The organism is Agromyces bauzanensis, from assembly GCF_014645655.1.
GTDB lineage: Bacteria > Actinomycetota > Actinomycetes > Actinomycetales > Microbacteriaceae > Agromyces > Agromyces bauzanensis.
The window spans coordinates 114,928-172,598 of sequence record NZ_BMMD01000004.1; the positions used below are offsets into that span (position 1 = coordinate 114,928).

Consider the following 57,671-nt stretch of genomic DNA (forward strand, 5'->3'; position numbering starts at 1 on the left):
GCCGATGTCGGCGAGCTCAGCCTGACCGACGCCCGGGCGTTCATGGACCGGCTCGCACTCACCGACCGCGAGCAGGCGATCGGCGCCCAGGTGCTGCGCGAGATCAAGGTGCGGCTCGACTTCCTGATCCGGGTCGGCCTCAGTTACCTCGACCTCGCTCGTGCGGCCGGCACGCTCTCGGGCGGCGAGGCCCAGCGCATCCGGCTGGCGACCCAGATCGGCTCGGGCCTCACGGGCGTGCTGTACGTGCTCGACGAGCCCAGCATCGGCCTGCACCAGCGTGACAACCGCCGCCTGATCGACACGCTCGTCGCCCTCCGCGACCTCGGCAACACGCTCATCGTCGTCGAGCACGACGAGGACACCATCCGCACGGCCGACTGGATCGTCGACATCGGCCCCGGTGCAGGTGTCGACGGCGGCACCGTCGTGCACTCGGGGGGCTACGCCGAACTCTTGAAGAACACGCGTTCGCTCACGGGCGACTACCTGTCGGGTCGCAAGGCGATCGCGCTCCCGGCGCGTCGGCGCCCGATCGACCCGCAGCGCGTGATCTCGGTGCAGGGGGCGGAGGCCAACAACCTGCGCGGCATCGACGTCGACTTCCCGCTCGGCACGTTCACGGCCGTGACCGGCGTGAGCGGCTCCGGCAAGTCGTCGCTCGTGAACGACATCCTCTACCGGGTGCTCGCGAACCGCCTGAACGGTGCGCGCAAGGTGCCGGGCAGGCACCGCCGGGTCACCGGGCTCGAACACCTCGACAAGGTCGTGCACGTCGACCAGGCGCCCATCGGGCGCACCCCGCGGTCGAACCCGGCGACCTATACGGGCGTCTTCGACCGCATCCGCACGCTCTTCTCCGAGACCACCGAGGCGAAGGCGCGGGGCTACCTGCCCGGGCGCTTCAGCTTCAACGTCAAGGGCGGCCGCTGCGAGGCGTGCTCGGGCGACGGCACGATCAAGATCGAGATGAACTTCCTGCCCGATGTCTACGTCGCGTGCGAGGTCTGCGGCGGCAAGCGCTACAACCGCGAGACGCTGCAGGTGCACTACAAGGGCAAGAACATCGCCGAGGTGCTCGAGATGCCGATCAGCGAGGCGGCCGACTTCTTCGAGCCGATCTCCGCGATCCACCGGTACCTCAAGACGCTCGTCGACGTCGGTCTCGGCTACGTGCAGCTCGGCCAGAGCGCCACGACGCTCTCCGGCGGCGAGGCGCAGCGGGTGAAGCTCGCTACCGAGCTCCAGCGCCGGTCGAACGGCCGCAGCGTGTACGTGCTCGACGAGCCGACCACCGGTCTCCACTTCGAGGACGTCCGCAAGCTCCTGAAGGTGCTCGGCAAGCTCGTCGACAAGGGCAACACCGTGATCGTCATCGAGCACAGCCTCGACGTGATCAAGTCGGCCGACTGGATCATCGACCTCGGCCCCGAGGGCGGCTCCGGCGGCGGGCAGGTCGTCGCGACCGGCACGCCCGAGCAGGTCGCGCGCGTCACCGAGAGCCACACCGGATACTTCCTCCGCGAGATCTTCGACGCGGCATCCGTGCACGCCGAGGTCGCCAGCTGAGGCGATGAGCACAGCATTGCCGAAGAACGAGGGCGTCCCGTATCGCCCCAAGGCGGCGGAGATCCCCACCGCGCCGGGCGTCTACCGTTTCCGCGATGCCGAGCGACGCGTGCTCTACGTCGGCAAGGCGAAGAACCTGCGCGCGCGACTGTCGAACTACTTCGCGCCGCTGCACACCTTGCAGGAGCGCACGCGCCGCATGGTCACGAGCGCCGCGTCCGTCGAGTGGACCGTCGTCCGCACCGACGTCGAGGCGCTGAACCTCGAGATCACGTGGATCAACGAGCTGAAGCCCCCGTTCAACGTGCGGTTCAAGGACGACAAGTCCTACCCGTACCTCGTGGTGACGCTCGCCGACGAGGCGCCGCGCGCCATGGTGTCGCGCAAGCGGGGAATCCCAGGTGCCCGGTACTTCGGCCCGTATCCGAAGGTCTGGGCCGTGAACGAGACCCTCGACCTCCTCATCAAGCTGTTCCCGATCCGCACGTGCAAGGACAGCGACTACCGACGGGCGATGGCGTCGGGCAAGCCCTGTTTCGCCGGCCAGATCGGCCGCTGCTTCGGCCCGTGCTCGGGCCGGGTCACGATCGAGGAGCATCGCGCGAACGTCGACCGGTTCGTGGCCTTCATGCAGAACCAGGACCCGCGCATCCTGGACGACCTCGAGCACGAGATGCGCTCCGCGGCCGCGGTGCAGGACTACGAGACCGCGGCGCGGCGGCGCGACCAGCTGCAGGCCGCGCGGGCGTTCTTCGAGAAGAGCGCCATGGTGCTCGGCGACCGAGTCGACATCGACGTCTTCGGCGTGGAGCACGACGAGCTCGCCGCGGCGGTGCAGTTGTTCATCGTGCGGAGCGGCCGGGTTCGGGGGGTGCGCACGTGGACGGTCGACAAGGAACTCGACGTCCCGCTCGGCGAGCTCGTCGACTCGGTCGTGCAGAACGCGTACGTCGACGGGCTCAACCCGGCGCGCGAGGTCATCGTGCCCGAACTCCCCGACGACGCCGAGGCGCTCGAGACGTGGCTGGCGACGCTCGCCGGCCGCAAGGTGCGGCTCCGCGCTGCGCAGCGCGGTGACAAGGCGGCGCTGCTGCAGACCGCGACCCAGAACGCCAGGCAGTCGCTCATGCTCTACAAGACGCGGCGCAGCGCCGATTTCACGACGCGCTCGCGCGCCCTGGAGGACATCCAGGAGGCGCTCGGCATGGCCGACGCGCCGCTGCGCATCGAGTGCTTCGATGTGTCGCACCTGAGCGGCACCAACATCGTCGCCTCGATGGTCGTGTTCGAAGACGGACTGCCCCGCAAAGACGAGTACCGGCGCTTCACGATCCCGAACTCGAACGACGACACCGACTCGATCCACCAGGTGCTGACGCGGCGGCTCGCCTACCTTGCGCCGGGTCCGACCGTCGACCCGCCGTCGGCGGCCGGCGACACGGCGGCGGGCACCGACGACGCCCCCGCGGCGTCCGAGCGACGCAGGAAGTTCGCCTATCGCCCGAACCTCCTCGTGGTCGACGGCGGCCAGCCCCAGGTGGCCGCGGCCGCCCGCGCCCTCGAGGAGTCGGGGGTCGAGGGCATCTACCTCTGCGGCATCGCAAAGCGGCTCGAGGAGATCTGGACCCCCGACGCCGACTTCCCGGTGATCCTGCCGCGCAACAGCGACGCGCTCTTCCTGTTCCAGCGCGTGCGCGACGAGGCGCACCGGTTCGCGATCACGCACCAGCGCCAGCGGCGCAAGCGCGACATCGGCACCCTCCTCTCCGAGATCCCCGGCCTCGGTCCGGCGCGCGTGAAGGAGCTGCTCCGCCATTTCGGATCCGTGTCGCGGCTGCGCGCGGCCACCGAGTCCGAGATCGGCGAGGTCAAGGGCATCGGGCCGACGCTCGCGGCCACCGTGCACGGGCACCTGCGCGCCGACGGCGTGTCGGCGCCCCGGTAGGCTGGAGTGTCGACGCGCGGAAGGGGGCCCGAGACGATGGCAGCCGGGGCTGAGCAGCAACAGGAGGTGCTGATCGTCACCGGGATGTCGGGGGCGGGCCGCTCGACCGTCGGCAACGCCCTCGAGGACCTCGACTGGTACGTGGTCGACAACCTGCCGCCGCAGATGCTCCGCCCGCTCGTCGAACTCGTGGAGCGCGCGGGCACCTCGCTGCCGCGCATCGCCGCGGTCGTGGACGTGCGTGGTCGTGACTTCTTCTCGGAACTGCAGGAGATCATCCAAGCGCTCCGCACCGGTACCAACGTTCGGGTCGTCTTCCTCGATGCCACGGACGCGGTCCTCGTGCGCCGGTTCGAGTCGGTGCGTCGTCCGCACCCGCTGCAGGGGAACGGCACCATCCTCGACGGCATCGAGGCCGAGCGGATCCGCCTCGCGGAGCTCCGCGAGTCGAGCGACATGGTCATCGACACGTCCGACCTCAACATCCACCAACTCGCGACGCTCATCACCGAGACGTTCGCGGAGGAGGGGCGGGCCGGGCTCCAGGTGACCATCCTGAGCTTCGGCTTCAAGTACGGCCTGCCGGCCGACGCCGACCTCGTCGCCGACGCGCGATTCCTGCCGAACCCGTTCTGGATCCCCGAGCTCAGGCACCTGAGCGGCGAGGATGCCGCCGTGTCCGAGTACGTCCTGAGCCAGCCGGGAGCACACGAGTTCATCGACGCGTACGCGGCGGCGCTCGCGCCGGTGCTCGCGGGATACCAGCGTGAGAACAAGCGGCATGCGACGATCGCGATCGGCTGCACGGGTGGCAAGCACCGTTCGGTGGCGATCGTGCGGGAACTCGCGGAGCGGCTCGAGCAGCTGCCGGGCGTCGTGGTGAGCGTGAAGCACCGTGATCGGGGCCGGGAATGATCGGTTCGAGCCCCGACGACCTGACGCGATCGACGAAGGAGAGGGTGTGACGTGGCGCTGACGGGCGACGTGAAGGAGGAGCTCGCGCGGGTCGAGGTGTCCAAGACGAGCGTTCGGGCGGCCGAGCTCGCCTCGGTGCTCAGGTTCGCAGGCGGGTTGCACATCATCTCGGGGCGCATCGCCATCGAGGCCGAGCTCGACTCGCCGACCATCGCCCGGCGCGTGACGCGCGACCTCGGCGAGCTGTACGGCGTGCGACCGGATGTCTCGGTGATCTCGCCGTCGGGGATCCGCCGGTCGAACCAGTACCTCGTGCGCGTGCTCGACGGCGGCGAGACGCTCGCGCGGCAGACGGGCCTGCTCGATGCACGCCGGCGCCCGGTGCGGGGCCTGCCGAACAAGCTCACCACCGGCTCCCGCGATGACGTCGCCGCGGTGTGGCGGGGCGCGTTCCTCGCACACGGCAGCCTCACCGATCCGGGCCGTTCCGCGGCCCTCGAGGTCACGTGCCCGGGCAACGAGACGGCGATGGCACTCGTCGGCGCCGCCGGCCGACTCGGCATCTCGGCGAAGGCCCGCGAGGTGCGCGGCGTGCACCGCGTCGTCATCCGCGACGGCGAGGCGATCAGCGCGATGCTCGCACTCATGGGCGCCACCGAGACGGTGCGCAACTGGGAGGAGCTGCGCCAGCGACGCGAGGTGCGGGCCACCGCCAACCGCCTCGTCAACTTCGACGACGCCAATCTCCGCCGTTCCGCGCAGGCCGCCGTCGCGGCGTGCGCGCGCGTCGAACGCGCGATGGAGCTCCTCGGCGACGACATCCCCGAGCACCTGCGCTACGCCGGCGAACTCCGCCTCGCGCACCGCGATTCGAGCCTCGACGAGCTCGGCCACCACGCTGACCCGCCCATGACGAAGGACGCCGTCGCCGGGCGCATCCGCCGCCTGCTCGCGATGGCCGACAGGCGTGCGGTCGAGCTGGGCGTACCCGGCACTGAGGCCAGCCTGCCGCCCGACCTCGACGACGTCTGACCAGGGGCTGCGCGCACGCGGATGCCGTGGCATCCGCTGTTCGTCGTGGGCCGCGTCAACCCCGGTCGTCGTTCCCGGCCCGGGCATAGACTCGAGGATGCAGCCGCGGAACGCCGGGCAGGAGCCCGGAATGCCCGGTATCTGACAAGGAGAAGCAATGGCCGACTACACCCTCCCGGATCTGCCCTACGACTACTCGGCGCTCCAGCCCGCGATCAGCGGCACGATCATGGAACTGCACCACTCGAAGCACCACCAGGCGTACGTGACCGGCGCGAACACCGCCCTCGAGCAGCTCGCCGAGGCGCGCGACTCGGGCAACCTCGCCAACGTCAACAAGCTCGAGAAGGACCTCGCGTTCAACCTCGGCGGCCACGTCAACCACTCGATCTTCTGGACCAACCTCTCGCCCGACGGCGGCGACAAGCCCACCGGCGACCTCTCGTCGGCGATCGAAGACCAGTTCGGGTCGTTCGACAAGTTCCAGGCGCACTTCACGGCGACCGCGCTCGGCGTGCAGGGCTCGGGATGGGCCGTGCTCGCCTGGGACTCGATCGGGCAGCGCCTCCTCGTCGTCCAGTTCTTCGACCAGCAGGCGAACATGCCGGCGGGCATCGTGCCGCTCCTCATGCTCGACGTGTGGGAGCACGCGTACTACCTCGATTACAAGAACGTCCGCGCCGATTACGTGAAGGCGTTCTGGAGCATCGCGAACTGGGAGAACGTCCAGCAGCGCCTCACGACCGCGCGCGAGAAGACCTCAGGGCTGCTGCTACTGTCATAGCGGTTGGTGTCCCCGGACGCTGTCCGGGGACCCCTGCCGTCCGATCAGTACCCGTGCAAACGCGCTCTCGCGCTCGTTGAACAGGAGACTTCCGTGTCCGTGAAGATCGGCATCAACGGCTTCGGCCGAATCGGCCGCAACTACTTCCGCGCCGCGCTCGCGCAGGGCGCCGACCTCGAGGTCGTCGCGGTGAACGACCTCACCGACAACAAGACGCTCGCCCACCTGTTGGAGTTCGACTCGGTGACCGGGCGCATCGACGCCACGGTCGACTACGACGACGAGCACATCATCGTCGGCGGCACGGCCATCAGGGCGTTCGCGGAGCGCGATCCGGCGAACCTGCCGTGGGGCGAGCTCGGCGTGGATATCGTGATCGAGTCCACTGGGTTCTTCACGAAGGCCGCCGACGCGCGCAAGCACCTCCAGGCGGGCGCGAAGAAGGTCCTCATCTCGGCTCCGGCGACCGATGAGGATGCGACGTTCGTCATGGGCGTCAACGAGCAGACGTACGACCCCGAGAAGCACCACATCATCTCGAACGCCTCGTGCACCACCAACTGCCTGGCGCCCCTCGCGAAGGTCTTCAACGACGCGTTCGGCATCGAGCGCGGCCTGATGACCACGGTGCACGCGTACACCGCCGACCAGAACCTCCAGGACGGCCCGCACAAGGACCTCCGCCGTGCCCGCGCCGCGGCGATCAACATCGTCCCCACCTCCACGGGCGCCGCGAAGGCCATCGGCCTCGTGCTCCCCGAACTGGTCGGCAAGCTCGACGGTTTCGCGCTGCGCGTGCCCGTTCCCACCGGCTCGATCACCGACCTCACCGTGACGTCGTCGCGTCCGGTGACGGTCGACGAGGTGAAGGCCGCCTACAAGGCGGCCGCGGAGGGCCCGCTCAAGGGCATCCTGAAGTACAGCGAGGACGAGCTCGTGTCGAGCGACATCGTCTCCGACCCCTACTCCTGTATCTTCGACTCCGGGCTCACCCGCGTGATCGGCGACCAGGTGAAGCTGTCGGGGTGGTACGACAACGAGTGGGGTTACTCCAACCGCCTCGTCGACCTGACCGAATACGTGGCCGAGCGCCTCTGAAACGAGTGAATGTGACCCTGCGAACGATCGAGTCCCTCGGTCCGCTCGCCGGCAGGCGCGTCGTCGTCCGTTGCGACCTCAATGTCCCTCTGCAGGGCGAGGTCATCACGGACGACGGGCGTGTGCGGGCGTCGGTGCCGACCATCCGGGCCCTCACGGGCGGGCGGGCCCGCGTGATCGTGGTCTCCCATCTGGGCCGCCCCGAAGGCGCGCCCGACCCGAAGTACAGCCTCGCACCCGTGGCGAGCCGCCTCGGCGAGCTGCTCGACGCCCCCGTCGCCTTCGCGACCGACACGGTCGGTGCGGATGCCGCGGCCAAGGTCGCCGCGCTCGGCGACGGCGAGGTGCTCGTGCTCGAGAACCTCCGCTTCAACCCGGGGGAGACCTCGAAGAACGAGGCCGAGCGCACGGCGTTCGCGGGCGAGCTGGCAGGCTTCGCCGACGCGGTCGTCTCCGACGGATTCGGCGTGGTGCATCGCAAGCAGGCGAGCGTGTACGAGCTCGAGGAACTCCGGCCCAGCGCGGCAGGGCTCCTCATCGCCTCGGAGCTCGACGTGCTCGACCGGCTCACGGAGTCGCCCGAGCGGCCGTACACGGTCGTGCTCGGGGGGTCGAAGGTGTCGGACAAGCTCGGCGTGATCGCGCACCTCCTGCCCCGCGTCGACACGCTGCTGATCGGCGGCGGCATGCTGTTCACATTCTTCGCCGCCCGGGGCCACAAGGTGGCGTCGAGCCTCCTCGAGGCCGACCAGATCGACACCGTGAAGGGCTACCTCGCCCAGGCGGAGGAGCGCGGCGTGTCGATCGTGCTGCCGACCGACGTGGTCGTCGCCGCCTCGTTCTCGGCCGACGCCGAGCATGTCGTCGCGCCGGCCGACGCCATCGAGGACACGCCGTTCGGGACATCCGGACTCGGCCTGGACATCGGCCCCGCGACGGCGGCCGCGTTCGCCGCCCGCATCCGCGAGTCGAAGACGGTCTTCTGGAACGGTCCCATGGGGGTGTTCGAGCTCGCACCGTTCGCCGAAGGCACGCGTGTGGTGGCCGAGGCGCTCACGGAGGTCGACGGGCTCAGCGTCGTCGGCGGCGGCGACTCCGCTGCGGCCGTTCGACAGCTCGGCTTCCCCGACAAGGCATTCGGACACATCTCGACGGGCGGAGGCGCGAGCCTCGAGTTCCTCGAGGGCAAGAAGCTCCCCGGACTGGAGGTCCTCGGATGGCAGTGACCCTTCGACCGCCTCAGGGCGGCGCACGTATCCCGTTCATCGCCGGCAACTGGAAGATGAACCTCGACCACCTGCAGGCGATCGCATTCGTGCAGAAGCTCGCCTGGGCGCTCGCCGACGCGAAGCACGACTTCGCCGATGCGGAGGTGGCCGTGTTCCCGCCGTTCACCGATCTGCGGTCGGTGCAGACGCTCGTGACGGCCGACTCTCTCCCCATCGGGTACGGCGCGCAGGATGTCTCGGCCCACGACTCAGGCGCCTACACGGGCGAGATCTCGGGGGCGTTCCTGGCGCAGCTCGACTGCGCCTACGCGATCATCGGGCACTCCGAGCGGCGTACGCTGCACGGCGAGACCGACGCCGACGTCAACTCGAAGGTGCTCGCCGCGCACCGCCACGGGATCGTGCCCGTCGTCTGCGTGGGGGAGACCGCGGACGACCTCGAGGCGCACGGCCCGAGCGCCGTGCCCGTCGCGCAGCTGCGTGCCGCACTCGACGGCGTCGACGGCTCCAAGGGACTCGTCGTCGCCTACGAGCCCGTCTGGGCGATCGGCTCCGGGCAGGCGGCGATCCCCGAGCAGGCCGAGCAGGTGTGCGCCGCGCTTCGCGCCCTCATCGGCGAGCTGCTCGGCGACGAGGCGGCCACCGCGACGCGCATCCTCTACGGCGGCTCGGTGACGGCGGCGAACATCGCGTCGTTCCTCAGGGAGCCGAACGTCGACGGCGCCCTCGTCGGCGGTGCGAGCCTCGACATCGACGAGTTCTCGAGCATCGTCCGGTTCAAGAAGCACGTCGGCACGTGACATCCTGCCGCCGCCTGCGGACTTCGTTCCGTGGTCGGCGGTGCACGTCCCGTTATACTGATTGACGGCTCGACCCACTGCGTCGTGCCCGGAAAGGTTCACCGTGGAGATTCTCCAGGTCGTCCTGCAGGTGCTGCTCGGTCTCACGAGCCTCCTGCTGACGCTGCTCATCCTGCTGCACAAGGGCCGCGGCGGCGGTCTGTCCGACATGTTCGGCGGCGGCGTCACCTCGAGCCTCGGCGCGTCCGGTGTCGCCGAGCGCAACCTCAACCGCATCACGATCATCCTCGGACTCGTATGGGTGACGTGCATCGTGCTGCTCGGCCTCATCACCAAGTTCGACGCCGGAATCTGACGGGGGAGTCATGGCATCGGGAAACAGCGCCATCCGGGGCTCGCGCGTGGGCGCGGGCCCGATGGGCGAACAGGACCGCGGCTTCCACGCCGACCGCGTCGCGGTGAGCTACTGGGACGCCCAGGGCAACGAGACCGTGCGCCACTTCGCGGCGAACCTCCCCGAGGAGGAGATCCCCGACATCATCGACAGCCCATCGACAGGCATGCCGGCCGGCCGCGACAAGGAGAACCCGCCGTCGGTGTCGAAGCTCGAGCCGTACAAGACGCACCTCGCGTACGTGAAGGAGCGGCGCACCGACGAAGAGGCTGCAGCCCTGCTCGAGGAGGCGCTCACGCAGCTTCGCGCCCGCCGCGGACAGGCCGCGCCACAGGACTGACGTCCGAGACCACGAACGTGAGGGGGCCAGCCGGTGGGCTGGCCCCCTCCTCGTCGGCCCGACGGCGTCGTGGTCCGACTCCGCGATCAGTAATCGCGCGAGATGAGCGCCTCAGGCACCTCGGCGGCCGCATCCGCGTCGACGAAGAACACCGTGCGACGGCGCCCCTTGATCCCGGCGACCGGCACCTCGTCGCGACTCGCACCGGCAAGGGCGAGGCCGAGCGCCGAGGCCTTGTCGGCGCCGGCGAGCACGAGCCACACGCGCTGCGAGGAGTTGATCACCGGGCGCGTCAGGCTGAGGCGCTCGGGCGGCGGCTTGGGCGAGTTCCGCACGGCGATGACGGTGCGATCGGTCACCCGGATGCCCGAGCGGTGCGGGAACAGCGAGGCGATGTGCCCGTCGGGGCCGACGCCGAGGAAGGTGATGTCGAAGATGGGATGCGGCAGCCCGTCGACGCCGTGCGTCGACAGCTCTGCCGCGGCGGAGGCGGCGGCCTCGTCGAGCGAGAGCCCGGAATCCGATGCCGGGAACGGGTGCACGTTCTCGGCAGGCAGGTCGAGGTCGTCGAGCAGCGCCTCCTGCGCCTGCCGGTCGTTGCGTTCGCCGTCGCCGGCCGGCACCCAGCGCTCGTCGCCCCACCAGAAGTGCACGCGCGACCAGTCGATCGACGTGCGCGCCGGTGACGCGGCCACTGCCTCGAGCATCGCGGATCCCATGGATCCACCGGTGAGCACGACGTGAGCCACCGCCTGCGCGTCGAGGATGTCGAGCATCTTCGTGATGAACCGCGCGGCGACGGAACTCGCCAACGACGCCTTGTCGGGATGTACGAGCACGCGTCGTTCATTCGTCATGCATGGACTCCTTCGGCCTCCCTGGCATCCAGGAGCGCGATGCCCCTCGTGATCACTTCACCGTACAACTCGTCGGGGTCGAGACGGCGGAGCTCGTCCGCGAGGCAGTCGCGGAGGCTGCGACGGGGCAGCGCCACGTCATGCACGGGTTGGCCGGGCTGGCGCAGCGTGGCGACGCCGGGCACGTCGCGCACCAGCTCGATCGTGCCGCCGGGGCGATCGAGCCGGACGCCGTGGATGCCGTGCGATCCGGACTCGATGCCGGTCAGCACGCAGGTGCTGGGCGCGTCGAGCTGCAGTCGGAGCCACGCTGCCAGCAGCGTCGTGGACGGCGAGTCGATCGCGCCCGTCACGGTGACGCCGACGACCGGCTCGTACGGGGGCTGGTCGAGCACCGCGGCGAGCTGCGCCCGCCACAGCGTGAGTCGCGTCCACGCGAAGTCGGCGTCGCCGGGGTGGTAGCTCGTCGCGAGGGCGTGCAACGCCGCCTGCGGGTCGGCCTGGGTCGAGGCATCCGTGATCCTGCGGTGCGCGATGCGACCGAGCGGCGCCTCCGCGGGAACACCCGGCGCCATGCCCGGCCACCAGGTGACGACCGGGGCATCCGGCAGCAGGAGGCCCATGACGAGGCTCTCCTCGTCGAGCGCTGCGTCGCCGCACGCGCGCAGCACGATCACCTCGCTCGCGCCCGCGTCGCCGCCGACGCGGATCTCCGCGTCGAGTCGCGACGGCGTGCGCGGAGCCTCGTCGGGGTCGCTGGAGATCACGATGACGCGCATCGGATGCTCCCTCGACGCGTCGTTCGCAGCCTCGATCGCCTCCTCCTCGCCCCCCGGTGCGGTGGCGATCACCAGGGTCAGCACGCGCCCGAGGGCGACGACGCCGCCCTCCTCGCGGACCTTCACGAGCGTCTTCGAGATCTGGCTCGTGGTGGTGTCGGGCAGGTCGACGATCATGGGCGCCTCCAGGTCCGTCCGTCGCGGGCGAGCAGTTCGTCCGCCGACGCGGGCCCCCAGGTACCGGGCCGGTACTGCTCGGGCCGGCCCTGGGTGGCCCAGAATTCCTCGATGGGATCGAGGATCTTCCAGGAGAGTTCGACCTCCTCCTGACGGGGGAAGAGCGGCGGGTCGCCGAGCAGCACGTCCAGGATGAGCCGCTCGTACGCCTCGGGACTCGCCTCGGTGAAGGCGTGCCCATATCCGAAGTCCATGGTGACGTCGCGCACCTGCATGCCGGCGCCCGGCACCTTCGATCCGAAGCGGATCGTGACGCCCTCGTCGGGCTGCACGCGGATCACGAGCGCGTTCTGGCCGAGCTCGGAGGTCTGGCTGTCGGCGAACACCTGCTGCGGCGCCCGCTTGAACACGACCGCGATCTCGGTCACGCGGCGGCCGAGTCGCTTTCCCGCGCGCAGGTAGAACGGCACGCCGGCCCAGCGCCGGGTGCCGATCGTGAGCTTCATCGCGGCGTACGTCTCGGTGGTGGACCGGGGGTTCATGCCGTCCTCGTCGAGGAAGCCGACGACCTCCTCACCGCCCTGCCAACCGCCGGAGTACTGCCCGCGGGCGGTGCCGGCGGCGAGGTCACCGGGCAGCCGCACGGCGGCCAGGATCTTCTCCTTCTCGGCGCGCAGGTCGCCGGCCTTGAAGGAGATCGGCTCCTCCATGGCCGTGAGGGCGAGCAGCTGGAGCAGGTGGTTCTGGATGACGTCGCGCGCAGCGCCGATCCCGTCGTAGTAGCCCGCGCGGCCACCGACGCCGATGTCCTCGGCCATCGTGATCTGCACGTGGTCGACGTGGTTGGCGTTCCAGATGGGCTCGTAGAGTTGGTTCGCGAAGCGCAGCGCCAGGATGTTCTGCACCGTCTCCTTGCCGAGGTAGTGGTCGATACGGAACACCGAGTCGGGCGGGAACACCGAGGCGACGACGTCGTTCAGTTCCCGCGCCGACTGCAGGTCGGACCCGAACGGCTTCTCGATGACCACCCGACGCCACTGGTCGTCCCGCTGTCCGGTGAGTCCCGACCGCTTCAGCTGCTCGGTGACGAGCGGGAACGACTTCGGCGGGATCGACAGGTAGAACGCGTGGTTGCCCATGGTGCCGCGCTTCCGGTCGAGCTCCTCGACGACGCCGCGGAGCCGGTCGAACGCCGCGTCGTCGTCGAAGTCGCCCTGCACGAACCGGATGCCGCGGGCCAGCTGCTTCCAGACGTCCTCACGGAACTCGGTGCGCGCGTACTGCCTGACCGAGTCGTGGACGACCTGCTCGAAGTCCTCGTCGGCCCAGTCCCGCCGCGCGAAGCCGACGAGCGCGAAGCCGGGCGGCAGCAGCCCACGATTGGCGAGATCGTAGACCGCGGGCATGAGCTTCTTGCGCGAGAGGTCGCCGGTGACGCCGAAGATGATGAGACTCGACGGGCCGGCGATGCGGTTGAGGCGGTAGTCCTTGGGCGAGCGCAGCGGGTTGCGCTGCGCGGAGATCGCGGTCGGAGCCATGGAGTCTTCCCTCTGATCAGCCGACGGCGTCGAACAGTGTCGGGATGTTCGACGCAGGCTCCGTCAGCGTGAGCGTGAGCACTGGCCTGCCGTGATCGGCGAGCACGCTCGCGTCCCCCGAGGCCTGGGCGGCGATGAGCTGGCCGAACGTGAACGGGCGCTCCGGGATCTCGAGGTCGTCGTCGGCGACCTCGGTGATCTGCAGGAATACGCCGACCGCAGGGCCGCCCTTGTGGAACTGGCCCGTCGAGTGCAGGAAGCGGGGGCCCCAGCCGAAGGTGACGGGGCGGCCCGCCCGGGTGGCGAGGGCGTCGCGCAGTCCGGCCAGCTCGGGGTGGGCGACTCGGTCGACGTACGCCTGCACCGACAGGTAGCCGTTCGGCGGAAGCTCCTCGAGCAGTACGTCGATGGCCGACGCGAGGTCGCTCGAGGCGCCGATCACGTCGGGAGTGCCGCGCACCTCGATGCCGTCGGCCACGAATGCCGCGGGTGCGGGCTCGGGGCGGGCGTCGAGCAGACCGCGTGCGGCGATCTTGGCCGACTCGACGTCGGGCTGGTCGAACGGGTTGATCCCGAGCAGCCGGCCCGCCACGGCGGTGGCGTACTCCCACACGAGCAACTGCGCGCCGAGCGTGCCCGACACCCGGATGTCGCCCGAGGGGTCGTCGACGAAGATCTCGTCACCGGCGTCGTCGACGAGTCGCACGACCTGCACGTCAGGAAGGCGGGCGGCGAGCTCGGGTGCTTCGGCGTCGAGGACGACGGGCAGGATGCCGGTCCCCTTCTTGCCCGTGGACTCGGCGATGAGCTGCTCGGCCCAGTCGGCGAAACCGACGACGTGCGTGCCGTCGGCGACGATCGCGAGCTTGTCGCGGAGAGGCGCCGTGGCCGCGATCGCCGCCCCGAGCACGAGGCCGGGGTTCTCTGCGGTGTCGACCGCGAGCGACAGTTCGATGGTCTCGGCCTCGTCGAGGATCTCGGCGATGTCGACGCCGGCGAGGCCCGAAGGCACGAGGCCGAATGCCGTGAGCGCGGAGTACCGGCCGCCCACGGTCGGATCAGCGTTGAACACGCGGTAGCCGGCGGCGCGAGCGGACTCGTCGAGCGGCGAGCCGGGATCGGTCACGACGATGATGCGCGACGTCGGGTCGATACCGGCATCACGGAAGGCCCGCTCGTACACGCGGCGCTGGCTGTCGGTCTCGACCGTCGAGCCCGACTTCGACGAGACGACGAGGGCTGACCGACCGAGACGGTCGGCGAGCGCCGCCCGCACCTGGCCGGGTTCGGTCGAGTCGAGCACCGTGAGTCCGACCCGCGCGGTGCGAGTGATGACCTCGGGCGCGAGGGAGGATCCCCCCATGCCGGCGAGCACGATGTGGTCGACGCCCTTGGCCTCGAGCTGCTCGCGGAGCGCCTCGATCTCGGCGACGAGCGGCCGCGAGACGGCCACCGCCTCGGTCCATCCGAGGCGCTTGGCGGACTCCTCCTCGGCGGCCGGGCCCCAGAGCGAGGCATCCTGGCCGGTGATGCCGCTGGCCACGAGGTCGGCCACGAGCTGCGGCACGACTCGGCGAACGGCATCGGCGGCGGCGCCGCTGACCGAGATGCGGAAGCTCATCGCGCCGCCTCCAGCGCACCGCGGACGGTGTCGAGCAGTTCGTGCCACGAGACGATGAACTTCTCCACGCCCTCGCGCTCGAGCACCCCGGTGACGTCGTCGTAGTCGACACCCGCGCGCGCAAGCGCGTCGAGCACGGCGCCCGCGTCGGCGTAGGCACCCGTGACGGTGTCGCCCTCGATCACGCCGTGGTCGAAGGTGGCCTCGAGCGTCTTCTCGGGCATCGTGTTGACCACGCCGGGCGCGACGAGCTCGGTCACGTAGAGGGTGTCGGGCAGCGACGGGTCCTTCACGCCGGTCGAGGCCCACAGGGGGCGCTGGCGGTGCCCGCCGTCGTCGAGCAGGGCGGTCGCGCGCTCGGACGCGAAATGCGCGACGTAGAGCTCGTACGCGAGGCGGGCGTTCGCGACGCCGGCCTTGCCCTTCAGCGCGAGGGCCTCGTCGGTGCCGATCTCGCTCAGGCGCCGATCGACCTCGGTGTCGACACGTGACACGAAGAACGAGGCGACCGAGTGGATGCTCGACAGGTCGAGGCCCGCCGCCTTCGCCTGCTCGAGGCCGGTCAGGTACGCGTCGATGACCTGGCGGTAGCGGTCGAGGCTGAAGATCAGGGTGACGTTGACGCTGATGCCGGCGCCGATAGCGGCGGTGATCGCCGGAAGCCCCTCGAGGGTGGCCGGGATCTTGATCATGACGTTCGGCCGGTCGACCTTGTCCCAGAGTCGGTGGGCTTCGGCGATGGTCGCGTCGGTGTCGTTCGCGAGGTCGGGGGAGACCTCGATCGAGACTCGGCCGTCGTAGCCGTCGGTGGTGTCGTACACCGGGCGGAAGAGGTCGGCCGCATCGCGCACGTCGGCGGTCGTCGTCTCGAACACGGCCGCCTCGACGTCGGCACCCTGGCCGGCGAGCTCGTGCAGCTGCTCGGTGTAGCCCTCGCCCTTCGCGAGGGCACCCGCGAAGATGGTCGGGTTGGTGGTCACGCCGACGACGTTGCGCTCGGCGATCAGCCGCTCGAGCCCGCCCGAGGTGATTCGCTCACGCGACAGGTCGTCGAGCCAGATGCTCACGCCGGCGGAGGACAGCGCTGCGGTGGGGGAGGTGGTGGTCATGGGGTGTCGTCTCCTTCGTTGCGCGCGTCAGTCGGACGCGAGCGTCTCTTTCGCGGCGGCGACGACGGCGTCCGTCGTGATGCCGAACTCGCGGAACAGGGTCTTGTAGTCGGCGGATGCGCCGAAGTGCTCGATCGAGACGCTCCGGCCGCGGTCGCCCACGTACGGGTGCCACGAGAGGGCGATGCCGGCCTCGACGGACACGCGGGCGGTCACTGACGCGGGCAGCACGGACTCCCGGTACGCGGCATCCTGCTCCTCGAACCACTCGAGGCTCGGTGCCGACACGACCCGTGCCTGGATGCCCACTGCGGCGAGCTGTTCGCGGGCGGCCACGGCGAGCTGCACCTCGGAACCCGTGGCGATGAGGATGACCTCGGGGGTGCCCGACGGTGCCTCGGCCAGGACGTACGCGCCGCGTGCGAGCCCCGCGGCCGAGGCCAGGGTGTCACCGGATGCCTCGCCCTCGCCGCGCTCGAACACCGGGATGTTCTGGCGGGTGAGCGCGATGCCGACCGGGCCGCCGCGGCGCTTCAGGATCTCGAGCCAGGCCACTGCGGTCTCGTTCCCGTCGGCGGGACGCACGACGGTGAACCCGGGAATGGCGCGGAGGGTGGCGAGCTGCTCGACGGGCTGGTGCGTGGGGCCGTCTTCGCCCAGTGCCACGGAGTCGTGCGTCCACACGAAGATCGACGGCACCTTCATGAGGGCCGCGAGGCGGACCGCCGGGCGCATGTAGTCGCTGAAGATGAGGAAGGTGCCGCCGAACGGGCGGGTCTTCCCGTGCAGCACGATGCCGTTCACGATCGCGCCCATGGCGTGCTCGCGGATGCCGAAGTGCAGCACGCGCCCGTAGGGCTCACCCGCGAACTCGTGCGTGGAGTGCTCGGTCGGGATGAACGACGCCGCGGCGGTGATGGTCGTGAGGTTCGACTCGGCGAGGTCGGCCGAGCCGCCCCAGAACTCGGGCAGCACTCCGGCGAGGGCGTTGATGACCTTGCCGGATGCCGCGCGGGTGGAGACCTCGGTGCCGCCCTCGAACGACGGGAGCACGGATGCCACGTCGTCGGGCAGCTCGCCCGCCTCGAGCCGGTCGAGCAGCGCCTTCCGCTCGGGGTTGGCGGCGGCCCAGGCGTCGAACGCGACCTGCCACTCGGCGTGCTGCACGGCGCCGCGTTCGCGCGCCTCGCGGGTGTGCTCGAGCACGTCCTCAGCGACGACGAAGGTCTGCTGGGGGTCGAAGCCGAGCACCTCCTTGGTGGCGGCGAGCTCTGCTGCGCCGAGGGCGGAGCCGTGGATCTTGCCGGTGTTCTGCTTGCCGGGGCTCGGCCAGCCGATGATGGTCTTCAGTACGATGATCGACGGCTTGGAGGTCTCGCCCTGCGCGGCCTCGATCGCCCGGTGCAGCTCGGCGACGTCCTCGACGTACTCTCCCGTCTTCTTCCAGTCGACGGTCTGCACGTGCCAGCCGTAGGCCTCGTAGCGCTCGGCGACGTCCTCGGTGAACGCGATGTTCGTGTCGTCCTCGATGGAGATCTGGTTCGAGTCGTAGATGACGACGAGGTTGCCGAGCTGCTGGTGTCCCGCGAGCGAGGATGCCTCGCTCGTCACGCCCTCCTGCAGGTCGCCGTCTCCCGCGACGACGTAGACGAAGTGGTCGAAGGGGCTCGTGCCCGCCGCGGCATCCGGGTCGAAAAGGCCGCGCTCGAAGCGGGCGGCGTAGGCGAATCCCACGGCGGAGGCGAGGCCCTGGCCGAGGGGGCCGGTGGTGATCTCGACGCCGTCGGTGTGGCCGTACTCGGGGTGGCCGGGGGTCTTGGAGCCCCAGGTGCGGAGCGCCTTCAGGTCGTCGAGCTCGAGGCCGTCGCCGGCGAGGTAGAGCTGCACGTACTGGGTGAGCGAGGAGTGGCCGGCCGAGAGGATGAACCGGTCGCGCCCGAGCCAGGAGCGGTCGGCCGGGTCGCGGCGCATCACCTTCTGGAAGAGGAGGTACGCGGCGGGCGCGAGGCTCATCGCGGTGCCGGGGTGCCCGTTGCCGACCTTCTCGACGGCATCGGCCGCGAGCACGCGCGCCGTGTCGACCGCGCGATCGTCGATGGGTTCCCACTGCAGAGTTGCCACGAGGTGCTGTTCCTTCCGATCGTGACGGCGTCGGGAACCGTCGGGCCCGACCCGCCGAGGACGTTGCGGCGCGGTCCGCCACGCGGGCGGTTTCGACCGGGCACGTGTTCGCGTGACGCCCGGTTGGTCGAACCCGTGGAGCCGGGCGCGCATTCCCCAAGTATATGGATGCAGGTGCACTCCGTGACGGGCTGTGACTCACGCGCGACGCCGTGCGATGCGAGGTCGGCAAGCGCATTCCGATCGATGCTCGCGCGGCCATGGCCTAGAATCGTCTGGGGTCGCGCGGAGTCTGGCCGAATGTGCCCGCGCCCGGAAGAGGAACGATGCAGGCAGCCGTACACATCCGCGAGTCGCGACCGCCCATGACGGTCCGGAGCAAGCTGTCGGCCTACCTCGCGCTGACGAAGCCGCGAGTCATCGAGCTGCTGCTCGTCGTCACCGCGCCCACCATGATCCTCGCGCAGGACGGCCTGCCCGACCTGTGGCTGCTCGTCGCCACCCTCATCGGCGGCGCCATGAGCGCCGGTTCCGCCGGAGCGTTCAACTGCTACATCGATCGTGACATCGACCGGGTGATGAAGCGCACGCAGGGGCGCCCGCTCGTCACCGGCGAGCTCACCGACCGCGAGGCGATCGTCTTCGCGTACGGTCTCGGCGCGGCATCCATCGCGTGGCTCTGGGTCTTCACGAACTGGCTCGCCGCCCTGCTCTCGCTCGCCGCGATCCTCCTGTACGTCGTCTTCTACAGCCTCATCCTGAAGCGCCGCACCGCCCAGAACATCGTCTGGGGGGGAATCGCGGGATGCATGCCCGTGCTCATCGGCTGGGCTGCCGTCACCGAGAGCCTCACCTGGACGCCGTTCATCCTCTTCCTGATCATCTTCCTCTGGACGCCGCCGCACTACTGGCCGCTGTCGATGAAGTACCGCGACGACTACGCCGCCGCCGGCGTGCCCATGCTCGCCGTCGTTCGCGGTCGCGCACAGGTCGGACTGCAGGTGATCCTCTACGCCTGGGCGACCGTCGCGTCCTCGTTGCTGCTCATCCCCGTCGCGGGCATGGGCCTCGTCTACTCGACCATCGCGTTCGTCACGGGGGCGTGGTTCATCTCCGAGACGCACCGCCTCTACAACCTCGCCATCCGGCACGAGCAGGTCTCGCCGATGCGCGTGTTCCACGGGTCGATCGTGTACCTCTCGCTCCTGTTCCTCGCGATCGGGATCGACCCGCTGCTCCCGTTCTGAGCGAAAAGGCGGACGCGCCGTCAGGCGCATGCTCGACTCCAGCGATGGCTGCCGCTTCCGCTCGCCGACGGTGTCGTCGTCGTGGACCGCCGCCGGTGATGCCTGAATGTGCAGCGACCGGCGCCCCGACGGGCAGGTGATCCTGCCCGTGAAGTCGGAGAACGCCGACCTATCCTGAAGGTCAGGACGACCGCAGCGGAGGTCGAGATGCAGGTCAGCGCCATGCCGTTCGCCCGTGGGACGGGGCCTACCCGGGACGGCGCTCGGCCGCCGCCGCACCGATCCGCCTCCGTCGCCGGTCTCGAGACGGCCGGCAGGTTCGCCCCGTCGGCAGCAGCTCGAGTGCTCACCCTCCAGCGGACCGCCGGCAACGCGGCCGTTTCCCGCATGCTGCAAGCGAGTGCGACCAGCTCCCATTCACTGCAGCGGGACCCTCTGACCGACTTCGCCCTCGGGAAGCCCACGACGAGTCCATTCGGCTTCGCCCCGCCCGCCGAGCAGCTCCGATTCACTTCGCGCATCTTCCTCGAGCACTCACTGCCGACCGAGTGCCCGAGGTGCCATCGTGACCGGCCGACGACGCCGATGCCGGAGCGCTTCGTCGATCGCGAAGCCACCGAGCCGCGGCTTGTCACCTGGGCCGGCGAGTCGGAGAAGATGCTGCATACCGGCGCAGCCGTGCGGGCGATGCAGCTCGATCCAGGCGCCACCGATCGGCTCGTCGACGACTACGGTGTCGGACTGACCAAGCGCATCACCGCCACCCACGAGTTCGAGGGCTCTGATGCGGTCCGGATCAGTGGAGCCGAGACCATTCGTCAGAGGTGGGGCGACATTCGCGCCGGAGTTCGGGATGGCCTTGCCGATTGGTACCAGAAGGAGTTGCTGACGGCTGTCGGTCTGACGCCGAAGCTCGGCGAGCCGATTCTCGAGCCGGACAGACTGCGGGCCGTGCTCACCACCCACCACGGTGAGGCGGCGCCTCTCGGGCGCTGGAACGCGGTCGTGCTCCCAGGGCAGAGGATCGGGCCGTTCCAGATCACCGACATCGGCGCCGGCCAGATCTGGTTCCACCGCCCCGAGCGACCTCTGTGGATGTACCAGATCGGCCAGAGCGACTTCATTCGCGGCCATGACCCGTTCGTCGCCTCAGTCACGGAGCAGGTGTACGACAAGACGAGATGGATCCAGCACGCCACCCCGTTGCTGTTGAAGGCCGGCGCCTTCGCACTCGGTTTCTCCGGCAGCATCGCACTCGTGATCGCCGCGATCGCCATCGACGAGTTCGCGACCGAGATGCAGGCCGACGCCGAGGGCCGACCAGGACGCGATCTCACGGAGATTCTGGGCAGCGCGGGTACCCAGTTGCTGGTCGACCGGATCTTCCATGGGCTCTTCGGTGGGGCGGGCAGGGCCGCGGCAGCCACCGGGAAGCTCGGGCAGAGGGTCGAGCGTGTTTCTGAGCAGGCGCTGCCCGCCATCCGTCGTGAGCTCGCCCAGTCGGAGAAGCCCCTGGTCAAGCAGGCGCTTGATGCCGGCACCGCCCAGAAGGTCACCGATGAGGCGCTGAAGCGCGAGGGCTATCTGGCGCAGGTGGCAGTTGAGAGCGGTGGCCAGAAGCACATCTTCCGACTGCACGAGAGGGGCACCTGGTGCCGATTCAGCGATCGCATCTGCGGGCTCGACCTCGGCGCTGACGTGGCCACTGCGGCGAAGTCGCCCAAGTCCTTCACGCAAGGCAAGCTGAACACCCTGCAGGAGCGACTCACGACCATCCAGGATGAAGCCGCGTTCCTCCGTGCCGTGCACACCAGGATGAAACCGGGCGGGAAGATGGATCTCTCCCTACTGAGCAGCCAGGAACGGGCCGCGCTCGAGGAGATCGTTGGAGATCCAGCGAAACTCACCCTGCGGGAACTCGCCGACCGGCCGCGTGAGCTCGGTCGGGAGCTGGCCGCCGGATTGGAGTCGCAACTCAGGCTGATCAAGCAGCTCTACCGCGAGGGCCAGCCGCTCTACGTGATCATGCGCGCCGCATCGCCGAGCTTCGCGGCGCGCGGCAAGGTGCTCGGGGCCGCATATGGTCGGGACGCTGCGACCGGACTGTTGCCGAGAACCGGGGCGTTGGCCGTCGACCACGTCGTTCCGTTGAATGAGATCGTCCGGATGAAGGGGTTCGACGCGCTCCGTCCTGAACGACAACTCGAGGTCGTGAACGACATCCGGAATCTCCGAGCCGTCGACGCCGCCGCGAACGCCTCCCGCGGCGACCGATCCTGGTCGGCGTGGTCGCAGGCCGCGATCTACTACGACCCGGCCGCTCTTGCCAGGATGAGGTCGTTGGAGGACGAGCTCCGGGGCTACATCGAGGGCCGGATCGCTGCCCTCGCCCGTCACTGATCCGAAGCCTCTCGCTGCTGTTCCTCGCGATCTGCTGTTCCTCGCGATCGGCGTCGACCCGCTGCTGCCGTTCTGAGCCGGATCGGCGGCCGGAGAACCGGCCGCCGGCGGAGGGTCATCGATCCGAGCGCTGGCGTTCCAGGTGGAGACGACGCAGGCTCATGTTGTCGTCGACCACGGGCTCCGTCTCGCAGATGCCTTCGGGTGCTCGCTCGCGGATCCAGGCGGGGGCGTTGCACACCTCCGTGCTGGCGAAGCGCTCCTTCTCGACGGTGGTGACCTTCGTGGTGTCCTCGGAGGCCTGGTTGCAGCCGACCAGCGTCAGCGTCAGGGCCGCGACCAGGGCTGAGGTGCCGAGGGTGCGTGCGGTGTTCATCATGCTTCCTTCCGTCATCGGTCGTGATGATGCGATCCACGATCCGCTCGAGGGCAGCGATGCCGAATCGGATGCTTCCCCTGAGATCAGGGCCGAAAGACCTGAGATCCGCGCCCGCGACAGTGCCAGACTGGGACCGTGGCCGTGCCACCCGAACCGTCGTCGCCCGTGCTCGTCGGGCGGGATCGGGAACTCGGGATCATCAGGGGGCTCCTCGAACGGTCCGCCGCCGAGGAGGCGCAGACGCTCGTCGTCTCAGGGGACGCGGGCGTCGGGAAGACCGCGCTCGTGACGCGGGCGTGCTCGGAGGGCACCGACGCCATGACGATCTTCGGGGCGTGCCTTCCGCTCACGTCCATGTCGATTCCGCTGCTGCCGATTCGGACCGCGCTCCGGAACCTCGACGAGAGCCTCGAGGAGGCCGGAATCGTCGATCTCGATGGCGACGAACGCGACGTCACCGTCCGGTTCGACGACTGGCTCGGCCGCCGTTGTCGAGTCCACCCCGTCGTCCTCGTCGTCGATGACGTGCAGTGGGCCGATCGTTCCACGCTCGATGCACTCATGTACGTCATCGCGGGCCCCGCTCGTCGTCACCTGACGGTCATCGCAACGCTTCGGGCGGGGGAGGTCGGTCTCGGGCACCCGCTCCAGCGCTGGCTCGCCGACATCCGGCGCCTTCCCCGAGTGTTCGAACTCGGGGTGGAACCCCTCGACCGCACGGGCACCGCCGAGCAGATCGAGGCGCTGATGGGAGGGGTGCCGCATCAATCGCTCATCGACGATGTGCACGGTCATGCTCGGGGCAACCCCTACTTCACCCGGCTCATGGTCTCAGGCCTCACACCCGATGCACGTGCGGCTCCCGTCGCGTTCCCAGTGGATCTCAGCTCCGCGGTGCTGCAGGCTTGGTTCCGGCTCTCGCCCGAGACACGGCGGCTCGCGACCGTGCTGGCAGTGGGCGGCGCGGCGATCAGCGCCGGCGACCTGGCCGAGGTCGTCGCGGATTCCGATGTCGACGGTGTCCGTTCCGCGCTGGCCGAGGCTGTTGGATCGGGCACCCTCGACGGCCTCGTGGACGGCTCGTTCTGGTTCCACCACCCGATGAGTGCAGAGGTGCTCGCCGCAGCGCTGTCGGATGACGAGCGCCGGGAGTGGCATCGACGATTCGCGAACCATCTCGAGGCTCGACTCGAAGAGCCGGCTTCTGTGGCATCCGTCGTCGCCATCGCCGACCATCGGTACCGATCGGGCGAGACGCGCTCTGCCTTCGAATGGGCTCTTCGGGCAGCTGATGCGGTGGAAGGGGCCGACGGGCGCGCGGAGGAATTGCGTCTCCTGCGCCGGGCCGTCGACCTGCTGCCGAGACTCCCGGACATCGCCGACGCCGACGAGCGGCTCGGCGGGCTCCTCCGCCGCCAGCGCTCGGTCGCGGCGGACGCGGGCGCCACGTTCGACGAACTCGAGGCGGTGGAGGCGATGCTCGACCGCCTCGATGACGAGGCCGAACCGCTGGTCGCCGCGGAACTCATCGTGCGCCGGATGCACCTGCGGTTCATGGCCGGGAGGTCCTTCATCGAGGTCGCCGAGATGCGCGAGGCTGTTCGACGTTCGTCGGCAAGCCCGGCGAGCCCCGAGTTCGCACTGGGATTGGCGGAACTCGCGCATGCCGAGCTGTGGGCGGAGATGCCGGATGCCGCGGTGCACGCGCACGACGCGATCGCCGTGGCACGCGACGCGAACGACCCACGCGCTCTCGCGCATGCCCTCGCCGCCGGGTCCATGGCCGCGCTGTACGCCGGCGACGGACTCCGTGCCCGCGAACTCGGGGAGCAGGCGGTCGAGGCCGCGCTCGAGGCGCACGATTGGTTCGCGTACGTGCATGCCGTCCTGTGGGAGGCGAACGCGGTGGAGACGTGGGCATCCGGGTGGTTCGCCGATCGAATGCGCACTCGACGGGTCGAGCTCACCGCGCGGGGCGGCCCGCAGGTGTACATCGCCTGGCTGTCCGCGAACGAGGCGGTCTCGCTGCTCGTCGTCGGCCGTGGCGTGGAATGCGAGGAGCGCCTTCGCGTCGCGCTCGGATCCGACGCCGGCCCGCTCGGTGACGTTCTGGCGCGACTGACGGCAGCGCGATTCGCCGCGCTCCGCGGCCACCTCGGCGATGCGCGGGGCCACCTCCTCCGCGCCGACGAGCTGTTCGCGGACGGGTCGGCGTTCCTCGCGTTCGAGTTCGACGCCGTCCGGGCGGAGGTCCGACTCGCGGGGGGCGATCCGGATGGTGCCTACGAGGCGGCACTGGCCGGTGCGACCGGCGGCGGCTCTCCACCCACGATGTGCGAGTGGCTCATGCCGCTCGCGGCGCGTGCACTCGCCGACCTCGCCCGAGCCGCACGCGACACCGGTGCTGATGCAAGCGATGCCCTCGCCCGGCTCGATGCGCTCGTGGCGCGGTTCCCGCATACGCTCCGAGACGCCGGCGTCCTCACGCCGCTCATGCAACGGCAGATCGTGGCGTTCGACGCGATGTATGCAGCTGAGCAGGCGAGGGCCCGAGGCCGGGCCGATGCGTCTTTGGCCTGGTGCGAAGCTGTCGAGGCATGCAGCACGGCACATATTCCATGGGAGGAGGCTTACTCGCGTTGGCGCGCCGCGGAAGCGCTGTTCGCTCGAGCACGCGGTCGACGGGAGGGCACGGAGATGCTGCGCAGCGGACTCGCGCTCGCGCGCAATCTCGGCGCCCGACCCGTCGAGGGTGAGTTGCTCGACCTGGCGAGGCGCGCGAGAGTTCCGATCGAGGAGCCGTCGTCATTCGCATCCGGCGTCCTCGGTCCGTTGCCCGGGCTGACCCCTCGCGAACGCGAGATCCTCGACCTGATCGTGGTCGGACACACCTACTCCGAGATCGCGCGGGCGCTCGTGATCAGCGAGAAGACAGTGAGCACGCACGTCTCGCACCTGCTCGCGAAGACCGGAACCGCGAACCGCGTGGAGCTCGCCGGACTGGTGCACCGCGTCGCGGATGAGCAGGGCCGCGACGAGTAGGCGGTGACGTCGCCGTGGTGCTCGTCAGCGGGCGGATGCCGCCAGTTCGGCGTCGTCGGACGCGGCATCCGTTCGCACCGGCCGCTTCAGTCGCAGCACGACCACGGTCATCGCAGCTGCCGTGAGCGCCGCGAGCACCATGTGCACCCCCACCGCGAGTGGCGGCAGGCCGTTGTGGGCCTGGTACAGGCCCACGGCGATCTGCACGATCTCGGCGGCGAGGAGCACAACGGTCCAGCGGAGCGTCGGCAGCTTCAGCCGCCACGCCGCGACGAGGAGCAGGAGCGTGAGCGCGAGGAGCGCGTAGCCCGGCCAGGCGTGCACGTGCTCGAGCAACTCGGAGTCGAAGCCCGTGCGACCGGCGTTCGTGTCGCCCGAGTGCGGCCCCGACCCGGTGGTGAGGATGCCGAACACGATCGTGAGGGCGAGCACGGCCGTGGTGAGGTGCGTGAGGCCCGCGTACCATCCGGGGACCGCCGCCTCACGCGGCCCCGGCACGGCGTGCATGCGCACGATGAAGGCCGCGGCGACGCACACGAGCACGAGCGAGGAGACGTAGTGGAATCCGACGATGAACGGGTTGAGCCCGGTCCAGACCGTGATGCCGCCGACGATCGCCTGCGCGATGATGCCCGCGCCCACGATGAGCGAGAGCGCGAACAGGTCGCGGCGCTCGGCGCGGATGCGCCACACGAGCACGAAGAGCAGCAGCGCGACGATGCCGACCACACCGGTCATCAGCCGGTTGCCGAACTCGATCAGCGAGTGGTAGCTGAGCTCGTCGGTGGGCACCAGGGAGTCGGCCGTGCAGGTCGGCCAGGTGGGGCATCCGAGGCCGGAGCCGGTGAGCCGCACCGCCCCGCCCGTCGCGATGATCGTGGTCTGCGCGATGAACGACAGCCACGCGACGACTCGGATGCGCCGGTCGACATGGTCGGGCAGCCACTCGGTGAAGCGGTTCACGCTGGTCGGTCCTGATCCGGGTCGGACTGTGACGGGGCTGGGAGATCGGCCCGGCCGGCAGTGCGACCCTATAGACTTGAGGGGTTGGAGAGTCCCGCGAGGCGCGCGACAACGCGCGATGCGGGTTCCCAGCCATCTTAGGTTCGCACTGGAGCCACCCGCACATCATCGCCCACTCACCGAGCGCCTCGACTCGCGAGGGGAATGAGCCGGACTGATAGCCGGTTGCACGGGAGGAGAAGAGGGAGAGCATGACGGACGTACTGATCGACCGCCCAGAACTGGAAGGGCTCGGCACGTACGAGTTCGGCTGGGCCGACTCCGACGCCGCCGGGACATCCGCACGCCGCGGAATCTCGCCCGAGGTCGTCGCCGACATCTCGGCCCTGAAGGCCGAGCCCGAATGGATGCTCCAGCGCCGCCAGCGCGCGCTGCAGCTGTTCGAGCGCAAGCCCATGCCCACCTGGGGCGCCGATCTCTCGGAGATCGACTTCGACAACATCAAGTACTTCGTCCGCTCCACCGAGAAGCAGGCCCAGACCTGGGAAGACCTGCCCGACGACATCAAGAACACCTACGAGAAGCTCGGCATCCCCGAGGCCGAGCGCCAGCGTCTCGTCGCCGGCGTCGCCGCGCAGTACGAGTCCGAGGTGGTCTACCACCAGATCAACGAGGAGCTCGAGCGCAAGGGTGTCATCTTCATGGACACCGACACGGCGCTGAAGGAGCACCCCGAGTTCTTCGAGGAGTACTTCGGCACCGTCATCCCCGCCGGCGACAACAAGTTCGCCGCGCTCAACACGGCCGTCTGGTCGGGCGGGTCGTTCGTCTACGTGCCGCCGGGCGTGCACGTCGAGATCCCACTGCAGGCCTACTTCCGCATCAACACCGAGAACATGGGCCAGTTCGAGCGCACGCTCATCATCGCCGACGAAGACAGCTACGTGCACTACATCGAGGGCTGCACGGCGCCCATCTACAAGAGCGACTCGCTGCACTCCGCGGTCGTCGAGATCATCGTGAAGAAGAACGCTCGCGTGCGGTACACGACGATCCAGAACTGGTCGAACAACGTCTACAACCTCGTCACCAAGCGCGCCACGGCCGCCGAGGGCGCCACCATGGAGTGGATCGACGGCAACATCGGCTCGAAGGTCACGATGAAGTACCCGTCGATCTTCCTCATGGGCGAGCACGCGAAGGGCGAGACGCTCTCGGTCGCGTTCGCAGGCCCCGGCCAGCATCAAGACGCCGGCGCCAAGATGATCCACATGGCGCCCTACACGCAGTCGTCGATCGTCTCGAAGTCGATCGCCCGCGGCGGCGGCCGCGCGGGCTACCGCGGCGAGGTTCGCGTCGACGCCAACGCGCACCACTCGGCCAACACGGTGCGTTGCGACGCGCTGCTCGTCGACACGATCTCGCGCTCCGACACCTACCCGTCCATCGACATCCGGGTCGACGACGTGCATCTCGGCCACGAGGCCACGGTCTCGAAGGTGAGCGAGGAGCAGCTCTTCTACCTCATGTCGCGAGGCCTCCCCGAAGACGAGGCCATGGCCATGATCGTGCGCGGGTTCATCGAGCCCATCGCCCGCGAGCTGCCGATGGAATACGCGATGGAACTCAACAAGCTCATCGAGATGGGCATGGAAGGATCGGTCGGCTAGGCATGACCGCGCAGATGACCAGCACCCCACAGCGTTCATCAAATCTGGCCACCGCCGAGCAGCACGGATTCCGTCCTCACTCCGACGGCGCGTTCGTGCCCGTGCAGACGCGATCCGAGCGGTTCCGCTCGGTGAACGTCGACGGCTTCGCGCCGGTGACCGGCCGCGAGCACGAGTGGAAGTACTCGCCCGTCGCGGTGTTCGCCGACCTCACGTCGGGCGATCTCGACGGCTCGCGCATCGAGGTCGAGTCCACCATTCGAGAGCCTCAGGACGGCGCGGATGCCCCGGGCGTCGACGTCTCGTGGATCGGCCGCGACGACGCCCGCATCGGCCGGGCCGGCGTCCCCGAGGAGCGCGCCGCCGCCAACGCGTGGAGCTCATTCGGCGAGGCGCTGCTCGTCACGGTCACCGGTGAAGACGAGAAGACCGTCGTCGTCACCCGTCACGGCCTCGGGGCCGCGCCGCGAGCCGCGCACACCGTGATCGAGGCGGCGCCCAACAGTCGCGGTCTCGTGGTGCTCCGTGGCACCGGCGATGCGCGCCTCAGCGAGAACGTCGAGATCGTGGTCGGCGAGGGCGCGTCGCTCACTGTCGTCGCGCTCCAGGAGTGGAGCGACGACGCAGTGCACCTCGCGAGCCACTTCGCCCGACTCGGCCGCGACGCGTTCCTCAAGCACATCGTCGTCTCGCTCGGCGGCAAGGTGGTGCGGGTGAACCCGTCGACCCACCTCGCCGAGCAGGGCTCCGACGTCGAAGCGCTCGGCCTCTACTTCGCCGATGCCGGACAGCACCTCGAACAGCAGGTCTTCGTGCACCACGACGCCCCGCACACCCGCTCACGCGTGACCTACAAGGGCGCCCTGCAGGGCGACGCGGCACGCAGCGTCTGGGTCGGCGACGTGCTCATCGGCAACGCCGCAACCGGCACCGACAGCTACGAGCAGAACCGCAACCTCGTGCTCACCGACGGCACGCGTGCCGACTCGGTGCCGAATCTCGAGATCGAGACGGGCGACATCGTGGGCGCCGGCCACGCGAGCGCGACCGGTCGCTTCGACGACGAGCAGCTCTTCTACCTCATGGCCCGCGGCATCCCCGAGGGGGAGGCGCGCCGGCTCGTCGTCCGCGGGTTCCTCACCGAGATCATCCAGAAGATCGGCTCGCCCGAGCTCGAGGAGCGGCTGAACGCCGCGCTCGAGGCCGAGCTGCAGGGGAGCTGACGTGGCATCCGTACGTGTCTGCGCGATCGACGACCTCGGCGTGAACGAGGCGGCCCGCTTCGTCATCGAGGGGGTGCCGATCGCGGTCGTGAAGGACGCCGCCGGCGCGATCTTCGCCATCGGCGATACCTGCACCCACGGCGACATCTCCCTCTCCGAGGGGTTCGTCGAGGACGACACGCTCGAGTGCTGGGCCCACGGCTCCAAGTTCTCGCTCACGACGGGCAAGCCCCTCACGCTGCCCGCATACGAGCCCGTCCCGGTGTACCGGGTCGAGCTCCAGGACGGCGACGTCCACATCGACCCCGCGGTCAAGCTGGCCGTCTGAATCATCCGCCCAGGCCTGCACGGCCGGCAACCGAAAGAGATCACCCGTCACCATGTCCGTACTCGAGATCAAGAACCTCCACGTCAACGTCCAGACCGACCAGGGCGTACGCGAGATCCTGCGCGGCGTCGACCTCGTCATCAACGAAGGCGAGATCCACGCCGTCATGGGCCCCAACGGCTCCGGCAAGTCGACGCTCGCCTACACGATCGCGGGTCACCCGAAGTACAAGGTCATCGAGGGTGAGATCCTCCTCGACGGCGAGAACGTGCTCGACATGACGGTCGACGAGCGCGCCCGCGCGGGGCTCTTCCTCGCGATGCAGTACCCCGTCGAGATCCCCGGCGTCACGGTCACGAACTTCCTGCGCACCGCCAAGACCGCCATAGACGGCTCGGCACCCTCGGTCCGCACGTGGGTGAAGGACGTACGACAGTCGATGTCGAACCTCCGCATGGACTCGAACTTCGCCGAGCGCAACGTCAACGAGGGCTTCTCGGGCGGCGAGAAGAAGCGCAATGAGATCCTCCAGCTCGAGCTCCTGAAGCCCCGGTTCGCCGTGCTCGACGAGACCGACTCCGGCCTCGACGTCGACGCGCTGAAGGTCGTCTCCGAGGGCGTGAACCGCGCCAAGACGAACACCGGCCTCGGCATCCTGCTGATCACGCACTACACGCGCATCCTTCGCTACATCCACCCCGACTTCGTGCACGTGTTCGTCGGCGGCAGGATCGCCGAACAGGGCGGGCCCGAGCTCGCCGATCGCCTCGAGGAAGAGGGCTACGACCGCTTCCTCGAGCCGGCCGCGAAGTAGACTGACGCCATGGTCAACTCACTCGCTCCCGAGCGCTTCGACCAGGTCACCGAAGCCCTCAAGGACGTGATGGACCCAGAGCTCGGCGTCAACATCGTCGACCTCGGGCTCATCTACGACCTCGGCTGGGACGACGAGCACGACGCGCTCGTCATCCACATGACGCTCACGAGCGCCGGATGCCCCCTCACCGACGTCATCGAGGAGCAGACGGCCGAGGCACTCGACGGCGTCGTCGACGCCTTCCGCATCAACTGGGTGTGGATGCCGCCGTGGGGTCCCGAGCGGATCACCGACGACGGCCGCGACATGATGCGCGCCCTCGGCTTCGCGATCTGAGCCGAACGACTCCGGATGCCCCGCACCGGTCCCTGAGCTTGTCGAAGGGCACGGGGCATCCGCCGTTCCGCAGCCGACCACCGGGCCCCGGCCTCTGAGCAACGGCTCCACGTCCGCGTCACGTCCGCGGAAGCCGCGGTACGCCTCGAGCTGGTCGACGCTGCCGCCGGGCTCGAGCAGCATGCGCCGGAACCGCTCGCCGTTCTCGCGTGTCGCCCCGCCGTGCTCTTCGAAGGCCGAAGCCCTGGTTGAAGCGGCGGGCGGCGACGAGCCGGTCGACGAGGTGCTGCGGCATCCGCTCGTCCGTCTCATGGTGCACGGCGTAGCCCTCGAGGGTCTCGGGGCGCAGCATCCACAGTTCGTTCGCCTGGCTCGGGAACTCGACGAAGTCGCGGTAGACGTTCGTGCCGGCCTGCGACGGGTAGCGGACGCGGGCGAGGAGGCCGTGCAGGGCGTGTCCGAACTCGTGGAAGAGCGTCTCGGACTACGCCCAGTCGGATGCCGCGGGCGCACGCGCCCCGCTCCGCGCAGCCTGCTCCGCGAGGTCGGCCTCGTCGCGGGCGACGTTGCGCGTCGTGGGCGCGACGAGCCGGGTGAGCAGGGCCCGCGACCGCGTCGGGTGAGCCGGCGGTCTCCCCGGCCGTGACGTTCGCCGCGTCGGGGGGACTTCCGGGCTGGCGAGCGGGCGCCCGCGTCGAGTCCCGCGAGCTCCGCCTCGGTGAGGTGGAGCGCGAGGTCGTTGGTGTCCGCGAGCAGGTGCTGCTGGAAGGCCGTCGTGAGGGCGGAGATCCGTTCGCCCGGTGCGGTGAGGCGGCGCGAACTCCGCCTCGAGCGCGTCGATGGCCGCATTCGCGTCGGACGAGCCGGCGTTCTCGAACACGGGCAGCATGCGTCGGAGGACGGCGCCCCGAGCGCTCGAGCGCCACGAGCGAGTCGTCGAACGCGGGCGCGGCCTGGTCGGCGGCGATGGCCTCGACCTCCGCCCGCTGCTCGGCCGTGCCCGCCTCGATCGCCTCCCGGTGGTGCTCGGGCCGGATCAGCGCGAAGAGCGGCAGCTGGCAGGGGAGAGCGCTGGGCTCGAGGAACGCGTTGGATGGCTCGGTCACGCGACCACGATAGGACGTCGTCGGGCGACCCGGAGGCCACCTCCCGCGGCTGCGGTCGTAGGCTCTGAGGTATGCAGCCCGAGGACGAGGCCGTCGAGATCGCACCCGCCGAGGCGTACACGCACGGCCACCACGAGAGCGTGCTTCGCGCCCACTCGTGGCGCACGGTGGAGAACTCGGCGGCCTACGTCGTGCCGCACCTGCGCGAGGGCCTGCGCGTGCTCGACGTCGGAAGCGGACCGGGCACGATCACGATCGACCTCGCGCGCCGCGTGCGTCCCGGGCGCGTGACGGGGATCGACGCGGCCGACGACGCCGTGACCCGGGCCACGGGCCTGGCCGCGAGCGAACGCGTCGACAACGTCGAGTTCCGCGTCGGCGACGCCTACGCACTGCCGTTCGCCGACCGCACGTTCGACCTCGTGCACGCGCATCAGGTCTTGCAGCACCTCGCCCGGCCGGTCGACGCGCTCCGCGAGTTCTGGCGGGTGCTGAAGCCCGGGGGACTGCTGGCGGTGCGCGACGTGGACTACGGCGGGGTCATCTGGAGCCCGGCCTCACCGGGCCTCGCACGCTGGCTCGAGCTCTACCGCGACGTGCACGAGGGCAACGGGGGCGAGCCCGACGCGGGCCGCCACCTCAAGCGCTGGGTGCGCGAGGCGGGCTTCGGCCGGATCGAGACCACGGCCTCCACCTGGGTGTTCTCCTCAGACCTCGAGCGCGAGTGGTGGGGCGGTTCGTGGGCCGAGCGGGCCACGCAGTCGCAGTTCGCGGCGCACGCCATCGAGCAGGGCCACTCCAACCCCGACGAGCTCGAGCGCATCGCCGCGGCGTGGCGTGACTGGGCGGCCGACGAGGACGGCTGGCTGCTCATGCCGCACGCCGAGGTCATCGCCCGGGCGTGATCACCAGTCCTCGTCGGCGTCGTGCGCGTCGACGATCGCGTCGCTGACGCGGGTGCCGTCGTCGAGCTCGACGATCGGACGTCCCTCGAGCCACGTGAGCGTCCAGTGCCGGCCGGCCACGGGCCCGGGGTGGGCCGCCTCGGCGGCGGCGATGCGCGGGCGCAGGTCGGCGGGAACGGAGGCCGGTGGCTCCGCGCCGAACTCCCATCTCGTGCCGAGTCGCATCAGGCCCCCATCTCGTACATCACCCAGTCCGTGCGGCGGGCGAGCGTGTCGTACAGGCGCCGGGCGTCGGCATTGTCGGCCGCGGTGATCCAGCTCACGCCGCCCGAGCCGACCTCGAGCGACCGGGTATGCACGAACTCGATGAGGGCGCGTCCAACGCCGCCGCCGCGCGCCTGCTCGTTCACGTACAGGTCGCCGAGGAAGACGCCGCGCGTCGCGCGCAGCGTGTCGGGCACGACGCGGAACTGGGCGAGACCGACGGGCGTCCCCTCGTCGTCGACCGCGAGGGCCGCCTCGAGCGGGTCGTTCTCGTCGCGGATCCAGTTCCACACGATCAGCGCCCTGGCGTCGTCGAGCTCGGTCTCGTAGAACTCGCAGTACGCGGCGAACAGGGGCAACCAGCCGAAGAAATCGTCGTCGCCCGCCATGCGGATCTCGTGTGCCATCGCGTCTCCCGTCACGGTGCCTCGAGCATGATGTCCCGTACCCCGAACTCGTCGGCCTCGGTGAAGCCGAGCCCGGCGATACGCCCGACCGCGCGCAGGTCGGACTCCGCGGACCGCAGCAGCGCGATCGCCGCGGCGGGGGCGGCGATCACAGCGCTCGCCACGGGGGTCTTCTGCGATGCCTTCGCGTCGGTCTTCGCGCGTCGGACGCCGGTGAGGGCGAGGCTCGTGAGCTCGAGCAGCTCCACGCCGGCCTCGCCGCGGGCGTCGAGCTCGTCGAGCGTCGGCCACGCGGCCACGTGCACCGACTCGTCGTGGGACCAGCGCCACGCCTCCTCGGTGGCGAACGGGATCACCGGGGCGAAGAGTCGCAGCAGCACCCCGAGCGCCGTCCTCAGGGCGGCCACCGCGGAGGCCTGCTCGGGGCTCGGCTCGCCGTAGGCGCGCTCCTTGACCAGTTCGAGGTAGTCGTCGCAGAACGTCCAGAAGAACGTCTCGGTGACCTCGAGCGCGCGGGCGTGGTCGTAGCCCTCGTAAGCGCGGCTGGCGCTCGCCACGACGTCGGCGAGCCCGGCGAGCATGCTGCGGTCGACGGGCACGGTGACCGGGGCATCCGACCGCCCCTCGAAGCCGAGGATGAACTTCGCGGCGTTCAGCACCTTGATCGCCAGGCGCCGGCCGATCTTCACCTGCGTCGGGTTCTGCGGGTCGAACGCCGCGTCGGTGCCGAGACGGGAGGATGCCGCCCAGTACCGCACCGCGTCGGAGCCGTGCTGCTCGAGCAGGCCGGCCGGAGTCACGACGTTGCCCTTCGACTTCGACATCTTCTTGCGGTCGGGGTCGACGATGAAGCCCGAGATCGCGGCGTTCGCCCACGGTGCGACGCCGTGCTCGAGTTGGGCGCGCAGGGTGGTCGAGAACAGCCACGTGCGGATGATGTCCTGTCCCTGCGGGCGGAGCGCGTACGGGAACACGAGGTCGAACAGCTCGGGGTCCCGCTCCCAGCCGCCGGCGAGCTGCGGCGTGAGCGACGAGGTCGCCCACGTGTCCATGACGTCGTGCTCGCCGATGAAGCCGCCGGGGGCGCCGCGCTGCGACTCGTCGTAGCCGGGCGCCGGCGCCGAGGAGGGGTCGATGGGCAGCAGGTCGCGCGTGGCCACGATCGGCTCGTCGAACTGCGGGTTCCCGTCGCCGTCGAGGCGGTACCACACCGGGATGGGCACGCCGAAGAACCGTTGGCGGGAGACCAGCCAGTCACCCGAGAGGCCGCCCACCCAGTTGTCGTATCGCACGCGCATGAACTCGGGATGCCAGTCGATCTCGCGACCGCGCTCGAGGAGGTTCGCCTTCAGCGCCTCGTCACGCGCACCGTTCACGATGTACCACTGTCGCGTCGAGACGATCTCGAGGGGCCGGTCGCCCTTCTCGAAGAACTTCACCGGGTGCGTGATGGGCTTCGGGTCGCCGAGGAGGTCGCCCGACGCACGCAGCTGCTCGACCACGGCCTGCTTCGCCGAGTAAGCCGTCTTGCCCGCGAGCTCGGCGAACGCGGCACGGCCGGACTCGGAGATGATAGCCTCGGGCGCTTCGGCGATGATGCGGCCGTCGAACCCGATGATCGCCCGGTTCGGCAGGTCGAGCTCGCGCCACCACACCACGTCGGTCACGTCGCCGAACGTGCAGATCATGGCGATGCCCGTGCCCTTGTCCTTCTGCGCCAGGTGGTGCGCCACGACCGGCACCTCGACGCCGAACACCGGCGTCGTCACGGTCGTGCCGAACAGCGGCTGGTATCGCTCGTCGTCGGGGTGCGCGACGAGCGCGACGCAGGCTGGGATGAGCTCGGGACGGCTCGTCTCGATCTCGACGGTGCCGCCGTCGTGCCGGTGGAAGGTCACCCGGTGGTAGTGGCCGGGCTGTTCACGATCTTCGAGCTCTGCCTGAGCCACGGCGGTACGGAACGTCACATCCCACAGCGTCGGCGCCAGGGCCTGGTACGCCTCGCCGCGCTCCACGTTCCGGATGAACGCGAGCTGCGACGTGAAGATGGCCTCGTCGGCGATCGTGCGATACGTCTGCGTCCAATCGACCGAGAGCCCCAACGAGCGCCACAGCGCCTCGAAGTGCTGCTCGTCCTCCACCGTCAGCTTCTCGCAGAGCTCGATGAAGTTGCGGCGGCTGATGGGCGCCTGGTCGGCGGCCCTGACGCTCTTGCCCTCGGCGCCTTCGAGCGGCGGCACGAAGTCGGGTTCGTAGGGCAGCGAGGGGTCGCAGCGCACACCGTAGTAGTTCTGCACGCGGCGTTCGGTGGGCAGGCCGTTGTCGTCCCAGCCCATCGGGTAGAAGACGTGCCGACCGCGCATTCGCTGATATCGCGCCATGAGGTCGGTGTGCGTGTACGAGAAGACGTGGCCGATGTGCAGCGAGCCGGACGCGGTGGGCGGCGGGGTGTCGATCGAGAAGATCGACTCGCGAGTGGCCCCGTCGCGATCGAACCGGTAGGTGCCGTCAGCCTCCCAGACACCGCCCCACTTGGCTTCGAGGCCCTCGAGCGCGGGCTTGTCGGGGATGCGGGCGTTGTCGGTCATGATGCTCCGGTTCGATATGTGCGGCACCGAGTCCGTGATGAGGTGCCTGAGTATGCGACGCTCCAGAATACCGGACCGGACTGCGTGCCCGAGCGCGGCGAGTGCGCGTCGTTCCCGCCGCCGGCGGGTCGTCCGTCGGTCTCAGCCTCGGACGATCGTCACGGAGTGGTGCGTGACGCCCGTCGGCCCGCTGATCGTGACCGTGTAGACCTGGCTCTCCTCCGAGCACTGGAACGCGAGGTTCGAGTACCCGGACGCCGAGGTCGGCACCGCCTCGTACGGGGCGGCCTGCGCGTCTGTGGTGCCGACGCCGATCCAGGCCTCGGTCGCGTCCTCGCTCGACCAGCTGAACACGAGGGGGACGGATGCCACGCCGCCCGAGCAGTCGGCCGTCGCGGGCTCGGCGGTGAACGAGGTGAAGACCGGCCCGGTGGCCGGCGGCGGCGCGGGCTCCGTGGTGGGTTCGGGCGTCGGCTCGGCCGGAGGCGGGGTCGGCGCGGCGCTCTGGGTCGGCGTCGCGGTCGCGTCCCCGGGCGTCGGGCCGGGTCGAAGGAAGAGCAGCACGAGCAGGACCACGACGGCGAACGCGAGCACGCCGATGACGGCCCACAGCCAGTTCATCCGACGCTCCCCGGTGGGGCGCGTCTCCCCACCGGGTGCGACGGCGGCCGGCGTGCCGATTCGCTCGGTCGCGGGTTCGCGCGGAACCGGTCGTGTCGCGTCATCCTCGCTCATGGCGCCTCCCTGGGTCGCCCTGATGCTAGTGGCGTCGCGGCTCGCTGGGCAATGCCCGTTCCGGGTGGCGGGACGGCAACCGGTCGCGCGTCAGGAGCTCCTCGCGCTCCGCGAGCATCCGCGGGCCGGTGCCACACAGGTACCCACCCCACCACGTCATGGCGTCAGGCGCGGCGCGTCGGCGACGAGCTGAGCGGTGTACGGATGCCTCGGCTCGGCGAAGACCGCCTCGGTTCCGCCCGACTCGACGATGCGCCCCGCCCGCATCACCGCGACGTGGTCGCTCATGTGGCGCACGACGCCGAGGTCGTGCGAGATGAACAGCATCGCGAGGCCGCGCCGGCGCTGCAGGCGGTCGAGCAGGTCGAGGATCTGCGCCTGGATCGTCACGTCGAGTGCCGAAACGGGTTCGTCGCAGATGAGCACGTCGGGCTCTGCGGCGAGTGCGCGCGCGATCGCGACGCGCTGGCGCTGGCCGCCCGAGAGGTTCAGCGGGCGTCGCCGGGCGACGGATGCCACGAGTCCCACCTGGTCGAGCAGGTCCTCGACGCGCGGGGCGGGCCGGCCGGTCCCGCGTGCGCCGACCGATGCCGCGTCGGCGAGGATGCGTCCGACGCTCCATCGCGGGTCGAACGAGCTCAGGGCATCCTGGTAGATCGCGCCGATTCGCCGTCGCATCGGACGGCGTTCGCGTTCGGGACGGCTCGACCACGCCTCGCCGTCGAGTAGCACGACACCGGAGTCGGGCGCGGTGAGACCGAGGGCGAGGCGCGCCACCGTCGTCTTGCCCGACCCCGATTCGCCGACGAGACCGAGGGTCTCGCCGGGGCGTAGCGCGAGCGACACGTCGTCGACGGCGAGGAGGCGACCGCCGGGCACGCTGAAGCCCTTCGCGACGCGGTCGAACCGGAGGAGCGGCGGTCGCTCGGGTGCGTCGGAGCCGGTTGCGATCGGAACCCCGGTCGGCGGTGGCCCCGGGATGGCGGCCGGGGCGGACGTGGCGACGGCCAGCGCCGTGCCGCGCGGCCGCTCCGTGGGCACCGCGGCGATGAGCGCCCGGGTGTAGGGCTCGCGCGGCGACCGCAGGACGTCGTCGGCGGTGCCGTCCTCGATCACCTCACCGTGACGCGTCACGAGGATCCGGTCGGCGAGTCGGCTGACGACGGCGAGGTCATGGCTGATCAGGAGGATGCCCGTGCCGGCCTCGCGGATCTCGTCGAGCAGCGACAGGATCCGCGCCTGCACGCTCACGTCGAGTGCCGTCGTGGGCTCGTCCGCGATGACGAGCGGCGGATCGAGGGCGAGTGCCGACGCGATCAGTGCGCGTTGGCGGAGCCCGCCCGACAGCTCGCCGGAGCGCCGCCCCGCCGCGAACTCGGGATCCGGCATGCCGACGCGGGCGAGCAGTCCGAGGACGCGCGCGCGGCGGGCGGCCGGCGGCATCCGCTCGTGGATGCGCAGCGGGTCGTCGATCTCGCGGCCGATCGGGCGGAGCGGGTCGAGCGAGACCAGCGCGTCCTGCAGGATGAGGCCGACCTGGCGGCCGCGCACGTCGCGCCAGGTGCGCTCGCTCGCGGACCCGAGTTCGCGACCGAGCACCCGGAGCCGATCGGAGCGCGTCCGAGCGCCGGCGCCGGCCATGCCGAGGAGCGCGCGTGCGGTGACGCTCTTGCCCGAGCCCGACTCCCCGACGATCGCGACGCACTCACCGGGCCGGATCCGGAGGGAGATCCCGTGCACCACCTCGTGGTCGCCGAAGGCGACGCGAAGCCCCGCGACGTCGAGGAGCGGCATCCGTTCGCTCAACGCCCCTCCCTCCCGCGGCGCGTGAGCGCCCGGCCGAGCATGGTCGTCGCGATCGTGGTGCCCACGATCATGAGCCCCGGGAACACCGTCAGCCACGGCGCCGTCGGCAGGTACGTGCGGCCGGCCGCGAGCATCGCCCCCCATTCCGCGGCGGGCGGCTGCGCGCCGAGACCGAGGTAGCTGAGCGCCGCCGCCCACACGATCGCCTGTCCGACACCAAGCGTCGCCAGCACGAAGAGGGGTACGAGCGCATTGGGCAGCAGGTGGCGCGCGAGGATGCGACCGGGCGAGTGGCCCAGCACCCGGGCGGCCTCGACGTAGTGGGAGGAGCGGATCCCGACGAGCTGCCCGCGGATGATGCGCGCATAGCCGGGCGCCGTCGACAGCCCGACCGCGATCGTCGCCGTCACCGGTCCGGGACCGGCGACCACGATGACGAGCAGCGCCAGCAGCAGCCCGGGGAACGCGAAGAGCACCTCGATCACGCGACCGACCCCGAAGTCGAGGACTCGGCCGCCGAAGCTCGCCAGCACGCCGAGCACGAGGCCGAGGGCGAGGCCGATGAGGGTCGCCGAGACGCCGATGAGGAGCGATGACGCGGTGCCGGCGATGACTCTGCTGTAGACGTCGCGGCCGGACTCGTCGGTCCCGAACCAGTGCGCGAGTGACGGCGACTCGAAGGCGTCCGCGGCGGCGATCCGGTTCGGGTCCTGGGTCCAGACGAGGGACGGCGCGACGGTGGCGACGGCCAGGAACGCCACGAAGGCGACGGCGAGCACGGTGCCGGCACGCGGCATCCGTCGCCGACGCGGTCCGAGGTGCTCGGCGGATGCCTCGACCGTCGTCTGCCGCAGTTCGAGCTCGCTCACCGGGCGCCCTCCTGCCGCAGCCTGGGGTCGGCGAGGCGGGACGCGACATCCGTCACGACCGTCATGACGACGTAGACGAGCGCGACGAGGAGCACGACACCGGTGACGACGGGCACATCGCGGAGGGTGACGGCCTGCAGCAGCGTGCGGCCGAGTCCGGGCATCGCGAAGATCGTCTCGACCACCACCGCGCCCGAGAGCAGCCAGCCGAGCGCCCAGCCCGAGAGGCTGATCGCCGGCAGCGAGGCGTGCCGGATCGTGTGCCGGAGGCGGAGTCCTGTCGTGTTCTCGCCGCGGGCGCGCGCAGAGACCACGAACGGCTGCTGCAGGGCGTCGAGGAGGCTCTCGCGCATGACCTGGGCGAGGAATCCCGCGAGCGGGATCGCCAGGGTGGCGACGGGCAGCACGAGGCCCGCAGGCGTGCCCGTCGCGATGGGCGGAAACCAGTCGAGGCCCGTGCTGAAGATGGCGATGAGCACGGCGGCCAACCAGAAGTGGGGGAGTGCGGCCGCGGTGAGCTCGATGCCCTCGCCGACGGCGGCGGCCACGCGCGCACGGCCGGTCGACCAGAGCGAGAGGCCGAGTGCGAGGATCCAGGCGACGAGGAGCGCGAGCACGGCCAGCAGCATCGTGCCGCCGAGCTGACCGCCGAGGAGGTCGGCGACCGGCGTCCTGAGCGCGTAGGAGGTGCCGAGGTCGCCGGTGACGAGGCGCGCGAGCATGGCGAGGTACTGCACGAGCAGCGGCTGGTCGAGTCCGTAGTCGCGGCGGACCTGGTCGAGCGCCTCCTGGGAGGCCTGCGAGCCGGGCCCGCCGAGGATCGCCTCGGCGGGATCGCCCGGGATGAGCCGGATCGCGAAGAACGTCAGCGTCGCGACCGCCCACATGACGAAGACCGCTCCGGCGGCCAGCACGGCGACGCGGTGCAGGATGCCGCCGCGTCGCCGACGCGGGTCAGCCGGCGAGCCAGGCGTCATAGAAGGTCGGAGTCGAGACGGTCGGCATCGTGCGTGCGCCCTCGACCCGGGCGTCCAGAAGGAAGCTGTTCTGCTGGTCGTAGAGCGGGAGCAGGTAGTAACCGCCGAGGATCCGCTCCTGCGCCTGCCGGTACAGGTCGGCGCGCGCCGCCTCCTCGCTCGTCGATGCGGCCTCGGTCAGCAGGGCGTCGACCGCGGGGTCGTCGAGCTGCGCGAGGTTCGCGAAGTAGCCGCTCGGAGCCGGCGTGATGCTGTCGGAATGGTACAGGATGCGCAGCACGTCGGGGCCGACCTTCGTGTAGGGAGCGCTCACGATCTCGTACTCGTGTGCGAACAGCGCGCTGTACCAGCTCGACAGGTCGAGCAGCTCGATCGCGACGTCGAACCCGGCCTGCTTCGCGGTCGCCTGCACCTGCTCGAAGAGCGACTGCTCGGCCGGGATCGACTGGTTGGTGCTGACGGGGAAGCGCAAGGTGAGGCGGACGCCGTCCTTCATGCGGATGCCGTCGGCGTCGCGGTCGGTCCAGCCGGCCTCGTCGAGGAGCGCGTTCGCCGCGTCGAGATCGGGTTCGAAGAGCGCTTCGTCCGAGTATGCGAGCTGCTCGGCCGAGGAGAGTGCCGAGTACGACCGCTCCGCGGTGCCGAAGAAGAGGGCGTCGATGCCGTCGTTCACCTCGACCGCTCGGATGAAGGCCTCGCGGACCCGTTCGTCGTCGAACGGCGCCTGGCCGGAGTTCAGCTCGATGCGGTTCGCGGCGCCGGGTCGCGGTGCGTCGATCCACGTGAGCACGTCGTCGCCCTCGGCGGCGGCGATGGTGTCGGGCTGCGGGTTGTCGATGACATCGACCTGCCCGCCCTGGAGCGCCGCGTACCGCGACGCGGCATCGGGTACGAACCGCCATTCGATCGCGTCGAGGTAGGGGGGGCCGTCGTGGCCGGCGTCGGCGGGCGGCGAGCTGTAGTCGTCGTTCCGCACGAGGGTGACGTGGTCCTGCTTGACCCACTCGCCCACGATGAACGGGCCGGTGCCGACCGGCGCCTCGCAGTTCTCCTCCATGCCGCGGGCGATGCCCGCGGGCGACTGCATGGCGGTCCACGGCTGGCTGAGCGACTCGAGCAGCGCGCTGTCGGGGGCAGTGAGCACGAACCGCGCCGTGAGGTCGTCGACGGCCTCGACCCGGTCGACCTTGCCCATCGCGAGGTAACCGGTGGATGACTGCGTCGCCGGATCCTTCAGATGCTCCACGTTGACCGCGACGGCCTCCGCGTCGAAGTGGGTGCCGTCGGTGAACGTCACGCCCTCGCGCAGCGTGAACTCCCACGCGAGTCCGTCGTCCGACGGCTCCCACGACTCGGCGAGCCACGGAATGATCTCGCCCGACGTGTCGCGCGAGACGAGCGATTCGAGGAACTGCCCCGCGAGGAGGGCCTGCGGATAGTTGCCCCCGACATGCGGGTCGAGACAGGTCGGTTCGGCGTCGCCGCTCGCGTAGACGAGCGTGCCGCCCTCGACCGGGTCGCCGGATGCCTCGTCGGGCTCGGCCGCCTGGCACCCGGCGAGTGCGACGGCCGAGACGAGCGCGATGGCGGGGAGAGCGATTCGCCGCCACGGGCGGAGAGTGGTCACGGTTGCAGTGGGCATCGAGATCCTTGCGGGAGGGGGAGGTGGACTGGGTGCGTCGTCGGAGCCCGATTCATCCTGTCATCGCCGGGAGAGGGCGACAACCGACTTGTTCGAGTAACAATAGAACAATAGACTCAATGCGTGCGCATCCGCATCGACCCGACCCTTCCCACGCCGCTCTTCGAGCAGCTCGCCTCCGCCGTCCGCTCCACGATCATCGACGGCCGGGTGATCGGTGGTGAGCGCCTGCCTGCCGCGCGCCGGCTCGCCGAGGGCCTCGGCGTCAACGTGCACACCGTGCTGCGCGGATACCGGCTCCTCCGCGACGAGGGCCTCATCGAACTGCATCGCGGCCGCGGCGCCGTCGTCGCGACCCGCCTCGGCGGGCACGCCGCCCTCGCGGGCGCGATTCACGACCTCGTCGACGAGGCGAAGCTGCACGACCTCCCCGAGAGCGCGCTGCTCGCCCTCGTCAGCGAGGCCTATCGGTCGGCGCCGTCGGCTGCAGGGGTCCTCCGCACCGGGCCGACGCGGTAGTCTGGAGGGCAACGACGTCGATCCGGCCATCACCGGGGAGTCTTCGGAAGAACGCGAACGGATGTCACGGCACATCCGCTCGTCAGTAGAACCGAACGGGTGGCCCGTCATAGCCGAATGAGAGGCTCGTCCGGGTCTCGAGAAGCCGCTGACGCGGCTCCTCGACCGCCGGAGGGGCAAGCGAGGTGGTACCGCGGCGGGGCTCGACGAGCGGCCGGCGTCCTCGCAGAGGCATCCGTCCCGCAAGGAGCGAGCGTGTACCCGCGCACCCCCGACGACCACGGCGTCGCCCCCTCACCCGACTTCCCGGCCATGGAACGCGACGTGCTCGCATTCTGGAAGCAGGACGACACCTTCCAGGCCTCCATCGACCAGCGCGAGGGCGCACCCGAGTGGGTCTTCTACGACGGCCCGCCGTTCGCCAACGGCCTGCCGCACTACGGCCACCTCCTCACCGGCTACGCCAAGGACCTCTTCCCGCGCTTCCAGACCATGCGCGGCCACCAGGTGCACCGCCGGTTCGGCTGGGACACCCACGGCCTGCCCGCCGAGCTCGAGGCCGAGCGCCAGCTCGGCATCACCGACAAGAGCCAGATCGAGGAGATGGGCATCGCGGCGTTCAACCAGGCCGCTCGCGACGCCGTGCTCCGGTACACGAAGGAGTGGGAGGAGTACGTGACCCGGCAGGCGCGCTGGGTCGACTTCGCCGACGAATACAAGACGCTCGACGTCACCTTCATGGAGTCGGTGATCTGGGCGTTCAAGACCCTCCACGGCAAGGGCCTCGCGTACGAGGGCTACCGGGTGCTGCCGTACTGCTGGCGCGACCAGACGCCGCTCTCGAACCATGAGCTCCGCATGGACGACGACGTCTACAAGAACGTGCAGGACCAGACCGTCACCGTGACGTTCCCGCTCACCGGCGCGAAGGCCGAGTCGCTCGGGCTGACCGCCGTGCGAGCGCTCGCCTGGACGACGACGCCGTGGACGCTCCCCACGAACTTCGCGCTCGCGGTGGGCCCCGACATCGAGTACGCCGTCGTGCCGGCCGGCCCCGACGGCACGCCCGACGCGACCGTGCTGCGCGAGAAGGCCGGCGACGCGGCATCCGACACCGAGGTGCTGGGCGCCGAGTACCTGCTCGCCGGCGACCTCGTGGGCGGCTACGCGAAGGAGCTCGGCTACGACTCCGCCGACGACGCACGCGCGGCGATCTCGCGCACCGTGCGCGGCGCGGAGCTCGAGGGCGTCACCTACGACCGGCTCTTCGACTACTACGCCGACGTGGAGCAGTACGGCCTGCAGAACGCCTGGCAGATCCTCGTCGCCGACTACGTGAGCACCGAAGACGGCACCGGCATCGTGCACCAGGCCCCCGCCTACGGCGAGGAGGACCAGAAGGTCGGCGAGGCGGCCGGCATCCCTGTCATCATCTCGCTCGACGAGGGCGGGCGGTTCCTGCCCGAGGTGACGGATGTCGCGGGCCTGCTCTGGAGCGACGCGAACAGGCCGCTCATCCAGCTCCTGAAGGCCGAGGGGCGGCTCCTTCGGCAGGCGAGCTACGTGCACTCGTACCCGCACTGCTGGCGGTGCCGGAACCCGCTCATCTACCGGGCGGTGTCGAGCTGGTTCATCCGCGTGCCCGAGTTCCGCGACCGCATGGGCGAGCTCAACCAGGAGATCACCTGGGTGCCCGACAACGTGAAGGACGGGCAGTTCGGCAAGTGGCTCGCCGGTGCGCGCGACTGGTCGATCAGCCGCAACCGGTACTGGGGCTCGCCGATCCCGGTGTGGAAGAGCGACGACCCCGCCCACCCGCGCATAGACGTGTACGGCTCGCTCGCCGAGCTCGAGCGCGACTTCGGGCGACTGCCCCGCAACACGGCCGGCGAGCCCGACCTGCACCGTCCGTACATCGACGAGCTCACGCGCCCGAACCCCGACGACCCCACCGGGACGAGCACGATGCGGCGCATCCCCGACGTGCTCGACGTGTGGTTCGACTCGGGCTCGATGCCGTTCGCGCAGGTGCACTACCCGTTCGAGAACCAGGAATGGTTCGACTCGCACAACCCGGCCGACTTCATCGTCGAGTACATCGGGCAGACGCGCGGCTGGTTCTACACGCTGCACGTGCTCTCGACCGCGTTGTTCGACCGGCCGGCGTTCAAGAACGTCGTCAGCCACGGCATCGTGCTCGGCAGCGACGGGCAGAAGATGTCGAAGTCGCTGCGCAACTACCCGGATGTCTCGGAGGTGTTCGACCGCGACGGCTCCGACGCGATGCGCTGGTTCCTCATGTCGAGCTCCGTGCTGCGCGGCGGCAACCTCATCGTCACCGAGGAGGGCATCCGCGAAGGCGTGCGCCAGCTCATGCTGCCGCTCTGGAGCACGTGGTACTTCTTCTCGCTCTACGCCAACACGGCGCGCGAGGGCGGCTACGAGGCATCCCGCCGCACCGACTCGGCCGATGTGCTCGACCGCTACCTGCTCGCGAAGCTGCGCGACCTCGTGACTGCCGTCACGGGCGACCTCGAGGACTTCGACTCGCCGCTCGCGGCGCAGAAGCTCCGCGACTTCGGCGACGTGCTGACGAACTGGTACGTGCGGCGCTCGCGTGAGCGATTCTGGGCCGGGGTGAGCGACGACCGCTCCAGCACCGAGGCGTTCGACACGCTGTACACGGTGCTCGAGACGCTCACCCGTCTCGCCGCGCCGCTGCTGCCGCTCGTCGCTGAGAAGGTCTGGCGCGGGCTCACCGGCGGTCGCAGCGTGCACCTGGCGGACTGGCCCGACGCCGCGGAGTTCCGGGCCGACGACGCGCTCGTCGCCGCCATGGACGCCGTGCGCGAGATCAGCGGCGCGGCCCTCGCACTTCGCAAGCAGGCCGGGCGACGGGTGCGGCTGCCACTCGCGAACCTCACGGTGGTGACGACGGATGCCGCGACGCTGCGTCCGTTCGAGGGGATCCTCCGCGACGAACTGAACGTGAAGTCGATCGACCTTGTCGAGCTCGAAGCGTCGAGCGCCGAGGCGTACGGCGTCACCAAGCGGCTCAGCGTCAACGCGCGCGCCGCTGGTCCCCGCCTCGGCAAGGGCGTGCAGCAGGCCATCCAGGCGGCGCGCGCGGGCGACTGGACGCTCGACGGCGTCGCGGTCGTCGCGGGCGGCATCGTGCTGGAGGCGGGGGAGTACGAGCTCGTCCTGGAGGCGGGGGGGTCCGGCGACGGATCGAGCGCCCTCGCCCTGCTGCGCGACGGTGGATTCGTGATCCTCGACACGGCGACCACGCCCGAGCTCGAGGCCGAGGGCCTTGCGCGCGACGTGGTGCGCGCCGTGCAGGACGCCCGCAAGGCCGCGGGGCTCGAGGTGGGCGACCGTATCCGGCTGGCGCTCACGCTCGACGCCGAGGGTGCGGCCGCGGCATCCGCCCACCATGTGCTCATCTCGCGCGAGACGCTCGCGGAAGAGCTCGACATCGCGACGGGCGTCGACGTCTCGGGCGCGGCCGCGGCCCGGCCGGTCGGCGACGGCTCGTCACTCCTCGTCGACCTGGAGAAGCTGTGACCGACGCATCCGACGACTACGACGAGGCGGAGGCGCGCGACGCGGCCGACGCCGTCTACGAGGCGCTGATCGCGCGCGTCGGCGAGGGATCGCCGCGGCCGCGGCTCGCGCCCACCCGCCGGGCCGTCGAGCTCCTCGGCGACCCGCATCGCGCGGCGCCCGTCATCCACATCACGGGCACGAACGGCAAGACCTCGACGAGTCGCATCATCGAGGCCATGCTCCGGGCGTCGGGCCTGCGCACGGGACTGCTCACGAGCCCGCACCTCGAGCGGTTCACCGAACGCATGAGCATCGACGGGGAGCCGATCTCGGATGAGGCGGTGGCGCGCAACTGGGACGAGATCCTCCCATTCCTCGCCATCGTCGACGCCGAGCTCGAGGGCGCAGGCGAGGAGCCGCTCACGTTCTTCGAGGTGCTCACGGTGCTCGCCTTCGCGAGCTTCGCGGACGCGCCCGTCGATGTCGTGGTGCTCGAGGTCGGCATGGGCGGGGAGTGGGATTCCACGAACGTCGCCGACGGTCAGGTCGCGGTCTTCACGCCCATCGACCTCGACCACCGGGCGCGCCTCGGCTCGACGATCACCGAGATCGCGCGAACCAAGTCGGGCATCATCAAGCCCACCGCCGCGGTAATCACGGCCAAGCAGCCCGACGCGGCCCTCGCGGTGCTCGAGGAGGCGGCGGAGCTCACCGAGTCGAGCCTCGCCGTCGAGGGCGACGCCTTCGACGTGCTCGAGTCGCGCGTCGCCGTGGGCGGCCAGCTCGTGTCGGTGCGCGGCCTCGCGGGCGAGTACCGCGATGTGCCGCTGCCGCTGTTCGGCCGCCATCAGGCCGAGAACGCCGCGGTCGCGATCGCGGCCGTCGAGGCGTTCATCGGCGGCGGCGCGGTGCGCCTGGCCGACGAGGTCGTCGAGGGCGGCCTCGCCACGGTGACGTCGCCCGGCCGGATGCAGGCCATCGCGGCCGATCCCGTGGTGATCGTCGACGCCGCGCACAACCCGCACGGTGCGGCCGCGCTCGTCGCGGCGCTCGACGAGTACTTCGACTTCGACGAGGTCATGGTCGTGCTGGGCGTGCTCGGCGACAAGGACGCCGCCGGCATCGTCGACGTGCTCGCGCGCGCGAACGCGTCGTTCGTCGTGACGAGGCCCGACTCCGATCGCGCGCGCGACGTGCAGGAGCTCTCGGCGCTCGTGGCCGCCCGAGTCGGTGCCGACCGCGTGCACATCGCCGAGCGGACCGACGACGCACTCGACGATGCGCGCGCCTGGGCCGCGGAGGCGCCGAAGCGCGCCGTCGTGGTCACGGGCTCGCTCGTGCTCGTCGGCGAGGCCATGGCCATCGCCGCCGACCGTGGCTGGGGACGCGCGTGAGCGACACGACCCCGTCGCCGGTGGCGCCTGCGCCCGCTCCGCGCTCACTGCGCCGGACCCTCGGGTCGATCGTGCTCGGATTCGAGGTCATCGTGGTGTTCCTCGCCGCGCTCGTCATCTGGGGCCTCGCACCGACCGAGGACAGCACGCTGGACCTGCCGCCGTGGGTCGCGCTGGCGGCCGGCGGTGCGCTGATCGTCGGGCTCGTCGTCACGATCGGGCTGCTGCGGTTCTCGTGGGGCTACGTCGTGGGATGGGTGCTGCAGGTGCTCATCATCGCCGCCGGGGTGCTGAATCCGGCGATGTTCTTCGTGGGCGCGCTCTTCGGCGGCATGTGGTGGTACGGCATGGTCGCCGGCGCGCGCATCGATCGAGACAGGACGGCGAACGCCGGTCCGGGGAAGGAACAGGAATGACCACCGCCATCGAGGAGACCCTCGTGCTCGTGAAGCCCGACGGGGTCGCGCGCAACCTGACCGGCGAGATCCTCCGTCGCATCGAGGCCAAGGGCTACTCGCTCGTCGACCTCCGCATGCTCCAGGCCGACCGCGAGCTCCTCGCGAACCACTACGCCGAGCACGAGGGCAAGCCGTTCTATGAGCCGCTCATCGAGTTCATGCAGTCGGGGCCGACGGTCGCGCTGCGGGTCGCCGGCAACCGCGTCATCGAGGGCTTCCGCGTGCTCGCGGGCACCACCGACCCCACGGCGGCGGCGCCCGGCACCATCCGCGGCGATTTCGGGCGCGACTGGGGCCTCAAGGTGCAGCAGAACCTCGTGCACGGTTCCGACTCCATCGAGTCGGCGGAGCGCGAGCTCGCCCTCTGGTTCGCCTGAGTTCGTGCGAGTTGCCGGCTCGGCTGAGCTTCGGGTCGGGCTGAGTCTCTCTGCGTCCTCGAGGGTGCAGTTCCCGCCGTTTCAAGGGCGGGAACTGCACACTCGGCAGTAACGCGCGCGGTTCCGCCGTCCGGTCCCGCTCTCGCCGTCGCTCCCACCCGCTGAGCTCCCTCGACGAGCGTGCAGTTGCCGCCCATCTTCGGGCGGCGAGTGCACGCTCGTCGCATGGACGCACTCGCCGGCGCTTGACGCGCTCGCGTCACCGGAACAGGTTCCGGATCTCGATGACCGCAAGCGGAACGGCGTTGAGCTGCAGCTGCGCCAGGATGATCACCAGGAGATAGCAGACCACCGTGATGAGCGGGATCCACTTGAACCACTCGGCGGCGAGCCGCCGCACGCGTTCCGAGGCGGGAATATGCCCCTCCCGCAGGTTGTGCAGCGTGACCGCGAGGAACGTCGGGATGGTCACCGCCCACGTGAGCATGCACCACGGGCAGAGCACGCCGAGCACGTAGATGCTCTGGGCGATGAGCCAGCCCACGAAGACGATCGCGCCGGTGACGCCCGCGTTGAAGCCGAGCCAGAACCAGCGCGCGAACCGGGCGCCCGCCAGCATCGCCACGCCGATCGTGATGACGACCGGCCAGGCCATGAGTCCGATGAACGGGTTGGGGAATCCGAACAGCGCGCCCTGCCACGAGCCGAGGTTCGTGCTGCAGCTGACGAGGATGCCGACGTTGCAGTTCGGCACGTGGTCGGGATCGGCCAGCACGAGCAGCTTCTCGAGCGAGAGCTCGAAGGCGGCGAGGAGGCCGAGGGCCCCGGCGACGATGAGGAAGACCGCAAGTCCCGTCGATCGGGACCGGCTGGGGGTGTCCGGCATAGTCGTATTCTGGCATGCCGATTCCACATGTCGCTGTGAGACCGTGCGATAATCGAAGGAGTCGTCCGGGCCGCGCCCGGAACGACGCCAATGAGGGCTTTGAGGATGCACCGCATCCGAGTGAGCGGACGCATGCGCCGCGAGACGTGGCGACACTGGCACCCTGCCGGTCGCAGCAGTGAAGGATTGGCGGTTCCGCGCACGGCGTGAACCGCTCGAGACGAGAACGGAGACGGATGGCGCGGCCATCCCGATCCGTCGTAGGAGTGCACCAGAGATGGTGGAAGGCAACGACAACACCACGAACGAATTCGCAACCGGCAGCAGCACGCCACGGCGACGTGGCGGGCTCTTCGGCGCCCGCCGCGGTGGGCGTGCCCGAGTCGCGCCCACCGCGCTGAACGACGAGGTCGAGGCATCGGTGGAGACGGCGGCCGGTTCCGACGATGGCCCCGACGCGCAGCCGGCAGCGCCGCAGTCGACCGATGCGACCTCCGCCGCGACCGAGGCCCAGCCCGCCCGGGTGACGGTCGCCGGCGACGAGCCCAAGGCGACGGCCGGCGACGCGGCGGATGCCACGGCGTCCGCAGGGGGCGAGGCCGCGGCATCCGACGCCCAGGCCGAGGCAGCACCCGAGCCTTCGGTCTCGCCGATCCCCGCGGCGCTCACGACGACCTCGCTCATCTTCCACGCGCCGCCCGTGTTCACGCCCGTCGAGCGACCAGAGCGCGCCGCCGAGGACGAGGAGGCTTCGAGCGTACGACGCCGCACACGTCGTCGCAGCGGCGAGGAGGGACGCGCGACCGCGCACGAGCCGGCCAACACCGTCGTCAAGGTGCGCGAGCCGCGCGAGCCCGAGCTCATCACCGAGCCGCAGAAGGTCAAGGGCTCCACGCGCCTCGAGGCCAAGAAGCAGCGTCGGCGCGACGGCCGCGACGCGGGCCGGCGCCGTGCGGTGATCACCGAGGCCGAGTTCCTCGTCCGCCGCGAGTCGGTCGACCGCTCGATGGTGGTCCGCGAGAAGGACGGCCGCATCCAGATCGGGGTGCTGGAAGACGGTGTGCTCGTCGAGCACTACGTCGCCCGTAACCAGGACGCGTCACTCATCGGCAACGTCTACCTCGGTCGCGTACAGAACGTGCTGCCGAGCATGGAAGCCGCCTTCGTCGACATCGGCCGCGGCCGCAACGCCGTGCTGTACTCGGGCGAGGTCGACTGGGATGCCGCCGCCGAGAACGGCGAGAAGAACCAGCCCCGCCGCATCGAGCTCGCGCTGAAGCCCGGCGACCGCGTGCTCGTGCAGGTCACGAAGGACCCGGTCGGCCACAAGGGCGCCCGGCTCACCAGCCAGGTGTCGCTGCCCGGCCGCTACCTCGTGTACGTGCCGAACGGCTCGATGAACGGCATCAGCCGCAAGCTTCCCGACACCGAGCGGGCGCGCCTGAAGAAGATCCTCAAGGAGGTGCTCCCCGACAACGTGGGCGTCATCGTGCGCACCGCCGCCGAGGGCGCCACCGAGGAGCAGCTCACGCTCGACGTGAACCGGCTCATCGCACAGTGGGCCGACATCTCGACGCGGCTCGAGAAGGTGCAGGCGCCCGCGCTGCTGCACTCCGAGCCCGACCTGCTCATCAAGATCGTCCGCGACGTCTTCAACGAGGACTTCCAGAAGATGATCATCTCGGGCGACGAGGCGCGCGAGACCATCGAGCGCTACCTCCGTGCGGTCGCGCCCGACCTGCTCGAGCGCGTCGAGGCGTACGCCGGCGACCGCGACGCGTTCGACGAGTTCCGCATCACCGAGCAGATCGAGAAGGCGCTCGACCGCAAGGTGTGGCTGCCGTCGGGCGGCTCGCTCGTCATCGACCGCACTGAGGCCATGACCGTCGTCGACGTCAACACGGGCAAGTTCGTCGGCTCCGGCGGCAACCTCGAGGAGACGGTGACGAAGAACAACCTCGAGGCGGCCGAGGAGATCGTGCGCCAACTGCGACTCCGCGACACCGGCGGCATCATCGTGGTCGACTTCATCGACATGGTGCTCGAGTCGAATCGCGACCTCGTGCTGCGGCGCCTCGTCGAGTGCCTCTCGCGCGACCGCACGAAGCACCAGGTCGCCGAGGTCACCTCGCTCGGCCTCGTGCAGATGACGCGCAAGAAGCTCGGGCTGGGCCTGCTCGAGTCGTTCAGCGAGCCGTGCGAGGTCTGCGCGGGCCGCGGCATCATCGTGCACCACGAGCCGATCATGAAGCACCGTGCGCCCCAGCAGCCCGAGCGCGGCCGTGGCCGCGGCCGGGGTGGCCAGCAGCAGCAGCCCGCGCCAGAGCCCAAGCCGCACACGGGCACGCACGCGATCACCGAGGACGTCAAGCACGCGCTCGCGCAGATCGCCGCGTCCACGATTCCGCACGTCGAGCACAAGCCCGCCGAGAACACACCCGCCGGTACCGGCTCGTCCGGGGCGGTGGCCGAGCCCGCGGTGCAGGCAGGGGCTCCCGCCGCGACCGAGACCGCCGGCGAACCGCAGTCGGCCACCGGTCGCCGGCGCGGCCGCCACCGCCGCGTCACGCAGGAGCAGGGCGCGACGCGGGCAGCGGAAGCCGCGACCACGCCGGCCGAGCCGGAGGCTGCGCCTGCTGTGGCCGGGGCCCCGGTGCCCGCCGAGGCGCTCGCCGCGACCGAGGTTCCGGCCGTTGCGATCGTGGAGCTTCCGCCGGTCGTCCCCGCGGAGCGCAAGCGGCCGGTGCGCATCGAGGACGCCGAGGTGCTCCTGGACTCCGTGCTCGACGCGCTTCCCGCCCCGAAGAAGGCGGGCGAAGGGCGTGCACGCAGCCGTCGCGTCTCGACGGCCGCGCTCAGCCCTGCGGGCGGTCCGCCGGTGATCACGCGGGCAGACGGCTCCACGTCGGCGACCGAGGAGTCGGCGTCAGGACGCTGACCGGGTGCGCCGCTCGCGCGGCGTGACCCGGAGCCCGCTCGCGGCGAGCCGGCGCACGAGTTCCCGTGGCGACACGGGTTCCGCGCCGGCGGCCACGAGCTCGTCATACCGCTCGACGGGCACGTCGTAGTGATCGAGGTCGAATCCGCGCCCTGGGAGACCGGCGCGCTCGGCGAACGCCTGGAGTTCCTCGATCGAGTGGTCGCTCACGAGGTGCGCCCACACGGTGCCGTGCTTCGGCCAGAGGGGCGTGTCGATGAGCACCGTCATGCCGCAGATCCTACGCGTGGGCTCGGCCGACCCGCTGTCCGTGCGTTTGACCGGCCATGGGACATCCGTGTAAACTCGACCGTTGGTGCCGCCGCTTATCCCGGTGCGCCCACACAGTTTTCTGGCAGATGACCCTCCTTCCCGCTGGGGTCTCGCGCGCAGTGACATCCCCTTCACCCGAACGGAGCCCCGGCTCCCCAGAGATAGGTACGAGTAGTGGTTTACGCAGTAGTGCGCGCCGGCGGTCGGCAGGAGAAGGTCGAAGTCGGCACCATCGTGACGATGGACCGCATCAAGGCTGACAAGGACGGCAACGTCCAGCTCATCCCGGTGCTCCTCGTCGACGGCGACAAGATCACCTCCGACGCCAAGTCGCTCGCGAAGGTCACGGTCACGGCTGAGGTCCTGAACGACCTCCGCGGCCCCAAGATCGTGATCCAGAAGTTCAAGAACAAGACCGGCTACAAGAAGCGCCAGGGCCACCGTCAGGAGCTCACGCGCGTCAAGATCACCGGCATCAAGTAACCCGCGGCTCGCAAGGAGAGACAGACATGGCACACAAAAAGGGAGCGAGCTCGACTCGCAATGGTCGTGACTCGAACGCGCAGCGCCTCGGCGTCAAGCGCTTCGGCGGTCAGGTCGTGAGCGCGGGCGAGATCCTCGTCCGCCAGCGCGGCACGCACTTCCACGCGGGCGCGGGCGTCGGTCGCGGCGGCGACGACACCCTGTTCGCGCTCGAGGCGGGCGCCGTGCAGTTCGGCACCAAGGGCGGTCGCAAGGTCGTCAACATCGTGGCGGCCGGCGAATAGTCGATCGAACGGTTTCGTGAGGGCGGGCTTCGGCTCGCCCTCACGCATTTCCAGCTCAAGGGAGGATGCAGCATGGTCAGCTTCGTCGACGAGGTGACGCTGTTCGTGCGCGCCGGTCACGGCGGGAACGGCTGCGTCTCCGTGCGCCGTGAGAAGTTCAAGCCGCTCGCCGGACCCGACGGCGGCAACGGCGGCCACGGCGGCGACATCGTGCTCGTCGCCGACCCGCAGGTCACGACGCTCCTCGCCTACCACGGGCGCCCGCACCGCTCCTCGCCCAACGGCCAGCCCGGCATGGGCGACAACCGGTCGGGTGCGGCGGGCGAGACGCTCGAGCTGCCCGTGCCGGTCGGCACCGTGGTGAAGGATCCCGACGGCACCGAGCTCGCCGACCTCACCGAGCCCGGCATGCGATTCATCGTCGCGCCCGGCGGCCAGGGGGGCCTCGGCAACGCGGCGCTCGCCTCGACGAAGCGCAAGGCGCCCGGTTTCGCCCTGCTCGGCACGCCGGGCTTCGAGGGCGAGGTCACGCTCGAGCTGAAGACCATTGCGGATGTCGCGCTCGTCGGCTTCCCGTCGGCAGGCAAGTCGAGCCTCATCGCCGCGCTCTCGGCGGCACGGCCGAAGATCGCCGACTACCCGTTCACCACGCTGCATCCGAACCTCGGGGTCGTGCAGGCGGGCGACCACCGCTTCACCGTGGCCGACGTGCCGGGCCTCATCGAGGGCGCGAGCGAGGGCAAGGGCCTCGGCCTCGAGTTCCTTCGGCACGTCGAGCGCTGCTCGGCGCTGCTGCACGTCGTCGACTGCGCCACGCTCGACCCCGGCCGCGACCCGGTCAGCGACCTCGACGTGATCCGCCGCGAACTCGCGGCGTACGAGGTTCCCGAAGGCCAGACGCCGCTGCTCGATCGCCCGCAGCTCGTCGCCCTCAACAAGGTCGACGTTCCGGAGGCACGGGAGCTCGCCGGCTTCGTGCGGCCCGAACTCGAGGCGCGCGGCTATCGCGTGTTCGAGATCTCGACCGTGAGCCACGAGGGCCTGCGCCAGCTCGGGTTCGCGCTCGGCGAGGTCGTCGACCGAGCGCGCGCCGAGGCGGCATCCGCTCCAATGGCGCCGCGCATCGTCATGCGACCGAAGGCCGTCGACGAGGCGGAATTCGTGGTGCGCGCCGAGGGCGGCAGCTACGGCACGATCTACCGCGTGCTCGGCGCGAAGCCCGAGCGCTGGGTCGCCCAGACCGACTTCACGAACGACGAGGCCGTCGGCTTCCTCGCCGACCGGCTCGCGCGCCTCGGCGTGGAGGACGAGCTGGTGCGCGCGGGCGCCGTCGCCGGATCGACCGTCGTCATCGGCGCCGGCGCCGGAGTCGTGTTCGACTGGGAGCCGACGCTCACGTCGACCGCGGAGCTCATCACGTCGCCGCGCGGCTCGGATTTCCGGCTCGACGAGGGCCGACGCGCCACGCGCGCCGAGCGACGCAGCGAGTACCACGAGCGCATGGACGCCAAGGCCGAGGCGCGTGCCGAGCTCGAGCGCGAGCGCGGGGCCGGCATCTGGTCGGGCGACGAGTCGCGCGACGTGGGCGACGTGCCGCGCCCCGGCGCCGAAGGCGACGAGGGCGAACGGTGACCCCGCGCACGCGCGCCGACATCCCGACAGCGAAGCGCATCGTCGTGAAGGTCGGCTCGTCGTCGATCAGCGGCGACAACGCCGGGCAGATCGGTCCCCTCGTCGACGCCCTCGCGGGCGCCCACGAGCGCGGCACCGAGGTCGTGCTCGTCTCGTCGGGCGCGATCTCGACCGCGATCCCGTTCCTCGACCTCGCGGCTCGGCCCACCGATCTCGCCACCCAGCAGGCCGCCGCCGCCGTGGGCCAGAACGTGCTGATGTGGCGCTACCAGACGAGCCTCGACCGCTACGGCATCATCGCGGGGCAGGTGCTGCTCACGGCGGGCGATCTCGAGCACGCGACGCCGCGCTCGAATGCGCAGCGGGCCATGGATCGACTGCTCGCCCTGCGCGTCCTCCCGATCGTCAACGAGAACGACACCGTCGCAACCCACGAGATCCGCTTCGGCGACAATGACCGGCTCGCAGCGCTCGTCGCCGAGCTCATCGGCGCCGACCTGCTCGTACTGCTCTCCGACGTCGACGCGCTCTACACGAAGCCGCCGCACCTCGATGGCGCCGAGCGCATCGCGCACGTGCCCGTCGGCGACGCGCTCGCGGGCGTCGAGATCGGCGCCATCGGGCGCGCCGGCGTGGGCACCGGGGGAGCGGAGACGAAGGTCTCGGCCGCCCGCATCGCCGCCGAGGCGGGGGCGGCCGTGCTCATCACCGCAACGACGCTCGTTGCGGAGGCCCTTGCGGGCGAGGAGATCGGCACGTGGTTCGATGCGGCCCCCGAGCGTCGCACGGCGGACGGCGACTCCGGGCTCGCCTAGGCTGGTCGTATGGAGCACTCCGACCTCGACACCACGGTGATCGACGCGCGCCTCGCCGCCGCGAAGCAGGCCTCCTACCGCCTCGCGCAGGCGACGACGGCTGAGAAGGACATCGCGCTCGAGCGCATCGCCGACCTCCTCCGCGAGCGATCCGGCGACATCATCGCGGCGAATCGGCTCGACCTCGAGGCCGGCCGTGAGGCGGGCCTCGAGGCCGGACTCCTCGACCGACTCACACTCGACGACCGGCGAGTGGGCGCCCTCGCCGTCGCCGTGCTCGAGGTCATCGCGCTCACCGACCCCGTGGGCGAGACCGTGAGCGGCAGGTCCCTGCCGAACGGGGTTCGCATCGATCAGGTGCGCGTACCGCTCGGCGTGGTCGGCGCCATCTACGAGGCCCGGCCGAACGTCACCGTCGACATCGCCGTGCTCGCCCTGAAGAGCGGCAACGCCGTCGTGCTGCGCGGCGGCACCGCGGCAGAGCAGACGAATCGGGTGCTCGTCGACGTGCTCCGCGACGCCCTGGACGCGGTCGGCCTCCCCGCCGACGCCGTGCAGACGGTCGACGACTTCGGTCGCGCCGGCGCACGCCACCTCATGCAGGCCCGCGACTACGTCGACGTGCTCATCCCGCGTGGCAGTGCCGGTCTCATCCGCGCTGTCGTCGACGAGGCGAAGGTGCCCGTCATCGAGACGGGCGCAGGCGTCGTGCACATGTACCTCGACGCGAGCGCGCGCGAGGACTGGGCGGTTGAACTGGTGCACAACGCGAAGGTCCAGCGGCCGAGCGTGTGCAACGCCCTCGAGACGCTGCTCGTGCACCGCGATGCCGCGGAGCGCCTGCTGCCTGCGGTGCTCGACCGGCTCGAGGCATCCGGCGTCACGGTGCACGCCGATGAGCGCGTGCGGGCCCTACGCCCCGAGGTCGAGCCCGTGACCGATGAGGACTGGGCGACCGAGCACATGAGCCTCGACCTGTCGGTCGGCATGGTCGACTCGATGGACGACGCGCTCGAGCACATCCGCCGGTTCTCGACGAAGCACACCGAGTCGATCGTCACGAACGACCTCGCGAACGCCGAGCGGTTCCTCAACGAGGTCGACGCCGCCGCCGTCATGGTGAATGCCTCCACGCGGTTCACCGACGGCGCCGAGTTCGGCTTCGGCGCCGAGGTGGGCATCTCCACCCAGAAGCTGCACGCGCGGGGCCCGATGGGCCTGCCGGAGCTCACCAGCACCAAGTGGCTCGTGCGCGGCGCCGGGCACGTGCGCGCCTGACCTCGCTAGAATGACTCGAGCACGACCCGAAGGATTCGAAAGGAACGGCGAATGAACCTCACGACCGCGGTGCTGACCGGCGCTGTGCTGACCGAGACGGTGAATGCGAGGGAGCTTCCCTTCGACTCCTGGATCTTCGGCCTGATCGCCCTCGTCGTCTTCGCGGCCCTGGCGTTCGTCACCGCCTCCTATCGGGATGTCGCCAACCGTCACCGCGCCAAGGCCGAGGCCTGGGCGGCTCGTCACGGCGGGGGCGAGCACGGCGGCCACTGAGCGGGTCATCGCGTGACGACGCGCGTCCGATGCCGACCCCGAATCGGCGTGATGGGCGGCACGTTCGACCCCATCCACCACGGACACCTCGTCGCCGCGAGCGAGGTGGCGCAGTCGCATCGACTCGACGAGGTCGTGTTCGTGCCGACCGGCGCGACGACCTACAAGTCCGATGTCACGTCGGCCGAGCATCGCTACCTCATGACCGTCATCGCGACGGCGTCGAACCCACGGTTCACCGTGAGCCGGGTCGACATCGATCGGGAGAAGCCGACGTTCACCATCGACACGCTGCGCGACATCCGGCGTGAGCGGCCCGACGCCGACCTGTACTTCATCACCGGCGCCGACGCGATCGCGCAGATCCTGGCCTGGAAGGATGTCGGCGAACTCTGGGAGCTCGCGCACTTCGTGGCTGTGAGTCGCCCGGGACATGTGCTCTCCCTTTCGGGTCTGCCGGA

General features: G+C 70.4%; 51 protein-coding genes and 1 pseudogene (2 of these 52 only partly in view). 32 read left to right on the forward strand and 20 right to left on the reverse strand.

The features are described from left to right. From uvrA to IEX31_RS05515, 10 genes are all read left to right on the forward strand, one after another. On the forward strand, positions 1-1,569 hold the 3' portion of the coding sequence (gene uvrA, locus IEX31_RS05470) for an excinuclease ABC subunit UvrA (protein ID WP_188742433.1). Its footprint begins 1,323 nt before the window's first position; the window shows 1,569 of its 2,892 coding nt (coding positions 1,324-2,892); its start codon lies beyond the left edge, outside the window; it ends in the stop codon at positions 1,567-1,569. A 4-nt stretch (positions 1,570-1,573) separates the two neighbouring features. Next, on the forward strand, positions 1,574-3,514 hold the full coding sequence (gene uvrC / locus IEX31_RS05475) for an excinuclease ABC subunit UvrC (RefSeq protein WP_188742434.1): 1,941 nt from the start codon (positions 1,574-1,576) through the stop codon (positions 3,512-3,514). 36 nt (positions 3,515-3,550) lie between these two features. After that, complete coding sequence (gene rapZ / locus IEX31_RS05480) at positions 3,551-4,429, forward strand: RNase adapter RapZ (RefSeq protein WP_188742435.1); 879 nt, start codon at positions 3,551-3,553, stop codon at positions 4,427-4,429. Between the two features lie 51 nt (positions 4,430-4,480). Continuing rightward, positions 4,481-5,461 (forward strand): DNA-binding protein WhiA, encoded by a 981-nt coding sequence (gene whiA, locus IEX31_RS05485; RefSeq protein ID WP_188742436.1) that lies wholly within the window; start codon positions 4,481-4,483, stop codon positions 5,459-5,461. Positions 5,462-5,618: 157 nt separating this feature from the next. Next, positions 5,619-6,245: a superoxide dismutase gene (locus IEX31_RS05490; RefSeq protein WP_188742437.1), complete on the forward strand. Its 627-nt coding sequence runs from the start codon at positions 5,619-5,621 to the stop codon at positions 6,243-6,245. 93 nt (positions 6,246-6,338) lie between these two features. Beyond that, positions 6,339-7,343, forward strand: a complete 1,005-nt coding sequence (gene gap, locus IEX31_RS05495) for a type I glyceraldehyde-3-phosphate dehydrogenase (RefSeq protein WP_188742438.1) — start codon at positions 6,339-6,341, stop codon at positions 7,341-7,343. An 11-nt stretch (positions 7,344-7,354) separates the two neighbouring features. Then, a complete protein-coding gene (locus IEX31_RS05500; RefSeq protein ID WP_188742439.1) occupies positions 7,355-8,569 on the forward strand; it encodes a phosphoglycerate kinase in 1,215 nt (404 codons plus the stop codon). Then, positions 8,560-9,372 carry a triose-phosphate isomerase gene (gene tpiA / locus IEX31_RS05505; RefSeq protein ID WP_188742440.1) on the forward strand — a complete coding sequence of 271 codons (813 nt, stop codon included), beginning with the start codon at positions 8,560-8,562 and terminating at the stop codon, positions 9,370-9,372. Before IEX31_RS05500 ends, tpiA begins: the two co-directional genes overlap by 10 nt. A gap of 103 nt (positions 9,373-9,475) precedes the next feature. Further along, entirely contained in the window at positions 9,476-9,727 is a 252-nt protein-coding gene (secG, locus tag IEX31_RS05510) for a preprotein translocase subunit SecG (RefSeq protein WP_136706898.1), read from the forward strand. A gap of 10 nt (positions 9,728-9,737) precedes the next feature. Further along, entirely contained in the window at positions 9,738-10,106 is a 369-nt protein-coding gene (locus tag IEX31_RS05515; RefSeq protein WP_188742441.1) for an RNA polymerase-binding protein RbpA, read from the forward strand. A gap of 86 nt (positions 10,107-10,192) precedes the next feature. Here the strand turns inward: IEX31_RS05515 and pgl are convergent, their stop codons facing one another. The 6 genes from pgl to tkt are packed head-to-tail and all read right to left on the reverse strand — an operon-like array spanning position 10,193 to position 18,308. Next, positions 10,193-10,963 carry a 6-phosphogluconolactonase gene (gene pgl, locus IEX31_RS05520; RefSeq protein WP_188742442.1) on the reverse strand — a complete coding sequence of 257 codons (771 nt, stop codon included), beginning with the start codon at positions 10,961-10,963 and terminating at the stop codon, positions 10,193-10,195. Then, a complete protein-coding gene (locus IEX31_RS05525) occupies positions 10,960-11,919 on the reverse strand; it encodes a glucose-6-phosphate dehydrogenase assembly protein OpcA (RefSeq protein WP_188742443.1) in 960 nt (319 codons plus the stop codon). Before IEX31_RS05525 ends, pgl begins: the two co-directional genes overlap by 4 nt. Beyond that, a complete protein-coding gene (gene zwf / locus IEX31_RS05530; RefSeq protein WP_188742444.1) occupies positions 11,916-13,457 on the reverse strand; it encodes a glucose-6-phosphate dehydrogenase in 1,542 nt (513 codons plus the stop codon). The genes IEX31_RS05525 and zwf overlap by 4 nt, the downstream gene beginning before the upstream one ends. A 16-nt stretch (positions 13,458-13,473) precedes the next feature. Next, positions 13,474-15,078: a glucose-6-phosphate isomerase gene (locus tag IEX31_RS05535; RefSeq protein WP_188742445.1), complete on the reverse strand. Its 1,605-nt coding sequence runs from the start codon at positions 15,076-15,078 to the stop codon at positions 13,474-13,476. Beyond that, complete coding sequence (gene tal / locus IEX31_RS05540; protein WP_188742446.1) at positions 15,075-16,187, reverse strand: transaldolase; 1,113 nt, start codon at positions 16,185-16,187, stop codon at positions 15,075-15,077. Before tal ends, IEX31_RS05535 begins: the two co-directional genes overlap by 4 nt. 27 nt (positions 16,188-16,214) lie before the next feature. Beyond that, a complete protein-coding gene (gene tkt, locus IEX31_RS05545) occupies positions 16,215-18,308 on the reverse strand; it encodes a transketolase (RefSeq protein ID WP_188742447.1) in 2,094 nt (697 codons plus the stop codon). A gap of 326 nt (positions 18,309-18,634) precedes the next feature. Here tkt and IEX31_RS05550 point away from each other — a divergent pair, with 326 nt between their 5' ends. Beyond that, on the forward strand, positions 18,635-19,555 hold the full coding sequence (locus IEX31_RS05550; protein WP_188742448.1) for a heme o synthase: 921 nt from the start codon (positions 18,635-18,637) through the stop codon (positions 19,553-19,555). Between the two features lie 534 nt (positions 19,556-20,089). Here IEX31_RS05550 and IEX31_RS05555 read toward each other — a convergent pair. Next, positions 20,090-20,521 (reverse strand): hypothetical protein, encoded by a 432-nt coding sequence (locus IEX31_RS05555; protein WP_188742449.1) that lies wholly within the window; start codon positions 20,519-20,521, stop codon positions 20,090-20,092. On the opposite strand from IEX31_RS05555, the gene IEX31_RS05560 reads away from it, so the two are divergent. Next, on the forward strand, positions 20,507-21,955 hold the full coding sequence (locus tag IEX31_RS05560) for a hypothetical protein (RefSeq protein ID WP_188742450.1): 1,449 nt from the start codon (positions 20,507-20,509) through the stop codon (positions 21,953-21,955). The two genes, IEX31_RS05555 and IEX31_RS05560, sit on opposite strands and share 15 nt — an antisense overlap. A 115-nt stretch (positions 21,956-22,070) precedes the next feature. On the opposite strand, the gene IEX31_RS05565 is transcribed toward IEX31_RS05560, so the two are convergent. Continuing rightward, positions 22,071-22,331, reverse strand: coding sequence for a hypothetical protein (locus tag IEX31_RS05565; RefSeq protein WP_188742451.1), 261 nt, complete (start codon positions 22,329-22,331; stop codon positions 22,071-22,073). Between the two features lie 138 nt (positions 22,332-22,469). Between IEX31_RS05565 and IEX31_RS19430 the strand changes: the two genes are divergently transcribed. Then, on the forward strand, positions 22,470-25,376 hold the full coding sequence (locus tag IEX31_RS19430; protein WP_188742452.1) for a helix-turn-helix transcriptional regulator: 2,907 nt from the start codon (positions 22,470-22,472) through the stop codon (positions 25,374-25,376). 24 nt (positions 25,377-25,400) lie between these two features. Here IEX31_RS19430 and IEX31_RS05575 read toward each other — a convergent pair whose 3' ends face one another. After that, positions 25,401-26,339: a COX15/CtaA family protein gene (locus IEX31_RS05575; RefSeq protein WP_229662131.1), complete on the reverse strand. Its 939-nt coding sequence runs from the start codon at positions 26,337-26,339 to the stop codon at positions 25,401-25,403. A 251-nt stretch (positions 26,340-26,590) separates the two neighbouring features. Between IEX31_RS05575 and sufB the strand changes: the two genes are divergently transcribed. Genes sufB through IEX31_RS05600 form a run of 5 tightly spaced genes read left to right on the forward strand, consistent with a single transcriptional unit; the run spans position 26,591 to position 30,713 of the window. Next, positions 26,591-28,009 carry a Fe-S cluster assembly protein SufB gene (gene sufB / locus IEX31_RS05580; RefSeq protein ID WP_188742453.1) on the forward strand — a complete coding sequence of 473 codons (1,419 nt, stop codon included), beginning with the start codon at positions 26,591-26,593 and terminating at the stop codon, positions 28,007-28,009. A 14-nt stretch (positions 28,010-28,023) separates the two neighbouring features. Beyond that, entirely contained in the window at positions 28,024-29,232 is a 1,209-nt protein-coding gene (gene sufD, locus IEX31_RS05585) for a Fe-S cluster assembly protein SufD (protein WP_188742454.1), read from the forward strand. A gap of 1 nt (position 29,233) precedes the next feature. Further along, a complete protein-coding gene (locus IEX31_RS05590) occupies positions 29,234-29,560 on the forward strand; it encodes a non-heme iron oxygenase ferredoxin subunit (protein WP_188742455.1) in 327 nt (108 codons plus the stop codon). 52 nt (positions 29,561-29,612) lie between these two features. Beyond that, entirely contained in the window at positions 29,613-30,374 is a 762-nt protein-coding gene (sufC, locus tag IEX31_RS05595) for a Fe-S cluster assembly ATPase SufC (RefSeq protein ID WP_188742456.1), read from the forward strand. A 9-nt stretch (positions 30,375-30,383) separates the two neighbouring features. Beyond that, positions 30,384-30,713 (forward strand): metal-sulfur cluster assembly factor, encoded by a 330-nt coding sequence (locus IEX31_RS05600; RefSeq protein ID WP_188742457.1) that lies wholly within the window; start codon positions 30,384-30,386, stop codon positions 30,711-30,713. Positions 30,714-30,797: 84 nt separating this feature from the next. Here IEX31_RS05600 and IEX31_RS05605 read toward each other — a convergent pair. Beyond that, positions 30,798-31,191: pseudogene (locus IEX31_RS05605) on the reverse strand (M3 family metallopeptidase); the annotation flags it as partial. A gap of 699 nt (positions 31,192-31,890) precedes the next feature. Between IEX31_RS05605 and IEX31_RS05610 the strand changes: the two are divergent. After that, positions 31,891-32,724, forward strand: coding sequence for a methyltransferase domain-containing protein (locus IEX31_RS05610; RefSeq protein WP_188742458.1), 834 nt, complete (start codon positions 31,891-31,893; stop codon positions 32,722-32,724). Here the strand turns inward: IEX31_RS05610 and IEX31_RS05615 are convergent, their stop codons facing one another. The 8 genes from IEX31_RS05615 to IEX31_RS05650 form a co-directional block, all read right to left on the reverse strand. Beyond that, entirely contained in the window at positions 32,725-32,949 is a 225-nt protein-coding gene (locus tag IEX31_RS05615) for a hypothetical protein (protein WP_136706914.1), read from the reverse strand. Further along, positions 32,949-33,395: a GNAT family N-acetyltransferase gene (locus IEX31_RS05620; RefSeq protein ID WP_188742459.1), complete on the reverse strand. Its 447-nt coding sequence runs from the start codon at positions 33,393-33,395 to the stop codon at positions 32,949-32,951. Before IEX31_RS05620 ends, IEX31_RS05615 begins: the two co-directional genes overlap by 1 nt. An 11-nt stretch (positions 33,396-33,406) precedes the next feature. Beyond that, complete coding sequence (gene valS, locus IEX31_RS05625) at positions 33,407-35,983, reverse strand: valine--tRNA ligase (protein ID WP_188742460.1); 2,577 nt, start codon at positions 35,981-35,983, stop codon at positions 33,407-33,409. Between the two features lie 141 nt (positions 35,984-36,124). Beyond that, complete coding sequence (locus IEX31_RS05630) at positions 36,125-36,718, reverse strand: hypothetical protein (protein ID WP_188742461.1); 594 nt, start codon at positions 36,716-36,718, stop codon at positions 36,125-36,127. A 156-nt stretch (positions 36,719-36,874) separates the two neighbouring features. After that, entirely contained in the window at positions 36,875-38,512 is a 1,638-nt protein-coding gene (locus IEX31_RS05635) for a dipeptide ABC transporter ATP-binding protein (protein ID WP_188742494.1), read from the reverse strand. Between the two features lie 8 nt (positions 38,513-38,520). Further along, the gene (locus IEX31_RS05640; RefSeq protein WP_188742495.1) at positions 38,521-39,321 is read right to left on the reverse strand and encodes an ABC transporter permease; all 801 of its coding nucleotides are present in this window, start codon (positions 39,319-39,321) and stop codon (positions 38,521-38,523) included. Between the two features lie 68 nt (positions 39,322-39,389). Further along, entirely contained in the window at positions 39,390-40,370 is a 981-nt protein-coding gene (locus tag IEX31_RS05645) for an ABC transporter permease (protein ID WP_188742462.1), read from the reverse strand. Beyond that, positions 40,348-42,012 carry an ABC transporter substrate-binding protein gene (locus IEX31_RS05650; RefSeq protein ID WP_188742463.1) on the reverse strand — a complete coding sequence of 555 codons (1,665 nt, stop codon included), beginning with the start codon at positions 42,010-42,012 and terminating at the stop codon, positions 40,348-40,350. The genes IEX31_RS05645 and IEX31_RS05650 overlap by 23 nt, the downstream gene beginning before the upstream one ends. 123 nt (positions 42,013-42,135) lie before the next feature. Between IEX31_RS05650 and IEX31_RS05655 the strand changes: the two genes are divergently transcribed. The 5 genes from IEX31_RS05655 to ndk all read left to right on the forward strand — a co-directional run bounded on the left by IEX31_RS05655 (position 42,136) and on the right by ndk (position 48,309). Further along, positions 42,136-42,531 carry a GntR family transcriptional regulator gene (locus tag IEX31_RS05655; RefSeq protein ID WP_188742464.1) on the forward strand — a complete coding sequence of 132 codons (396 nt, stop codon included), beginning with the start codon at positions 42,136-42,138 and terminating at the stop codon, positions 42,529-42,531. A gap of 312 nt (positions 42,532-42,843) precedes the next feature. Next, positions 42,844-46,098, forward strand: coding sequence for an isoleucine--tRNA ligase (ileS, locus tag IEX31_RS05660; RefSeq protein WP_229662140.1), 3,255 nt, complete (start codon positions 42,844-42,846; stop codon positions 46,096-46,098). Beyond that, positions 46,095-47,474 carry a bifunctional folylpolyglutamate synthase/dihydrofolate synthase gene (locus tag IEX31_RS05665; RefSeq protein ID WP_188742466.1) on the forward strand — a complete coding sequence of 460 codons (1,380 nt, stop codon included), beginning with the start codon at positions 46,095-46,097 and terminating at the stop codon, positions 47,472-47,474. Before ileS ends, IEX31_RS05665 begins: the two co-directional genes overlap by 4 nt. After that, positions 47,471-47,890: a DUF4233 domain-containing protein gene (locus IEX31_RS05670; protein WP_229662133.1), complete on the forward strand. Its 420-nt coding sequence runs from the start codon at positions 47,471-47,473 to the stop codon at positions 47,888-47,890. The genes IEX31_RS05665 and IEX31_RS05670 overlap by 4 nt, the downstream gene beginning before the upstream one ends. Continuing rightward, a complete protein-coding gene (gene ndk, locus IEX31_RS05675; protein WP_188742467.1) occupies positions 47,887-48,309 on the forward strand; it encodes a nucleoside-diphosphate kinase in 423 nt (140 codons plus the stop codon). Before IEX31_RS05670 ends, ndk begins: the two co-directional genes overlap by 4 nt. Positions 48,310-48,568: 259 nt before the next feature. Here the strand turns inward: ndk and IEX31_RS05680 are convergent, their stop codons facing one another. Beyond that, positions 48,569-49,195 (reverse strand): vitamin K epoxide reductase family protein, encoded by a 627-nt coding sequence (locus IEX31_RS05680; RefSeq protein ID WP_188742468.1) that lies wholly within the window; start codon positions 49,193-49,195, stop codon positions 48,569-48,571. Positions 49,196-49,472: 277 nt separating this feature from the next. Between IEX31_RS05680 and IEX31_RS05685 the strand changes: the two genes are divergently transcribed. Continuing rightward, the gene (locus tag IEX31_RS05685) at positions 49,473-52,133 is read left to right on the forward strand and encodes an Rne/Rng family ribonuclease (protein WP_188742469.1); all 2,661 of its coding nucleotides are present in this window, start codon (positions 49,473-49,475) and stop codon (positions 52,131-52,133) included. Here the strand turns inward: IEX31_RS05685 and IEX31_RS05690 are convergent. Further along, positions 52,122-52,403 (reverse strand): DUF4031 domain-containing protein, encoded by a 282-nt coding sequence (locus IEX31_RS05690; RefSeq protein WP_188742470.1) that lies wholly within the window; start codon positions 52,401-52,403, stop codon positions 52,122-52,124. The genes IEX31_RS05685 and IEX31_RS05690 overlap by 12 nt on opposite strands. 216 nt (positions 52,404-52,619) lie before the next feature. On the opposite strand from IEX31_RS05690, the gene rplU reads away from it, so the two are divergent. From rplU to nadD, 7 genes are all read left to right on the forward strand, one after another. Then, on the forward strand, positions 52,620-52,928 hold the full coding sequence (gene rplU, locus IEX31_RS05695; protein ID WP_188742471.1) for a 50S ribosomal protein L21: 309 nt from the start codon (positions 52,620-52,622) through the stop codon (positions 52,926-52,928). A gap of 26 nt (positions 52,929-52,954) precedes the next feature. Next, a complete protein-coding gene (gene rpmA, locus IEX31_RS05700; RefSeq protein WP_188742472.1) occupies positions 52,955-53,212 on the forward strand; it encodes a 50S ribosomal protein L27 in 258 nt (85 codons plus the stop codon). Between the two features lie 72 nt (positions 53,213-53,284). After that, positions 53,285-54,844 carry a GTPase ObgE gene (gene obgE, locus IEX31_RS05705; protein ID WP_188742473.1) on the forward strand — a complete coding sequence of 520 codons (1,560 nt, stop codon included), beginning with the start codon at positions 53,285-53,287 and terminating at the stop codon, positions 54,842-54,844. Beyond that, entirely contained in the window at positions 54,841-55,659 is an 819-nt protein-coding gene (proB, locus tag IEX31_RS05710) for a glutamate 5-kinase (RefSeq protein ID WP_188742474.1), read from the forward strand. Before obgE ends, proB begins: the two co-directional genes overlap by 4 nt. Before the next feature lie 9 nt (positions 55,660-55,668). After that, positions 55,669-56,937: a glutamate-5-semialdehyde dehydrogenase gene (locus IEX31_RS05715; protein WP_188742475.1), complete on the forward strand. Its 1,269-nt coding sequence runs from the start codon at positions 55,669-55,671 to the stop codon at positions 56,935-56,937. Positions 56,938-56,988: 51 nt separating this feature from the next. Continuing rightward, positions 56,989-57,210, forward strand: coding sequence for a hypothetical protein (locus IEX31_RS05720; protein WP_188742476.1), 222 nt, complete (start codon positions 56,989-56,991; stop codon positions 57,208-57,210). 12 nt (positions 57,211-57,222) lie between these two features. Further along, positions 57,223-57,671, forward strand: partial view of a nicotinate-nucleotide adenylyltransferase gene (nadD, locus tag IEX31_RS05725; protein ID WP_268236952.1) — the 5' portion only. Its footprint extends 154 nt past the window's final position; the window shows 449 of its 603 coding nt (coding positions 1-449); the start codon lies at positions 57,223-57,225; the stop codon falls past the right edge of the window.

Bases quoted from the DNA above. Each gene is read 5' to 3' on its own strand.
- uvrC (WP_188742434.1), top strand. From the start codon at position 1,574: ATGAGCACAGCATTGCCGAAGAACGAGGGCGTCCCGTATCGCCCCAAG.
- IEX31_RS05650 (WP_188742463.1), bottom strand. From the start codon at position 42,012: ATGCCCACTGCAACCGTGACCACTCTCCGCCCGTGGCGGCGAATCGCT.
- IEX31_RS05565 (WP_188742451.1), bottom strand. From the start codon at position 22,331: ATGAACACCGCACGCACCCTCGGCACCTCAGCCCTGGTCGCGGCCCTG.
- IEX31_RS05645 (WP_188742462.1), bottom strand. From the start codon at position 40,370: ATGACGCCTGGCTCGCCGGCTGACCCGCGTCGGCGACGCGGCGGCATC.
- valS (WP_188742460.1), bottom strand. From the start codon at position 35,983: ATGACCGACAACGCCCGCATCCCCGACAAGCCCGCGCTCGAGGGCCTC.
- tpiA (WP_188742440.1), top strand. From the start codon at position 8,560: ATGGCAGTGACCCTTCGACCGCCTCAGGGCGGCGCACGTATCCCGTTC.
- sufB (WP_188742453.1), top strand. From the start codon at position 26,591: ATGACGGACGTACTGATCGACCGCCCAGAACTGGAAGGGCTCGGCACG.
- IEX31_RS05620 (WP_188742459.1), bottom strand. From the start codon at position 33,395: ATGGCACACGAGATCCGCATGGCGGGCGACGACGATTTCTTCGGCTGG.
- IEX31_RS05715 (WP_188742475.1), top strand. From the start codon at position 55,669: ATGGAGCACTCCGACCTCGACACCACGGTGATCGACGCGCGCCTCGCC.
- rapZ (WP_188742435.1), top strand. From the start codon at position 3,551: ATGGCAGCCGGGGCTGAGCAGCAACAGGAGGTGCTGATCGTCACCGGG.
- IEX31_RS05535 (WP_188742445.1), bottom strand. From the start codon at position 15,078: ATGAGCTTCCGCATCTCGGTCAGCGGCGCCGCCGCCGATGCCGTTCGC.
- rpmA (WP_188742472.1), top strand. From the start codon at position 52,955: ATGGCACACAAAAAGGGAGCGAGCTCGACTCGCAATGGTCGTGACTCG.
- IEX31_RS05610 (WP_188742458.1), top strand. From the start codon at position 31,891: ATGCAGCCCGAGGACGAGGCCGTCGAGATCGCACCCGCCGAGGCGTAC.
- IEX31_RS05635 (WP_188742494.1), bottom strand. From the start codon at position 38,512: ATGCCGCTCCTCGACGTCGCGGGGCTTCGCGTCGCCTTCGGCGACCAC.
- IEX31_RS05515 (WP_188742441.1), top strand. From the start codon at position 9,738: ATGGCATCGGGAAACAGCGCCATCCGGGGCTCGCGCGTGGGCGCGGGC.
- IEX31_RS05720 (WP_188742476.1), top strand. From the start codon at position 56,989: ATGAACCTCACGACCGCGGTGCTGACCGGCGCTGTGCTGACCGAGACG.
- zwf (WP_188742444.1), bottom strand. From the start codon at position 13,457: ATGGCTCCGACCGCGATCTCCGCGCAGCGCAACCCGCTGCGCTCGCCC.
- sufD (WP_188742454.1), top strand. From the start codon at position 28,024: ATGACCAGCACCCCACAGCGTTCATCAAATCTGGCCACCGCCGAGCAG.
- IEX31_RS05490 (WP_188742437.1), top strand. From the start codon at position 5,619: ATGGCCGACTACACCCTCCCGGATCTGCCCTACGACTACTCGGCGCTC.
- IEX31_RS05630 (WP_188742461.1), bottom strand. From the start codon at position 36,718: ATGAGCGAGGATGACGCGACACGACCGGTTCCGCGCGAACCCGCGACC.
- IEX31_RS05550 (WP_188742448.1), top strand. From the start codon at position 18,635: ATGCAGGCAGCCGTACACATCCGCGAGTCGCGACCGCCCATGACGGTC.
- IEX31_RS05600 (WP_188742457.1), top strand. From the start codon at position 30,384: ATGGTCAACTCACTCGCTCCCGAGCGCTTCGACCAGGTCACCGAAGCC.
- ileS (WP_229662140.1), top strand. From the start codon at position 42,844: ATGGAACGCGACGTGCTCGCATTCTGGAAGCAGGACGACACCTTCCAG.
- tal (WP_188742446.1), bottom strand. From the start codon at position 16,187: ATGACCACCACCTCCCCCACCGCAGCGCTGTCCTCCGCCGGCGTGAGC.
- IEX31_RS05640 (WP_188742495.1), bottom strand. From the start codon at position 39,321: ATGCCGCGTGCCGGCACCGTGCTCGCCGTCGCCTTCGTGGCGTTCCTG.
- IEX31_RS05680 (WP_188742468.1), bottom strand. From the start codon at position 49,195: ATGCCGGACACCCCCAGCCGGTCCCGATCGACGGGACTTGCGGTCTTC.
- ndk (WP_188742467.1), top strand. From the start codon at position 47,887: ATGACCACCGCCATCGAGGAGACCCTCGTGCTCGTGAAGCCCGACGGG.
- IEX31_RS05615 (WP_136706914.1), bottom strand. From the start codon at position 32,949: ATGCGACTCGGCACGAGATGGGAGTTCGGCGCGGAGCCACCGGCCTCC.
- pgl (WP_188742442.1), bottom strand. From the start codon at position 10,963: ATGACGAATGAACGACGCGTGCTCGTACATCCCGACAAGGCGTCGTTG.
- IEX31_RS05525 (WP_188742443.1), bottom strand. From the start codon at position 11,919: ATGATCGTCGACCTGCCCGACACCACCACGAGCCAGATCTCGAAGACG.
- IEX31_RS05690 (WP_188742470.1), bottom strand. From the start codon at position 52,403: ATGACGGTGCTCATCGACACGCCCCTCTGGCCGAAGCACGGCACCGTG.
- sufC (WP_188742456.1), top strand. From the start codon at position 29,613: ATGTCCGTACTCGAGATCAAGAACCTCCACGTCAACGTCCAGACCGAC.
- obgE (WP_188742473.1), top strand. From the start codon at position 53,285: ATGGTCAGCTTCGTCGACGAGGTGACGCTGTTCGTGCGCGCCGGTCAC.
- IEX31_RS05685 (WP_188742469.1), top strand. From the start codon at position 49,473: ATGGTGGAAGGCAACGACAACACCACGAACGAATTCGCAACCGGCAGC.